The sequence below is a fragment of the Sulfurimonas sp. genome, assembly GCF_018698455.1.
Classification (GTDB): Bacteria; Campylobacterota; Campylobacteria; order Campylobacterales; family Sulfurimonadaceae; genus Sulfurimonas.
This window is the reverse complement of record NZ_JABIOQ010000071.1, coordinates 1-56,099: the sequence shown is the minus strand read 5'-3', so window position 1 is coordinate 56,099 and position 56,099 is coordinate 1. Positions and strand designations below refer to the sequence as shown.

The following is a 56,099-nucleotide window of genomic DNA, read 5'->3' as shown; positions in this document are numbered from 1 at the left end:
TTTGAACAATATTTATCTTTCTACCTTCAGTCGTATAAGGAGGGTAAGTGTCAGTTACATCTTGTTTTGGAGCATCTAGTAGGGTAAAGAACTCTGTGATGAGCTTAAGAGACTCTGAGCCATGAGACAAAACTTTTGCTAAAGCTCTATCAAGCTCTTCAACTACTTCTTCTCCCGCAAATGCACGCATTAAATCTAGTCGTTTTTTATCTGATAATGTTTCGATTATTTTTATTTTGTATTCCTTACTATATCGTGATTATATACTTTTTAGAATTCAACAGTATAACACTGTTTATTGCTTTTTTTATGATATTACATCGGTATGATTAAATATATATTCATTTAATAACGAGAAGTAGTATAAAAAACTTATTGTATTTACAGCTAAATTAGTTATAAGTCTATATTAATAATAGTCTACTAATGGAGAGAACAATGTCAAATAGTGAAGTAACATCTGATATAGAAGAAAAAGGATATACAGTAATTACATACGAAGAGGAGGTTGAGTTTGCATATACTTTACCTGATGATGATGAGCCAAAAGTTACAGAACGTGACTTAACCTTAATTTGGGAAGATACTGTTGAAAAGTTCATAGAAGAATATGGAACTGAGAAACCTTATAAAGTCAATAGTTTTAAATTAGAACATCATTATAATTTTTTTGTTAATCAGGTAGAGGAGCGAACCGATGCTCTTATAGAGGATGTACAAGAAGAGATAGCTAACAAAACGAAATTTGGCTTTGACTTTAGTGGACAACTCCATAACGACGACTAAATACTTCTGAGACTAAAACAGTGGAATATGAATTTATAGAGTTTAAAGTAGGCCAGAGATGGGATACTCGTATGGGTAAGAGATTTATTATCAAAGAAATTCGTGAAAACGACGAGTATCCTCTTGTATGTATAAGTATGGATACTGGCAAAAAATATTTTTTTGATGAGGATGGTTTTGAAGTTGCAGGTTGTCCTACTGATAATGATTTAGTGGAAAATATTTCTTAGCATTTATATATTTTAAGTAATGGTAACATTGTTTGCATATCTTCGAGAGTAGAACACTCTAAAGGGTTGTCAGAAACATCTAGGTAAGCCATAAGAGGGAAGTGACTTAAGTCTGGAAGAACGCAAAGCTTGTTACTATGTATGACTAGTTTTTTTAATCTCTCCTGGCTCTGTAGGACAGCGATATCTGTTATAAGATTATTCGCTAAAAAGATAAACCGTAACTTTGGTAAAGTCTCAAGTGTTGAAATATCCTTTATCTTGTTCCCAGTAAGTGCTAGTTTATGCAGATTTGGCATTTTTGATAAAAGACTGATATCACTAATGTTGTTCTCAGATAAAGAAAGTGCCCCAATCCATGAAACATCTAGTAATTCTTTTGGTATCTCTTGGAGCTCTAGGCCTTTAAGGTCTAAGTAACCCAAGTTTTCTTTTTTAGTGACTTCTATTCGTCGTAATGCTTCTTTAATCACAAGTCATTCCTTTTCGTGTAAATTACTTTAGTTTTAGAAGAAGACTTTTTTCTTCTTCTTGCGAGAGAAAACACCACTCACCACTTGAAATGTTGAGCTTATAGCTACCGACGCTAATCCTGCTCAAGCTTACAACTTTTAGAGGCGTTCCAAATTTTGGATCTTTAAGAGAACCAAAAAGCCGACGGATATGACGATTTTTACCCTCGTTTATTTGTATTCTAAGTTTTGTTTTTGCACCACCCATGCCTATCTTTTCAACTACAAGAGCTTTGAGTAAATCGTCTTTACTTTTTACTCCTTTTAAAGCCTGTGCAATATGCTCATCCGTTACATGACCTCTAACCCAAATTTCATATATCTTAACACAGCCACCGGGCTTGGTCAACAGGTTACCAGTTTTACCATCGGTTGTGAATAGCAAAAGTCCTTTAGACTCTAAGTCAAGGCGTCCTATGGGCATCCACTGATCATCAAAAACCCAATCAGGTAAAAGATCATAAACAGTTTTTCGACCAAGTTCATCAGACCGCGTGACAATATAACCCTTTGGTTTGTTGAGTGCTAAGAGTATTTTCGAATCGTTCGCCGTGCTATCCATTAGCCGAGTTCCTTGTTTGTAACAATTTTAAAAGACCTTCTGCCGCTTGTTTACCTTGAGCCATCACACCAGTTAAGAGATAACCTCCAGTAGGGGTTTCCCAGTCCAGCATCTCGCCAATGCAATATACACCAGGAAAATCCTTGAGCATAAGCCCTTGGTCTAAGTTGTCAAACGCTAATCCCCCTGCGGTACTAATAGCCTCCCCAATAGGTCTATAGGACTCTAGGGTTAGGGGGAGTTTTTTAAGAGTCTTTGCTACTAGTTCTGGCTCCGACAAGAGCTCCTTTGCCAAGACCTCTCGTAGTAAAGAAGCCTTAATTCCATCAAGTCCTAGTCGCTTCCAAAATGCACTCAAACTCTGCTTTCCTCTCGAAACACTTAGCTGTTGCTGGAGCTTACTTTGGCTACGATGAGGAAAGAGGTCCAAATAAACTGTAAATGGAGACTTCTGCTCCATCTGTTCTCTTAAAAATTTAGAATGTGTATAGATTAGACTTCCCTCAACTCCATATGTACTCACTAAAAGTTCACCCAGTTTGGACTGAAGATTACCCTTAATGTCTGTAAAGCTAAGTTCTACATTTTTTAAAGGAGTTCCTGAGAATTTTTCTTTAAATATCTCTGAGAAAGTTACATTAAAACCCATGTTCGCTGGTTTAAGTGGGCTTATGTTTAGCCCTTTGTCTTTGAGCAAGCTTGTCCATGCACCTGTTGAGCCTAAACTCGGCCAAGAAGCACCGCCTAAAGCTAAAATAACGGTGTCAAAGGAGTAATCGATGAGACCATCTGGCGTTTGGAACTGCCAAATATCTTTCGACCAAGCCACTAGTCGATGTTTCATTTTGAACTGAGTACCATTTGCTTTAAGTTTATGTATCCAAGTACGCAGTAAGGGTCCGGCTTTTTTATCTAGCGGATAAACTTTCCCAGAGGAGCCAACAAAGGTTTCAAAACCAAGGTCTTGTGCCCATAACTGCATGTCATTTGGGCTAAAAGTATCTAGTGCAGGTTGTAAAAAGTTTTCTGCTTCAAAATAACGGCTAGAAAAGAGGGGAGAGTCTTCGGCATGTGTTAGATTTAAACCACCGCGTCCAGCCCGTAAAAACTTACGTGCGGCAGAAGGCATGGCATCAAACACTGTGGGTGAATAACCCGCGTTTGACAAAATCTGTGCCGCCATCAGACCAGCAGGACCAGCACCGATAATAGCAATTTTATGAGATAAAGTCTCGGGCATTAGTCAACAGCTATGGCTGCAAACTCTGCTTTTTTAGCTTCTAGCCACTTTTGCATTTGCTCAGGGTCTTGCATAAGTACTAACATCTCTTGTATGACTTTAACATGTGACTCGTCTTTTTCTTGGAACATTTGCATACCGTGAGCTCTACTTAACTCAGCCATCTCGTCAAAAGACTCAGCCTTAAAGACCTTGTCACAAGCTCCACCGAGTTGTTTGCATGTCATAGTTTTCATTTTTTACCTTATATGTTTAAATTGACTTAATTATAGCATTATTCTTCATTCTTTTTTTTAGGTAAACAGTTGTAAGTTGTTTTAATCCACGAATCAAATTTATCATTTTTTTCAAATTTCATAATGTCGTACATTTCAGGATTAAGTTTTTTTAAGGTTTCTTTACAGAGGTTTAAATTTAAAACATCCATTTCTTTCCAAGAGTTATGGCTTTGCCATTTTTTTGGATACCTAGAATTTTTGAGGCTTTGTAAGCTTCTTGTTTAACTTTAAACACCTTATCATGTAAAGCTAAGCGAAGAATTACATCTCGTGACTGGGGGCCGTATGCCACTTTAAGCCTAACACTAAAGTCAATAATACTTTTTTCTTGTACAAAGTATTGAAATACAAACTTAAGTTCATCATCACTAAAGTGCCTACTGTTGTCTATAATCTCCGTATAGGTAGTTACTCTGTCAGATTCAGTTGCAAAAATTGCAATGGACTTTGCTTTAATATTACTCTGGACTCGAACAGTAAGGGGACGATTTCCAGTAATTGCGGTTCCTGCTATAATTTTTACTTTTTCACTTTTGATAATATCTATCTTTCCAAATAGAGTTTCTATTGAGCTACTTAGTTTTTTAATACTATTACTATTGTCTTTTACTATTGCTTGTTGTGCTATATTATATGCTGATTGTTGTATTGGTTTAAAAGGATGGTTTTTTATTTTAATGGAATAATATTTTGTAGTCAGACGATTGTTATTATCAATAGTTTCTGTTCTCAATTCAGAACTATTTTTTTTAGAACTACTTTTTATTTTTTTAACCGTTTTAACCTCTCGACCATTATTATCTTTAGTGACAAGTTCAAGAGTATCGCCACCCTCGTAGTTATATTTAAATTTTAAAAGAGGATTTTTACTCAAGTAAGGACTTGTGCTAACATCAAAAACAATACTATCTCCTACCTTAGCCCAAACATGAGTAATAAAGTCAGTCTTGTTTTTATCTCCATATATTTTCTCGGCTTGGTGCGGAGTCAATATAAGATGTTTAATAGTTTTTCCTTTCAAACTTAATTAAAGATATTGTATCCAAAAAGATCATAAGTATTTTATCGTCTTATGATGGCTTCTTCCTTTCTCTAAAGAACTGTAAAAAACATCCAACTAGTAAGTAAAGAAAGTATCGTTCCATAACCAACAACGGCAGAACTAAGTCTTGGGGAAAGACCTGCCATAGATGCAACTGCCCCAGCTGTTATCATAGGTCCCATAGCTGACTCTATTATAGATATGTCTGCTACTGTGTTCTCCCATGTAAATAGATAAGCTATACAAATTGCTATTACTGGTGCAAGAAGTAATTTAACTCCTATAGCAACTGCAAAAGGTTTCATGTCTTCTTTTGGTAGTTTAAACTTTAGTTGCAATCCTACAGATACCAGAGCAAGAGGTATGATAGTACTTGCAAGTGAAGAGAGTACACTTGTTATGACGGGGTGAAAAGTTGTGCCTATAAAGAAAAGAGAAGTGAGGAGTGCTATAAATGTAGGAAATGTGATGATTTTAATGGCTATGGCTTTGACATCAACATTATCTTCTCTAGAGTAGTAAACAGATATAAATGTTCCATATGTCGAGAGAACTATAAAAGAACCTAGCTGATCGTATATAAGAACATAGGGCAGGGCAGATTCTCCAAAGTATGCTTGGATTACAGGTATACCTACAAAAGAAGTATTTCCAAGAACTCCTACAAGCATCAGAGAAGCAGTAACTTCACGAGAAAACTGTAATACCTTAGAAATATAAAAGATAAACAATGCACTAAACGCCATAACTCCATAAGATATTACAACGGGGATGATTATGTCAAATGAAAAAGTAAGCTTAGGTATTTGTAAAAACACCATTGCCGGTAGAGAGATATATAAAATAAATTGATTTAAAATAATGGGTGTATTTTGAGCAAATATTTTTTTAAAATTAATTATATAACCTGTAAAAATAGATACGAATATGAGTGCGAAGGTTTCCATAGGCGAATTATATCGTAGTTGAGTTTATAAACTAAAATATTTTTTAATGAATAGATTAATAATACTTAGATAAAATCAAAGAAAAAAATAGGTAATTATTATGAATAAACCAACTAAACAAGAAGCTATAAAAGGTGCATTTTTCGGAGCTATAGTCGGAGATGCTTTATGTCTAGGTTCTCACTACGAGTACGATGCAAAAAAGATATACGAAGCATATGGTCAAAAGCCTATAGAGAAGTTTATGTCACCTGGAGAGATGATGGGTGGAGAGACTAACGGTATAGGTTGGGGACAAAGAAACTATCATCCAGGTAAGAGTGCTGGTGGTACGACAGACTATGGTGATTACAATATAGTGGTACTAGAACACTTGTGCGCTATTAGTGATGAAGTGAGAGAGTTTAAAGTCGCAAGTATTATTCCTCATTGGATGGACAGACTAGAAAATAGTTGGGGTTCATGGATATGTACAATGACTAAAGAGACATACTCTCAAGTTAAACAAGGTGTTCCAGTTGAGAGACTCGGTGGAATATCAAACGCGATGGCTATTCGTCATGTTGCAGCTCATGCTTACTATGATGATGAAAACACACTAGTAGATGTAGCAAGAAAGTCTATGTTTACACATAGAGATGTACATGCTCTTGGTGGTGGTGAATTCTTTGCTCGTGTTACACATAGAGTTATAAATGGAGAAAAACCATCTGATGCCATTGAAATGGTAGCTGTACAGATGGGTGGCTTCTTTGCTGACAAGGTAGCTCAGGCTATTACTAAGTATAAAGAAGAGGGTGATGAGAACTCTGCACTCCATAAAGAACAATTTAATGATGATCTAGCTATTACAAGTATGGCTAGACTTTGGGACATTGGTAGAAGCGAACCTATTAAGGTTGGTAAAGCGAGCCCGACAGAGGGAACACTTCCCGGAGCTGTTTACTTTATACTCAAATATGCAGACAAAGAAGATGGACTTATAAAAGCACTTCAAGCTAACACAATGGTTGGTGGAGATAATGCTTCTCGCTCTATTGCTATAGGTATGGTACTTGGTGCATATATGGGTGTAAACGCGATACCTCAAGAATTCAAAGATACACTTACTCAGTGGGACTACTGTGAAGGCATGTTAAATAAACTGCCGCTATTAAAAGGAAACTAATGAACGATTTTACTTACTACAATCCTACAAAGATAGAATTTGGAAAAGCCAAAGAAAACAACATAGGTCAATACATAAAAGATTCAGGTGTTAAAAGTGTACTCATTCTTACTGGTAGCTCAAGAATTAAAGACAATGGTGTTTTCAAACGTGTAACTGATTCTCTTGACTCTGCTGGTATTACTTATAAGGCAGTAGAAGGTGTAGTGAGCAATCCATTACTTTGGAAAGTAAACGAGGCGATCAAAGTTGCTAAGGATAACAATCTTGAAGCTGTACTTGGTCTTGGTGGAGGAAGTGTAGCTGACTCTGCAAAAGCAATAGCTGCTGGTGCTATGTACGACGGTGATGTTTGGGACTTTTTTATTCAAAAGGCCGTAGTAACTAAAGCACTTAAAGTTTTTACTATTATGACATTAGCAGCAACAGCAAGTGAAATGAACGGAAATTCAGTTATTATGAATGATGAAACGCAGCAGAAGTACTCTATAGCTTCTGTACTTCTAAACCCTGTAGTATCAGTTGTAAACGCGGAGTTACAGGCTAGCGTTACTCCTGAGTATCTTGCTTACTCTGCTGTGGATATCATCTCTCATACTATTGAAGTGTATTTTACGGCTTCAGTGCATCCAAACTTTAACTCCAGAATAGTTGAGAGTATCATCAAAACTGTGATGGAAACAACAGAGATTCTCATTGCTAATCCAGATAATTATGATGCAAGAGCGGAATTTGCATGGGTTTCAGCGCAAGCGCTTAATGGTCTTACACCAGCTGGAACATTAGGGGGGACTTTTCCAAACCATTGTATAGAACATTCTCTTTCTGCTTTATATAATGTAGCTCATGGAGCAGGTCTATCTGTTGTTATACCCGCTTGGATGAAATGGCATAAAGACCAAAATATAAAACAGTATGAAAGATTTGCAAAAGAAGTATTTGGCAAGAATAGTGCAGACGAGGGAATAGTAGCTCTTGAAGCATGGTTTGATAAAATAGGATCACCAACCACCCTAGAAAAAGCAGGTATACCTCGTGATGGAATCAAAGGTTTAGCGCAGAATGCTCATGAACTTTCAAACTTATGGGGCTTAGGTTCGATTTATACTGTTGAGGTTATAATGGAGATATTAGAAAAGGCATAAATACCTAGGAAGCAGATGATGAATGAAAATTATGAAATTATGATAGTTGACAGTTTAAGCGAAAATATCATAATGGCTAAGAGAATACTTCATAATGATAAATACAACTTTACAGAAGCTCTTAGTGCGAAAGAGGCAATAGAATTTTTAAAACATAAACGCTTTGACTTGATTTTACTTGATGCTTATTTACCTGATATTGATGGATTTCATTTGAGTAAGATTATTAAAAATACTCCAGCTATTAAAGATACTCCTATATTTTTCTTAACTGATAAAGATGATGCAGATTCAATAGAAGAAGGATTTAATGTTGGTGCTATTGATTATGTTACTAAACCTTTTTATCCTGCAGTACTACAGTCGCGTGTAGAAAATCATCTTGAACATTATAGATACAAAAGGGTGCTTGAGTATAACAATATTTTTTTAAATAAAGAGATTAAAAGTGCAAAAATACAACAAAATTCATACCTAAAGCAAGCACAAAAAGAGATTATGTATATTTTAACAGAAATTATTTCTTCTGACAGTGATGAAGAAGCCTGTCACATTAAAAGGGTTACCAAAATTGCTAAAGAGCTAGCTATATTAGAAGGACATTTAACGACTTCAGAGGTGGAGACAATCTCACATGCCTCACCCTTATATAGTATTGGAAAATCCCTGATTAAAAGTAATGTCTTACAAAAAAAGACAAAACTAACTCCGCAAGAATTAGAAGAAATACATCAATACCCAGCTCTTGCCGAAAATATCTTAAAAAAATCAAAAAATGAACTTTTAAAAGCTGTCCGTATCATAGCTTCACAGCACCACGAAAATTATGATGGAACAGGCTATCCAAGAGGTTTAAAAGGTGAAGAAATTCATATTTTTGGTCGTTTAGTAGCTATAGCTGATGTTATAGATTCTATAACACATGATCGTGCTTATGAAAAAGCATGGAGTTTTGAGAAGTCTGTTAAGTATGTTGTTGGGCTTAGTGGTACAAAATTTGATCCAAGACTAGTAGATCTTTTTAGTGACAACTTAGAAGTCTTTAAAGAAATTATTGAAGATTATCCTTGCCAAAGCTAATCTAATAAAAGTGTAGTATAATTTCAAAAAAAAATTATAAAGGCTTTATTTATGTCAGTATATGTTTTCGGACACAGAAATCCAGATAGTGATTCTATTGTAGGTGCTATCGCAATATCATACTTAAAAAATCAACTAGAAGATGAAGAATATATTCCTTCTCGTCAAGGTGATATCTCTGATGAAACAAGATTTATTTTAGATAAATTTGATGGTCAACTGCCAATCCTTAAAACTTCAGTAGCCGGAGAGAGAGTTTATCTTGTTGACTCAACAGATAAGGCACATTTCCAAGATGATATTGATCAAGCAACTATCCTTGGTATTATCGATCACCACAAACTTGGTGACATAATGACATCAACTCCTTTAGAATGTTGGATAAGACCTATAGGATGCTCTAACACTGTTGTTAAAGAGGTTTATGATGCACTAGGTGTTACTATTCCTAAAGATATCGCCGGTATGATGATGATGGCTATTTTAAGTGATACGGTTATCTTTAAATCTCCGACATGCACAAAAGCAGATACTAAAGCAGTAAAAGAGTTAGCAAAAATAGCCCAAATAGAAAACTATAAAGAGTTGGCTATGGAAATGTTTATAGTAAAGTCTGCAACAACAGGTGCATCGGCTAGAGATTTAAATACAAAAGACTACAAACCATTTGATATGAATGGCTACAAAGTAGGTGTAAATCAATTAGAAATGATTGATATCTCAGCTCTTGACGATAGAAAAGATGAAATCTATGCAGATATGATTGTTATGAAAGAAGATGAAGGCCTTCATACTATGTTAGTTCTTTTAACAGACATTATGAAAGAAGGTTCTCAACTTCTTTGTGTAAGTGATGATGCAAGTAAAATTGAGAAAGCATTTGGTAAAAAACTAGAGAATAACCAAATGTGGTTAGATGGTGTTTTAAGTCGTAAAAAACAGGTTATCCCTTTCGTTCAACCTCAGTTTTAAATCGTTTAATAGTGTAAAGCACTTACAATATCTCCAATAATAGCTCTATGATATAGATAGGGCTGTTTGATGTTTCGTATAACAAATCTTCCGCCAGAAGTAGTAACAACTTCTAACATTCCAACATCTAAATTTTTTTTAATACACTGTTACTATAAAAAGTATTTGATATCTGAGCTCATACAAGAATAGATATATCCTTGTGTATAATTTTATTAAGCTTTTTAATTATTTCTTCCTATAAAAGTTATTCAACATATAAAAAACGTTTGATTTTTTTAGTAGGTGTCTTTACAAAAGGCTCAACTTGCTCAATAAACTTTACCATTTTAGAGTAAGAAGCCACCTTGGTATTTACATCGATTCTTATCTCTTCAAGTAGTTGTGTGATTTCTTTTTTTATTGCTTCATCTGTGTGTTTATGCGCGTCTAACATTTTATCGATAAGTGCATAATCAAAGTGTACTTTAGTGATGAGTCTTTCGTCTCTCATCATCACTAGTGAATCAAGAATTGCCTCATGCTGGTTTATAATTGCTTCAATCTGTTCTGGAAAGATATTTTCTCCCCCTTTACCTATAATGACATTCTTGCTTCTACCACTGATAAATAAAAAACCATCCTCATCAATATAGCCTAGGTCACCAGTTAAAAACCAGCCATCTTTTATAACCTCTGCAGTCTGTTTTTCATCTTTATAATAACCTAACATTAAACTTGGTGATTGTATAACTATCTCACCTTCGCCAGTCTCTGGATTTTTATCTCGTATTTCCATATTTACATAAGGAAAGGCAGTTCCTGTTGATTTAAGTTTAATAGTCTCACCTAAAATTGAACCGGCAAGAAGAGGGGCAGTTTCTGTTAGACCATAACCTATGATGTATGGAAAATTTGCCTCTTTTAAAAATGACTCAACAAAAGGTGAAACACCAGCTCCACCAATACCAAAGAAACGCAGTCTTCCTCCAAAAGTCTCTATCAGTTGTTTTCCAGCTATTTTGTTTAGTTGTTTTCTTATAAACGGAATTTTATACAGATTTCGCATTAGAAACGAACCTGTAAATTTTGGTAAGATTTTATTTTTGTAAATTTTTTCAATAATAAGAGGTACACTGACCATCATTGTTGGCTTGACAATACTAAAGGCTTTTAGTAATACACTTGGAGTTGGTACTTTATCTATGTATACAACACTTGATCCATGTAAAATTGGAACTAGAAGACCAACTGTACATTCAAGTGTATGTGCAAGGGGTAATATAGATAAAAATACATCACTAGGTAGTATTTTTATTTTTGAGTGAGTTGAGAGTGTATTGGTTACTAGATTTTTATGAGAAAGCATTACACCTTTGGAATTCCCAGTTGTTCCTGAAGTATAAAGAATTGCTGCTATATCATCTTCACTAGGAATTGTTTGTTCTTTTTTCGTATGAATTTTTTGTTTTATTTTTTTAAGATAGCTATGGTTTGTGAGCTCATTGATAATAGTGAGGTCATCAAGTTTTATAGCTAAACATAGTGCTGAATTTTCAAACTCTTCTATAGTAGCTTGATGTTTTTGAGATACAAAAATAGCTTTCGCTTCAGAATGCCTTATAATATGGTGAACATCAGAAGTATGAAAGTCTGGAAGTATGGGAACGATAACAGCTCCAAAGTATGTCACACTAAAATAGGCGACAGCCCAGTTTGGTGAGTTCTCACTAAGTAGAGCTACTTTGTCACCTTTTGTTATGCCATGTGATTGGAGGAGAGCTACCATAGTTGATACATTTTCACCTAAACTTTTATAAGTCATAGGTTCTTCTTCAAGCTTAGAAAGAACGGCCTGTGAATTATATAGTTCTATAGAACGATTGAGTAGGTTATTTAACGTAAAGTTTTCTAAGTTTTCATAAGGGTAATTCATAGTTAATCTCTTGTTGTGTAAGTTTATTTAGTATTATTATACCATGGATAGTGCTCTTGTCATGAATGCACTTAATGAAGCATATACTCGTATGTTTTTTTTTAAATTTTTTAGCTTATACTATTTTTGATTTTTCGTTAGAAGTAATGTATCGGATTGAATCACGAGGCAAAGTTATGTGTAGAATTATTGCTTAAAAGTCACATAGGAGTTTAGTCCTATGCTAACGAACTCTCTTATATAAATAGGAGGTTCACAGTATACTCTAAATTGAAGAAAATCTATAAAAAAGAGATTGATAATATCATTTTTATTTTTAAACCAACAGGTAGTTATTCGCCGCTAGGCTACTTATTTGCTCCTATGTTTTGTTAGATAACTTGTGCAGTATATCTACATTTTGGATAACTACTACAGCCATAAAATTCATTATTTTTAGTGCTACCTCGTTTTGAAATTCTTTTTACTAAAGTGTTTCCACATCTAGGGCATAAATTTTTATTTTCTTTTTCTTGAACAATATCTTTCACATGTTGAACATGCTCTATATGTGTTTTTAATGTATTAGATAATCGTTTCTCAGTAATCAGTAAGTTAATATTTATAACTTCTTGCTCTGAAAGTAACTTCATTGTTTTAGAATTTATGAATTTAATAAATCCTCCAGCATATGTTACATTTACTGGCATTTCCGTTTTAAAAGTACTATCTCCAACAAAAGTAATAATTGAAAATATTTTATTTTTATCAATTTTAAAGAGTGCTTCAAGGGTTTTAGTGTGTTTATAGTTTTGATGCAGTGGATTTTGAAATTTATTAGTATGTTTGTATATCTTTTGAGTCCAAGTTTTTTGATTTTCATCTCCAAAAATCCACCCTTTCATATTCTTAGTTTCAATTACAAATATTCCATATTTTGAAACTATAATATGATCAACTTGAGTTGTACCATCATTAGTTCTAATAGTAACATTCTTAAATAAGTGATACTCATTTTTATTTAATCTTAGAGCTATTGCTAAATTTACTAAAGCTTCACCTATTATGCCTTTTCCAAATGGAGATTTAACAAATATTAATATCAATACCATTAAAATAAAAATCGTTGTCATTTCTGTAATGTTCCTTTGTCTATCTAACGATTGTCGTGAGCAATAATTTTCCCGTTAGGGTAAATTATTGGTCTCCTCGTATTTGTTAGTTGTGTCAATGACTTCTTTAGACCAGCCTTTAGTCATGTTGTAAATTAAAATTAAACCTACAATCGTTCCTATTGGGATTGCTATCAAAAGTAATACTCCAGCTATAACAGTCACGATTCTTGCCCAACTTTTTTTCTTCTTTAATTCTTTTGATAAAACATAAAAAAATATTGATTTCAAACTTAAAATAAAAATAAGTGAATACCTTTTTTCATAGCTATTGATAGCTTCCATATTATCAAGCCCAATGGGGTTGGTAAAAAAACTAATAAGTAGAGCGATAACTCCAAATATGCTAACTATCATTGGAAACTTAATTAAATTAATACTTAATTCCAGTGATGTCGGTTTTTTATAATACATTTTTGCCTTTGTCAACTAACGACTGAAGATAGCCAATAAATTACTTAATGGTAATTTATTGGCTACTCTGTTTTGTTAGTATATGCCCTCTTAATAATTTTTGTAATAACAACTCTTCTACATTTTGTCTTGAATCAAAAATAGCCATAATAAAAACAGTGTCATTTTCAATTTTATATATAATTCTCCAAGGTTGAACAATCAGTTCTCTATAAATAGTTATACCTTCTTTTAGAAGTTCAGGAACTACTCTACCTCTTAAAGGAAAAAAGTTGCTAGATTGTGCTTTTTCTTTTATTTGTCCATAAACTTTTCTTGCAGCACTTAAACTATCTTTTTTGATATAATCGACAATATTTAAAAGGTCTTCTTTTGCATTTGAAGTCCATTTAACTTTATAAATTTTACTCACTTGCTAAGAAGTTCTTCAACAGAGTCAAAAACATCTTCGGAGTCATGAAGATTTCCACTTCTAATATCTTCTTCTGCAAATGAAAGAAGCTTCATTATAGCAAGAGCATTTTTCATATCTTCATAACTCTTTGGATCTTGTATAACAGCTTTAGCTTCACCATTTTGTGTGATTATCATAGGTCTATGAGTCTCATTGATATATTTTAAAACATCAGCTGCTCTACTTTTTAGATAGGTAACAGGCTTTATGTCATTTACAATTTGCATAAAATCTCCTTCAGTCCTTTTATTGTACCAAATTAAGACTTAATCTTCAAGTGTGATGCTAACGGTTGAAGATAGCCAATACATTGCCGTTAGGTAATGTATTGGCTACTCTGACTTGTTATACATATGTATATTTGTTTAGCTTAATTTCTTCAATTTTATGAATAAACTCAATAGTTTTATCTATATCAATAATCCCATCTTTATCAGTTTTTCTAAACTCATTATCTAAAATTCCAATACTTACACTTTTCCCAGTTCTAACAACTCTTGGTTTAATAATTTTAATATGATTTTCATCATGTAAAATATGATGTTTCCATTTATGCACAATATCTTTTTTAACTTTTTCATTATTATCAGAATAGAGTTTAATTTTTATTTTTCCAACATATTTATCATTTTGCCAATTAGTTTCAATTTGTAAATATACATGGTATGTTTCTTTTAAATCCCAGTTCCACCAAAAACCTAAAAATCCACCTTGTCTATTTGAAACATAATCCCAGTTCCCATCTTTAAGTTTTTCTTGAAGCTCCATGTAAAAGCCTTTCCAAGCATTCCATGACCATGTATTAATAGGTTTTGTTTTATAACTATTAATTCCATCTTCAATATTTTGTAAGTAATCTGTATAGTTTTCAATAATATCATTTGAATATTTTATACTTGTTAAAATATTGAGAAAATCTTTTCGCAAATAAATTTTATATCCATTTTCTTTTACATTTTTGTAGTTACTTTGGTCTCCAGTTTTAAAGTAAATTGGTAGAATTTTTGTTTTACTAAAATTTTTACTTACTTTATCAAAGTATCTTTTTAATTGGTCAGAATGATTTTTTGTATTTGTTTTATATTCAATTATAATTGAATATTCATCGTTAATGATACATAAAATATCAATATTTTCATATTGTTTTATTATCTCAATTTTTTGATATTCTTTTGGAATGTCAATGTCTTTAAATTTTTCAAATAATGAATTTAAAAAATTTATAGCTAATGTGTGTAAATTCTCATCAAATGCTTTATTCTCTAGTTTAGCCCATTCTAAAATATAACAGATAATCGCATCTTGGCTTAATTCACTTGTCGCATAATTAAAAATATTTGGTTTGTTCATAATGTTCCTTCTTTGTGTATAACGGTCGAATAGAACCATAAATTTCCGCTAGGTAATTTATTGCGTTCATATGTTTTGTTGTATCTTTACTGCGGTGAAGGTTTGTTTTTCTTGAAAATTCTTAAAATTTCTATCTCTTGCTTTACAGGTCTTACTCTGTAAACTATCGTATATTTTTTGAATGTCATATTTCTAATATTTTTATTATCAAAATATTGTGATCGTTCATATTGAAATGGATTATTTGGAATGAGGTTTATATTTTCTTTTAGCTTATTTTTAAAATTCATACTTGCGCTAGGTTTGTCTTTCGCGATGTACTCTATGATTTGTTTCAATTGTTGTGAAAAAGTTGGCTTATGGATAATTTTCATTTTTGTAATGATTCAGTAAAACTATCTATTTCATCCCAAAAATCTTCATTGTTAATCATCTTGATTTTGCCATTGTCAATATCATCAATATCTTTTTGTAGCTCTTGTTTTCTTTCATAAAAATATGAATCATATTCTAAATTTTTATCTTTTGTAATCTCTATTTTTTCTTTTCTTTTAGAAACAAAATTTAAAAATTCTTGAAAGACACTATCTTGAATATTAACAGTTAAAGTATGCATTATATTTCCTCACATTATTTCTTATCATTATAGCAAAAGTTAAGTGTGAACCACTTAACTTTTATTTTTAATGCTTATTCACTTAATAACTTATCAATAATATTTTTATCATTTTGCATTAAAGCTTGAATTATAGGTTGTTTTAAATCACCATGAATGATAAACCACATTGGATTTCCAAATGTTTTTGGATAGCCTTTGTCATCTTCATTATCCCCATTCCATCGCATTGCAAGAACATTTTCATTCCCCTCCCAAGTACCTAAAACTATTGAAAACTCTGTATTATCAAAAAGTACAGTTTTAACTTTAAAGTTATTTGGATTAACTTCTATTGGTTTTGGCATTATTTTCCCTTCTTTTAATTTTATAGACCATAAACATTAACGTATAAATCTCCGTTATCAGTTGTTTGAGCGTCATATTCTATAGAAAAAGATTCTGAATTAGGAAGACTAAAAGAACCCTCGCATTCAGACTTTAGTAATGTATCATCAACATTACTTGTTCTAACAGAAGACAATTCTAAATCTTCAACCATTTCTTCTGCAAGCTTAGTAACAAACTCCATTGTTTGTTTCACTTTATTCATACCATCAAGGTCTTTATTCGCTTCTAATTCTTTACTAAATTTTTGAAAATTTTCATTATAAACATATTTCATTGGATTATTAACATATGATTTTATAACTTCACCTTGTACTATTTCTATGGCAAGTTGTTTAACTTCGGAATCAGAACAAGAAGGAGCTGATTCCGAACAACCTGATAGTAGAAAAATAGCACCTATAAATGTAAATATCTTTTTCATTTCATTAATCCTTTTATTAACTAATTATAATCAGTATCTATTTGCTGTGTCTCTGGAACAGAAGCAGAAAAAGCAGTTGCTATACCAACAACAAGAGCAACATAAACAAAAAGAACTGAAATAGCGATTGAGATAGGCTTTATAAATCCTTTTTTTGTATACCCATCAGGAAGATTGTTTTTTACATGTTTTAATTGACTTTTTGCACTTGTAAATCTCCAAGCTAAAAAATATAGTAAAAATAGTCCATTAGAACTTTTCCCTTCAGGAAGAACAAAAAAGTTGAGAATTAATGTAATAACAATAAGTATTATTCCAGCATATACCCAAAGCATAGAACTTTTTGCTTTTTTCTCATCGCCAATCTCTTTCCAATTGCTTGACATTAACCATCCACCAAAAATTGGAGAAAATAATATACTCCAATTCGCTATAGCCCCTGGATTCCACATAGAAACCTTTGTACTTCCTTCGTTCATAAAAACACCTTAAAATAATTTACCAATCTTATCTTCATAAAATAGGCATATTTAAATTTTAGAAATCTTTAAAACTTAGATACAACGTTTATCTTCAGCGACGCTCTCTTTGCGTTCGTTGCTAGTAGTTGTTATGTCTTTAAACAGTATAGCTAAACTTAATTCTATGATAACGGCTAACCTATTACCTCTTTTAACTTGTTTTTTAGTCTTTTTTCTTCTTCACTTCCATTTGTTGAAAACCTGATAAGAGGGACATTGTACTTTTTTAAAATCTCATCTTTCAATTTATCCCGTTTTAATTGGATGGGATTGTTTTCATGGTATTTCACTCCGTCAACTTCTATAGCTAAAATAGCTTGCTTATTAATTTTATTATAAATTAAAAAGTCTAAATGAGACCATGGATTTTGAGAAAACTTTCGTTCATCAGGTGTTAAAAGAGAAGTCTCCTTAATCAATCTATTAAGGGGAAGGTTGAATACTTTATTTAAATGGGAGTAGTTTTTATCGGACAAAACTTTTTCTATCACATGGTTCATTAAATTTTCTGACTTGAATTTAGAAATATTTTTAGAGTCCTTTAACGATTTATCAATATAAGGTGAATAATGCTTATAAAGAAGATCAAAAATAGAATAAATTTTACTTTCAATCACATCAAATTTATTATATTTTATATAATTAATCAAATCTTTCATATTTTTGTTTTTTTCATTATCTGACACAACTATATAAAGTTCTTCTTTTGCTCTTGATATAGCTACATTAAGCAAATTTTCATTATCAGCAAATTCATTTTCCTTATTTACAACTGTTGTAATAATTATTATGTCTTTCTCTCTACCTTGATACTTATGAACTGTATCAATTTCGATATTAGTATTATCATTGATGTCAGTAGATAATTTGTTTACCTGCTTTCTGAAGGGCGAAATAATGCCAATGTCTTTATTTCTAAGTTTAGGCAATATTTCATTTTGAATCACATCTATTTGTCTCTGATTATAAGTACCTCTTGCATGATTACCAGCAGGCGTTAAATATAAAGACAGAGGTGAATTTTCAGTTGTCTTCCTAGATAATATTATCAATTCATCGTTATAAAATTTTTTGTTACAAAAATCAATAATTTTAGGGTTGCACCTGTAATGTTCTTTTAATAATATTTGTGGGGCATCTTTAAATATCATAGATGCTGATTGTAATAGACTGTGCTGATAATTATAAGCAGAATGTAAGTTGTAATTTTTAAAAATACTATTCAGTGAATTTAAATCCTCACTTTTTACTATATGTGGCAATTGTTTTAAATCCCCTACAATTACAACATTTTTTGCGCAAGCCAATGCTAGCGAACCCGACAAAATATCGACTTGAGAGGCTTCATCAATTATTAAGTAGTCATATAAAAAATTCGGACCTGTTGAACTTTGTAATGAATGTGTTGTACTAAATACAACAGGGTATTCTTTAATGAAACTTCCAAACTCTTTCCAAAGGTCTGTATTAACAAACTGTTTACGAGTAGTTTTCATATTATATTTTTTGGATAGATATAATTTAAATACTGACATAGACTTTTTTCTATGTTGAGATAATTCTTCATCAAAGTCAAACTTACTTAAAACTTTTTCTAGATTTTGAATAGACAATATTAATTCTGATTCTTTACTTATGTAAAAACAATATTGTAAAAATATTATAATGTCATCTAATGGGTAGTCATAAAATGAAAATGAAAATATTTTATACTTGAACATTGATTTTATTTTAAAGTACAAATTGATTTTTTTGTCATTACGTTGAAAGGTTTCTAATTCAGTCCATAAAGATAGTATTTTGTCTAATTTATAGTGAGTAAACTTCTTAAAGCCTTCTATTTTTAATGATCTTTTATCATAGAACTCCATGAAGTATTTTTTCTCAATTTTTAGTTCTTCCAACTCCAAGGAAAGTTTCGCTAGATTATTTTTATTTTTTAGCATTTCTTTTATACTAGACATACTGTTTTCAATTGACTCAGCGTCTTTTTTTACAATGTCAGTATCAAAACAGTTATAGCTAGGGAATTCTTTATTTTGAGTATTAAAAAAAATATCTTTATTATCTTTATTTCCTAAAACTGCTGAAAAAAATGACAATTCTTCTGCATCTAATTTTTCAAATACATTTGTCATTGCAGTGTTGTTGTTGGAAACAATAGCCACACTTTTATTGCTCATGACTAAATTTACTAAAATATTTAATATGGTCTGTGTTTTTCCAGTCCCAGGGGGACCTTTTATCATACTTATTTGATGTGTCAATGCATTTCTAACGGCCTTTTCTTGACTTAAATTAAATCCAAATGGATATATTATATGAGCATCGTAAGGTTTGTTTGTAAGGGCATCTGGCTTTAAGTATTTTGATAAAACACTATCTTCATCAATTGATTCGATTTTTTTATACTGGTTGTAAAGAAAGTCGCTGCCCTCATTTTTGAAATGATTTGAAAGCTCTTTCAAGTAAGCTAAAAGATGCCTTGTGTTTTTATTTGCCAAAACATCAGTTTTAAATGTGAGTGCAGACTTTACATAGGATGATATTTGACCTTGAATGTAAAAAACTTTAAGATGACTTCCAAAATCTAAAACTTTTTCAATGTTTAACAAACAGCGATTTCCAGAATATATGAGACTATCATTATGATTAAATATACTAGGCTTGTCTAAGAGCTTTACATTTGATTGATTATATGTGAACTGTTTATTATTATTAAAAAACTTAACAGCTACTTTTGTAGACTGATAATCAATGCTTTGAACATCAGATGTTTTATCTTTTCCATTTAAAAGTAATATATATTTATTTTCATCCATAAAATTTGTGAGGCTTCCTAAGTTTTGTATTATTTTATAGTGTAATCTATATTAGTGTTTATATAATGTGACATAACGGGTGAGTACAAAAATATGTTACCTCTTTTTGTACTTTTTGAAATTTTACAATGGTATCTAAATTTCTAAAGTTTTTAAAGTTAAACGTGGCTTGGGTAACATATTTTTGTTGCTACGATTTGTTATATCTTTTATAGTGCATCATCTTCCATAGCAGCTAATTCTTTCTCACATTCTTCAGAGTTAGAGTAAGTATAATCTATAGATATGTAACCTTTTTCTTGGCTAAGGGCACTTACTCCTAAACCTACTGAAGATAAATTGTCTTTTAATTTAGAACCTTCTTTTTTATTCCAGTTTGCAATTAAATATCTGTCTTGTTTTAGTAATCCCATCATCCAATAATGGGATTTATCCCAAAGACTTCCAGATGAAAGAAAATCAATTTTATTATGTTTACCATAAGCCTTAGTTAGTTTTGCTTCCATATTATCGAATGCTGTTTGAAGCGAATAACCAGAACCGTTTGTCGATATATCTTTACCAATTGCTTTAATATAATATAAACCTTTTTTCGGGCATATTCTAGCTACATACTTATCAAAGGCACTATGTGGTTTTGGAACAGAAATAAAATAAACACCATTTCCCACTTTTTTTGCATTTTTATCAATTTGTTTTAAACTCATTCCCATTTTTAAACCAAATTGACTTGCATTTAAATTTACAGCTAGTAATGCTATAAAAATTAAAAATATCTTTTTCATAAACAACCTTAAGTTTTAATTTACCAATTCACTCTCATAAACAGGCATATTTAAAATTGAAGTGATATTCCAATCTTAGATATAACGGGCGACTTGAAAAATAAGTTCCCCTTTTTATCTCTCAACTTTTTAGTAGTTCTTTTCTTTTAAAAATTATAGCCTAATAAACGCGGCTGGGTAACTTATTTTTCTTCCAAGGTTTTGTTAGGAAGTTTTACTACATTCTAAAAGTTTTTCAACAGTAGATATATCTGTATCTTTATAGCCAGCTGCTTTTATAAGCAGTTCTGCTTCATCTTTATTTCTACATTCAACTGGAAAATATTTTACATTATGAGAAAGTAACCATATGGTTCTGGTAACCCCATTGCTAATTGCGATATATGGTAAGTTATTTTCATCATTTATATAACATACTATATTTGCCAATGGTACTGGATTATTTCTTCCAAATGAAAAACCATCTTCAGCATCTGGATATTTTCTATCTCTTTTCCAATTTTCAATATTACCAAAATTTAAATTTCTTGATAATGGACTTGGTTCATTTTTCCATAGTTTGAGAAAGCTTTTTGTTTCAATTACCACTACAAATCTTTTTTCATTCATAAAATTTGTGCAATCTACTGACATATAAACTTTTTTATTAGTTAAATTTAATTCAAAGGTTGCTCTTGCTCTGCTTTTCTCAATTAATGTTGTCATTTTATTTTACTAATACAAATTGTATTTGCAGATACATAAACAAGAGTTGAATTATTTTTAAATGGTACATATGAACTCGAAATATTACTGATAGCATAAGCATAATATCCTCGGCAACTATCTTTTGCAATTACTGAAAAGCCATTAATTATCTTAACATCAGCATTTGTAATTTCCTTGTATTTTGAATTACTAAAGCCAAATGTATTAGAACTATAAAATTGTTTTCCAATTTTTATATCTGGATAATAATCCCTAACACCTCCTTTGAAACTGCCAATAAAGATAGGTTCTTGTGCTGCAATCGAAGATGTAACAATAAATATTGAAATTATTATTTTAAGCATATATGCTCCTAGTATGTTTTTTTGTTTCCTAACGGTCGAAGATAGCCAATAAGTCGCCGCTAGGCTACTTATTGGCTACTCTGTTTTGTTGTATCTTTTACTTTTTAATGGTTACTTATTTTTATACTAAAACCATTCGTCACATTTTTTATATCCAAAGTTAACCTCATGTCCAAAAACTGCAAACATACCTGATGCTTCATCTTTGCATCTTCTTTTTTTATCTTGCTTTGTAGTCTTTATCTTATTTATTTTTTTTGCTTTAGTCACTAGACTCATAAGCAATGTTGCTTTTTTTATTTCTTTCCCCAGTACTTCATCAATAGCAATTTGCTCATTTTTAATTAAATCAGACTGACTAATAGTAATAGTACCACTGTTACTATTAAAAGAGTTATCTCCTCCAACATTTATATTTGTTTGTGCCATTGCTATACTACTAATAATAGCAGTAATAATGATTTGTTTTTTCATGATTTACCTTTAATTTAAATTTACTGAATTGTATTATCATTTTTTGATTTAAAGGAAAAGTATTGCATATTGTAATATTTTTTATAAAATGCAATATTTATACTATGCTTAACTAATTATTGCTATTTAAAATATATTTTTTATGTTTATAAATTCTATATAAAGTTGTTGTTAATATAACTATCAATATTAAATCTATAATAGTCTCAGTATTGGCATTAATTCCAATCATTGCAAGAAGTTGAAGTAATAATACTAATAAAGCTACTACCCCAGAAATAATAGATAAATATCTATAAGTTATATATGAAAAAACTATAATTAATCCCCAAATAACAAGTTGTCCGGCAGGAGCACCTGAAAAATCTTTATCATTGAAAAAGCTAAGTGCTACAATCATATGAAATATACCATAAGCTATTATGATATAAATACTTTTTTTTATATATCTTTTATTTGTTTCTATAACTTCACTATTCATTATTTTAATCCTAATTCAAAATCATATTTGGCACTAAACCAAGTATATTGTTTATTTAAATTTACCTACTTAGTTTTAAATAGGCATATCCAAATTTCCAAATATGTTGGCAACTTGGATACAACGGTCGAATATAGCCAATAAGTCGCCGCTAGGCTACTTATTGGCTACTATGCTTTGTTGTGTCTTCTAGTAAGTTTGTACTCCATACTTTAATAATAATCTTGGAAGAATATCATCAAGGTTAAAGACCTCTTCATCAGTAAGTTCTATTAGTTTAAAGTCATATTTTTTGTATATCTCTTTTTTAATTTCTTTTCTTTTAGCATATTTAGGGTCATTTTCCAATCCCCAAAATTCAATATATACTTTTCCCGTAGGAATATAAAAATCACAATAAACTTCTTCTTCAATTGGGAGTTTTCTTTCATAAGCATGAACTATCTCTGCCATATATAGCCAGTTGTCAATAAGCATTTCAGCTTTGCTTCTAACCATATGACCATCAGTCGCTCTATGTTTAGCAGGAAATTTTTCTCTAAAATTTGAACTCTTAGTGTTTGCAATTTCTATTTGTGTACTTTCTCCAGCTTCACCTTTTACTTCTTTAAGTATTGATGAAAATGCTGAACTTATAAAAATAGATTCGTTCCATTCAACATAAGGTATTCCATTTTTTGCATTTTCTTTTTGAATACCACCATTTTTTGTTCCTAAAATAGTGATTGTCCAGCCTTTAAGATATTTTTCAATAAAGCCGATTTCCGATAAAACCATATTGATTTTTCTTGCGGATAAATCATATTTTGCAGCGATTTTTGTTGATGAATAAAATTCTTTACCTTGGCTTATCAGTTTATTTGGTATCTCGATATTTTCATCCCATGCGATAAAGTCTCCATATTTCGGATGACTTTTCATACAGCCACTTTTTTCAATGCCAAGTGTAGTTAAACTAAAGCCTTTTTCTTCTTTTGAAATATATTTGACAGCTAATAACATCTCATCAAGTTTATTTTTGGGAATGCCTATCTTTTTAGCTAATGCTGAAGTTGAAATTAATTTTATATTTGACATAAATCTCTCTTATTTTAAAATGTATTTGTTCGGATACAACTATTTATTCAACGAACATTATAGCACACTTAGATCTGTCTGAAAAGAATAAATGAACACTGAAAATGTTACTTAATTCTCACTTTTATTGCGTTTTGTCATTTTTTTGAGTATTTTTTAAATAAATAGCTATTATTCTTAAAAATAAAATGTGATTTTAGGCTTTTATAGAGCGATATTTGAACAAAGTGTACATTTATTTATCCATAATCTTAATAAAAACACACTTTGTTCCTTAAAAAGGAGATGTGATTATGACTCATAAAAAGAAATTACTTGATTTAGTTCGTGACAAAATTCGTTTTAAACATTACAGTATATCAACCGAAAAAACTTATGTGTTTTGGGTAAAGCACTATATTATTTTTCATAATAAAAAACATCCAATTGAAATGGGAAAAAGTGAGATTGAAGCGTTTCTTACTTCTTTAGCAACAAAAGAGAAAGTTGCACCTACAACACAAAATCAAGCATTTAATGCCATACTGTTTTTATATAAAGAAGTATTGGGGATTGACATGAGTGAGTGGAATATCCAAGCCCTGCGAGCACAGGAAAGAAAACATATACCTGTTGTATTAACAACAGAAGAAGTACAAAAAGTATTACAAAATTTAACAGGTATATATAAGCTAGTCGTAACTTTAATGTACGGTTGTGGACTTAGAATGAATGAAGTACTTAACATTAGGGTTAAAGATATGGATTTTGGTTTTGATAAATTATATGTATGGGATAGTAAGTCTTTAAAAGACAGAACTGTGCCATTACCTTTGAAATTAAAAGATGAACTGCAGGTTCAAGTGAAAAAAATAGAAGAAATGCACCAAAAAGATATGAGTGATGGTTTTGGAACTGTTTATATGCCATTTGCTTATGAAAAAAAATATCCAAAAGCAAAATCTGAAACTAAATGGCAATATCTCTTTCCGATGAATAATATATCAAAAGACCCTAGAAGTAATGTAAAACGACGACATCATATACACCCTCAAACATTAGGAAGAAACATAAAAATAGCTGCGCAAAAAGCCAACTTAAATAAAAGAGTAACATCACATATATTTAGACATTCGTATGCTACTCATCTTCTTCAAGTAGGAATAGACCTAAGAAGCATACAAGAATTATTAGGGCATAAATCCGTTGAAACAACTATGATTTACACACACGTAGTTTCTGAAATGAATAAAGCAAAATTAATAAGTCCATTAGACTTTTAAAAGGAACGAAAAATGATAGAGAGATTTTACTTAAAAGACTACCTTAGTTTTGAAGAGACTGAACTGAACTTAAACACTGGTTTAGTTGTGTTTACTGGTCCTAGTGGTAGCGGTAAGTCTATACTCATGGAGTCTATACTCTCTTCTTTGGGTGGTGCTCCTTGTGACGCTGCTCTTTGTGAGTCTAGTGTTACTTGGGACATAGACGAAGATACTACGGGCATAGAGAACCATGACATCAACGTCTTTAAGCACATCAAAAAAGAGAAGTCTCGTTACTTTGTAAATAACCAAAGCCTTTCTAAAAAAGCCATAGGCAATGTAGCTTCTGGTTATCTTCGTCATTTAAGCCTTAAAGACTTTAGCGACTTTGAAAATGAAAACCTACTTTCCATACTAGACGACCGAATATCTTCAAAATCTAAAAAAATCCTTCCTTTAAAAGAAAAGTACAAAAAAAGCTTCCTTGAGTTCTCCATCGTGAGACAAGAATTACTTGCAATAGAAGAAGAAGAAAGAAAGATAGTCGAACTTAAAGAGTTTGCCGCGTTTGAGATAAAAAAGATAGAAGACATAAACCCTAGCATAAACGAAGATGAGGAACTACAAGTCGTAAAAAAAGAACTTTCACGTAAAGACAAAGTCCTAGAGAGTCTAGAGTCGGCAATGGAAATCTTTAACCACGAACACCATGCGTCATCAGCACTTGACTCACTTGGAGTAGATAGCTCGTTTTTTGATGATGCCATGAATGAACTGCGTTCACACTTCGACTCGGCGACTGAGAAGTTTTCTGCCTTAGATGAAGTGGACATAGAGGAGGTTCTTAACCGCATGGAAGAGATAAGCGGTCTTAAACGCAGATACGGAAGTGTAGAAGAGGCACTAGAGTACAAAGAACAAAAGAAACAAGAACTAGCGAAGTATGAAAACATAGAGATAGCAAAGAGTGACTTAGAAGACAGATATAATATTCTAAACACTTTAGTGGAAAGTTTAGGAACGCAACTCAGTGACCTAAGAGAAAAAGAACTTCGTGTGTTTGAAGGTGCTTTAAACGCCTACTTAACTAGCCTCTACCTTAGAAACGCCACTGTCACACTCAAACGCCAAGAGTATACGTCTTATGGCTGTGATGAGCTTAGCATAGAGCTAAACGGCACACAACTCGCTAAGATAAGTACCGGAGAGTTTAACCGTCTGCGTTTAGCCATACTCGCTCTAAAGTCAGAGTTCATGAGTAAAAACGGTGGTGTTTTAATGCTCGATGAGATAGACGCCAACCTGAGTGGTGAAGAGTCTATGTCTGTTGCCAAAGTACTACGCAAACTTTCTAAGCATTTTCAAATATTTGTCATTTCTCATCAACCACAGCTTACTTCTATGGGTGACCAACACTTTTTAGTCTATAAAGATGGTAATATTTCAAAAACAAAAGAGTTGAGCTTTGATGAAAAAGTCTCTGAAATAGCCAGAATAATAAGTGGTGAAAATATTTCAGAAGAAGCCAAAAGCTTCGCTTGTGAACTCTTAGAGGCAAACAAATGATAATAGACACACATATACACCTTGATGACACACGTTATGATGAAGACTTGAACGAAGTCCTAAATCGAGCGAGAGAGGGCGGAGTAGAGTGCTTTATAATTCCTGGTGCTGACTCATCTACTCTTGCTCGTGCTATATCTATAGCAGAAGAGCATACTGATGTTTACTTTTCAGTGGGCATACACCCTTATGATAAAGAGCAGTTCGATAGCTTAGAGTTTGAGAAGTATGTACATCATGACAAGTGTGTAGCTATTGGAGAATGTGGTCTTGATTACTTTCGCTTAGAAGGTAGCGATGAAGAGAAAGTAATAGAAAAAGATGAACAAAAAAGAGTTTTTGTAGCACAAATAGAACTCGCAAAGAAGTATAAAAAACCTCTTATAGTACACGTGAGAGATGCCTCAAGTGACTCTAAAGAGTTACTGCTAAAGCATGGTGCTTCTGAATTTGGTGGTGTCCTGCACTGTTATAACGCAGACCATGAGCTCCTAAGTTTAGCTAACAATGGCTTTTACTTCGGAATAGGGGGAGTTTTAACGTTTAAAAATGCAAAAAAACTTGTAAACGCACTTCCTCTCATCCCCAAACAGAAGCTTATCATTGAAACAGATGGACCATACCTTACCCCAACACCTCATAGAGGCGAGAGAAATGAGCCATTTTATACAACATTTGTTGCAGAGAAAATGTCAGAACTTTTACAAATTCCACGGGAAGAAATCGAACAAATGACAACCAGGAATGCCCAGAAACTGTTTAATATTTTATAATATTAATAGATTTTACATTTAGCTTTTTCTTATTTATATGTTATTTAATGAACTTTTAGATAGAATAGAATAAATTAAATTAAAAAGTTTCTCATGTATAAATATATTATTATTTTTGTTCTACCTTTGTTACTGTCCGCTAACCTGACTTATCAGTCCAACTACAACAAAGAAGTGGCTCTTTTAAACTCTTTTGATATCGAGCCATCATTTTTATATGATCCTATTATGAGTGATATGAGAGCAGAAAACAGCTCTTTTAATCAAAACAAGCATTTTTTTGAAACAATGAGTAAAGCATATATATTTATTCCTTCTATTAAAAACACTCTTTCTCAGTACAATATTCCTAAAGAGTTTTTATACCTTGCAATGGCAGAGTCAAACTTTAAGACGAGAGCATACTCAAGTAAACGAGCAGCTGGACTTTGGCAGTTTATGCCGAGAACAGGAAGAAGCTTTAAGTTAAAAATTGACAATTATGTTGATGAACGACGTGATCTTATAAAGTCTACAAAGGCAGCGGCAAAATACTTAACTGCTTTACATAAAAGATTTGGAAAGTGGTATCTAGCAGCTATCGCATATAACTGTGGTGGAAATAGACTCTCAAAGGCAATTAAAAAAGCAGGTAGTGACGACTTAAAAATTTTACTTGAATCTAAAAAGAAATACATCCCTAGAGAAAGTCGTTACTACATTAGAAAAATTGTAGCACTTGCACTCATTGGAAATGATGAGAAGCACATGCTTTCTAGTGAGTATGAGTACTTACTAAATAGAGCTGATGCTTACTCTATTTCCACTGTAAAAGTTCCTCCTGGAGAGTCTTTAAAAAGAGTTTCACAACTTATAAATATTCCTCATGCCCAACTTAAAGAATTAAACAGACATTTAAAATATGACTTTGTCCCGCCGTACTCCAAAGACTATGATATATACATTCCTTATGTTAAACTCTCTGATTTTAAACAGAAATATTATAAATCCCCTATTGAAAATATATATAGATTACATATCGTAAAGTCTGGAGATAATTTATCTGACATTGGCAAGAAGTATGGTGTTTCATACAAGGTAATAAAAGATTTCAATAAATTGAGAAACAATAGATTGAGTTTAAAACAAAAACTCATTATCCCTGTTTCAAAAACAGGAAAGTTCAAGAAAATTAAATCTCAAACCACTTACTATAGAGTTAGAAGTGGTGATTCATTGGGATCTATTTCTGAGAAGTATCATGTTAGTATAGAAAACCTCAAGTATAAAAATCATATTAAGGGCTCTATGATTAGGATTGGAAGAAGGTTAAAAATTTATGAATAGACTTTACTTTATAGGACTTATCGTCTTAATTCTTTCTTTTACTGCATGTAGTACTAGAGGGGCAAAAACTTATAAAAATTATCAATTTTCTCAACAAAAAAAGTATACTGAAAATAAAAGTAACTATAGTCCAAATATGAATAAAAAGAAATATTCACATCCAACTATGAGGCCTTACACTATTAGAGGAATCAAGTATTATCCTACTGTTGTTAGTGTTGGTGATGAGTCAAAAGGAAATGCTAGTTGGTATGGACCTGACTTTCATGGAAAGCTGACATCCAATGGTGAAACATATAATATGTACGACATGACAGCGGCACATAAAACACTGCCAATGAACACTATAGTTAAAGTAACAAATCTGAGAAATAATCTAACAACTGTAGTACGTATAAATGACAGAGGTCCATTTATTGCTACAAGAATTATAGATTTATCTAACACAGCGGCAAAGAAGATACATATGTTAGGTAAAGGTACGGCTCCAGTAAAACTAGAGGTTCTCGGTTTCGAGTCTAAGGGAAAAAGAACTATCCCTACTAAAAAACAATTGAAAAAGTCACCTCAGAAAAAGTCCCTTGGAAACTATACTCTTCAAATAGCATCTTTTTCAAAGATAGAAGGTGCATTAGAAACACAAGAAAAATATGATAATACTAATGGCTATAAAACAATCATAAAAGATATAGAAAACGAAAGTGGTCGCTCTTTTAAGGTAATACTTAAAGGTTTTAAAAGCGAACAAGAAGCGAGAGATTACAAATCTACAAGTGTATTCAACCAAGCATTTATAATAAGAGAAGGATAATTTATGATAACTAAAACACGAACAACAAAAGAGACAGATATAACAATTTCACTAGACCTAAACGGTAGTGGTAAAAGTACAATAAACACAGGTGTAGGGTTTTTAGACCATATGCTTGAAAGCTTTTCTAAGCACTCATTAATTGACCTTGAAGTTATGTGTAAAGGTGATACTCACATTGATGATCATCATAGTGTTGAAGATGTTGGAATAGTTTTGGGTTCTCTTTTTGCTCAGGCTATATACCCAGTAAAAGCAGTGGAACGTTTTGGTAGTGCAAACATTGTAATGGATGAAACTTGTGTTTCTTGTGACTTGGACCTTAGTAATAGACCTTTTTTAGTTTACGAACTAGATGTTTCTGGGAAAGTTGGGCAGTTTGATACAGAACTAGTGGAAGAGTTTTTCCGAGCTTTTGTACTAAGTTCAAGAATAAGTGCACATATTATCCAGCTTCGTGGGAAAAATAAACATCACATTATTGAGGCTGCGTTTAAATCTGTTGCAGTGGCAATTAGACGAGCTACTACTCATAACGCAAGAGTTGGTATACCTAGCACTAAAGATGTTCTGTGATAAAACTTATTGTTTTAGATGTAGATGGTTGTCTGAGTGATGGAAAGCTCATCTACTCAAACGATACTATAGAAAGTAAAAGCTTTAATGTTAAAGATGGTCTAGGCATAACAACATGGATAAAGATGGGAAATGAAGTCGCTATCATTACTGGACGCAATTCTAAAATAGTTGAAAAACGTGCAAAAGAACTAGGAATTAAACATATTTTTCAAGGCATAAAAGATAAAGACAGAGTACTTAATGAGCTTGTTGAATCATTATCTCTTAAGTTTTATGAAGTTGGTGCAATAGGTGATGATCTGAATGATTACAATATGCTTGGAAAAGTTGGAAGAAGTTTTACTCCAAATGATGGTGTTTTAGCTATACAAAAAATTGTAGATACACGGCTGAGCACAATAGGTGGTAGTGGTGCTGTACGAGAAATGATAGATATACTTGTAGTTGAAAATGATCAGACTGATGAATTCTTAGCTACTTGGTTGTAAGGAGCTTTTTATTAATATAAATATATTTTTTGGATTTATACTCAGCTCTTTAGTGATAATATTTGTTCTTTTTAAACCTCTCGATGTAAAAAAGCAGGAATTTATAGATGTTCCAATTTTTGAGATCACCAGTTTTAATATGTATGAATTAAATAATAAAGGCTTACAAGGCTTAATGATAGGAAATAGTGCACTGAGGTATTCTGATAGATATGAAGTAACTAATATAGACTATACAGAGAACACAAAAATGAATATATCTAATATGAAGGCGAAAAGAGGCCTCTATCAGGGTGAGACAGTATCTCTCTTTGGAAATGTGAATTATGTAAGAGCAGATGGTTTGACCTTTGAGTCACAAAAAATGATTTACGATAAGCACACGTCACAATTAAGCTCGACTACACCATTTTTAGCTTATAAAGAAGGCAACAGCATTAAAGGAGATTCTATGAAGTATAATAAAAAAAGAAAATTTATTGAGTCTCAAAATGTAAAAGTTACCTACCAATTACAAGAGAGTAAAATATGAAATATATAGTTATACTAGTACTAATTAATATATATATAAATGCACAAGAACTAAAAATTCAAGCAAACTCCTTTAGTGCAGATGAAAAGAGTGGTATTTCAATTTTTCTAGGTGATGTAAATATTCTTAAACATAATGATGAAATTAATGCATCAAAAGTTACTATATATACTGATGAGAATAATAAACCAATTAAGTTTATAGCACAAGAGAAAGTTTCATTTTATATAGAAACAAAACAAAAAATTATTTACATGGGTAAGGCAGAAAAAGTTATTTTTATTCCAGCAGAAAAAGAGTATCATTTTTATGGAAATGTTCATCTCCTGCAAGTTAATGAAAAAAAAGAAATTCGTGGCGATGAAGTACTCCTCAATATTACTGAGGGAAAAGCTTATGCTAAGGGATTCGAAAGAGAACCAGTTTTAATGATATTTAATATAGAAGAAAGTGAGGAATAAAATATGGTTGATATAGTAGAGTCTAAATTTGTAACATCTGCTCCAAATGTGGATGCAGCACCAGAGTCAGAGGAACAAAACGAAGTAGTCTTTATGGCTCGTTCAAATGTTGGTAAGAGTTCACTCTTAAATGCACTTACAAATCATAAGGGTTTGGCAAAAGTGTCATCAACACCAGGTAAAACAAGGCTTATCAATTACTTTGATGTGACTTTTTTAGATAGAGATACTCAAACAAAAAAATTGGCAAAATTTGTAGATTTACCTGGTTTTGGATATGCAAAGGTTTCTAAATCAATAAAACATGATTGGGAAAAGAATTTAACTGACTATATTTCTGGACGTGAAGAAATAAAGCTATTTATTCATCTTATAGACTGTAGACACCCTCATTTAGATATTGACACCTCTGTGAGCCAATTTCTATTTGATACTGTAAGAGAAAATCAAGCAATATTACAAATATTCACTAAGATTGATAAACTTAATCAAAAAGAGCAAAGTGCTCTTCGTCGTGAGTTTCCAAATGCCATGACAGTATCTAGTTCTAAAAAACGCGGTACTGACAAAATTAATAAAGTTATCCATGATATCTTGATAGAAAATGATAAATTTGAAGAAGAAGAAGATGCTGAAGATTGATTTTGTAAAGGCAACACTGTCTAATATACATGAGATGAGAGCACTCATTCTTCCTGAGATTACTGCTGGAATTATTTTAGATAGAACAGAAGATGAGATAGCTACAAATATTCGATCGTATACACTGGCTATTAATGATTGTGTTATTGTTGGCTTTACTGCACTGCATGTTCATACAATAGAGTTAGCAGAAATCCGTTCACTTGTAGTTAAATATGGTATGAGAGGGAAAAAAATAGGAGAAGAATTAGTTCAACACACCTTTAAAGAGGCAAAAGAGTTAGGAATACAAAGAGTGCTTAGCCTTACTTATAAACAATCATTTTTTGAGCGTTTAGGTTTTAAAGAAATTCCAAAAGAGTCCCTCCCCGAACATAAAATATGGGCTGATTGTATTAAATGTCAACACTTTCCAGTATGCAACGAAGTATCACTAATCAAGACTATACAGTAACTTTTGGCTATGTAGTACTGTTTGTACTTTATAGTAGCCTAAGTAGTATTTATCATTTCTTGCCGCCTATGCTGGCGGTTTTATTTATGCTCTTTACTAGAGCACTTGGTAGAAACGACTTTTTATATGTATTAATAATTTCTTTTTGTTTAGTTGTTTTTGAAGCAAACAATGGCTATAGACTCTTTAGTTCCATCATCTATTTTTATATAATTTATAAATTTATACTACCAAAAATAGTGCAAAATTTTTCATGTAATATTTGTGTAAAGGTGTCGTATTTACTTTTATCCTATATTGGTTATTTTCTTTTTTTAACACTGATTTCAAGTATATTTTTATTACCTGCACCAGAACTCAATTACTATATAGTATACTATATAGTAATTGAGTTCTTTTTAGTGAGCTTATTATGAAAATTAAATTTATATTACTTGTATTTGTATCCACATGGTTGGCTCTCATTGTGAGAATTTTTTTCTTATCAGTAGAATCTAATGGCCACTATACAAATCTCTCTCACAGGAACACAATAAAAACAGAATATATTGCTCCAGTAAGAGGTGAAATTCTTGATAGAAACAATAGGCCAGTTGCCATTAATAAACTTGGATTTAAAATTCAACTCGCTCCACACCTAACATACAAGAAGAATATAGAAAAGTATGAAAAAGAGATTCAAGTAATTACATCTCTTTTACCAAATATAACAGCAGAAAAAATTAAAAAAAATTACAAGAAAGAAGAGTCATACTATAACCATAACTTTATTGACATAGTGCAATTTATTCCTTACGAAGAGATAATGCCTGTTTACTCAATACTTAACCTACGCAAAAATATTAAAATCATTCCTGCACCTAAGAGATATTATCCTTATAAAAATATTGCAGCACATATGATAGGTTATGTATCACATGCAAATAGAAAAGAAATTAAGAAAGATCCACTACTTGAACTTATAGGCTACACAGGAAAGACAGGTCTTGAAAAATACTATAATAAATACCTTCAAGGCACTCCTGGAAAGCGAAAGATACAGGTTAATGCTAGTAATCAAGAGATAACAGAACTACTCTATGAAGATGCAAGTGAAGATACAAAGCTAACTTTGAGTATGGACATGGAACTACAGTCTTATATATCTTCTCTTTTTAAAAATAAAGTAGGTGCCGTAGTTGTTATGGATGTGAATGGATCTATTCTTTCAGCAGGCAGTTTTCCTAATTATGATTTAAATATTTTTGTTACAGGAATGTCGTATAAAATGTATGAAGGATTATCTTCTAGCCTAGATCATCCTTTTACAAACAAGCTTGTCCATGGACTTTATCCCCCGGGATCAACGATAAAACCTATGCTTGGTCTCTTATATATTTCTTCTGATTTAAATAAAAACTGGAGTGTAGATTGTCGTTCTTCTTTACCCCTTGGAGGACGTATTTTTAGATGCTGGAAAAAAAAAGGCCATCGTCACACTAGTATAAATAAAGCTATCAGAGAGAGTTGTGATGATTATTTCTACAAGGGTAGTCTTATAGTAGGAAATAAAAAAATGAGCAATGCTTTGATACGATACGGATTAAGTAAGAAAACAGGTATAGATTTGCCAAATGAGTTTTTAGGAGTAGTGCCTTCTCGGGATTGGAAAAAGAGAAAATATAATAAGGCCTGGAATATTGGTGAAACTCTCAATATGTCTATAGGGCAGGGAGACTTTTTAACTACACCTTTGCAAGTGGCACAACAGACAGCACTAATCGCTACAGGAAGACTTCCAAGACCCCATCTTGTTAAGAAAGTAGGCTCAAAGACTTATATAGATAACTTCAAAGAAGTTTTTAATGATAAAGAGCTTTCAAATCTTCCTGTAATTAGAAAATCCATGCACCAAGTTTGTAATAATCCAAAGGGAACGGCAAGAAACTATCTAAGTTCTAAAGTTACTATTGCCGGAAAAACAGGAACAGCCCAGGTTGTAGCAATTAAGCAAGATATCCAAAAGAGAAAACTTGAGCATGAAATGTCTTATTATCGCCGTTCACACGCTTGGTTTACTTCATATGGACCATATAAAAATCCAAAGTATGTTGTCATGGTTATGATAGAGCATGGTGGACATGGTGGACATGCAGCTGGTAAGATAGTATCAAATATATACAATAAGCTTTTAGAGCTTAAGTATATTGATAAAAGATAGAATAGAAATTTATATAAATGAGTTTTGCATAAATAAAGCTAGGATAATAAGTAAAAATATCGCTCCAGCTTTGTTATAAAGTTTATTTGCAAGAATAAAAAGAAGTGCTAAAGATGCACTAGTCATTATTAGCAAGTCGTACTGAGCAGCTTGTAAGTCAATTGATAGAGGGTTTAATATGGCAGAAGCTCCTAGAACCATAGAAAAATTTGCTACATTTGAGCCTATAATATTTCCTATACCTAGTTCCGCATTCCCTTTCTTTAAAGCTACTAAAGAAACAACAAGCTCAGGCAGTGATGTCCCTAAAGATATAAGAAAAAGACCAATAATCCATTCACTTACATTGAGACTTCTAGCAATACTTGTAGCACTTTCAACAACAAAGTTAGCTCCACCTATAGTAAGTGTAAAACCCATACTTAGTAGAACTAAGGTTTTTATCCAATTGAATTTTTTTGTTAGTGACTCATCTATCTCACCTTCTAAATCCTCTTTAGAGCTTGAAAAAAGAAAAATAAGATAAGATGCCATCATAAGAAGAAAAATAAAACCATCAACTCTACCAATGTTGCCATCTTGTATCATAAGAAAAAAGACTACAACTGGCATCACTACCCATGCACTATCTTTGGCAAATAAATTTCTAGCTGGATTCATAGATTTTGCAAAAAGAAAAACAATCCCTAAAACCATAGTAATATTAAAAATAACACTACCAACAACATTAGCAACGGCCATTTCACTTTTTCCCTCAGACGAAGCCATCATTGATGCTGCCATTTCAGGGAGAGATGTTCCAAATGCAACTAGTGTTGCCCCTATTACAAAGTGTGAAATATTAAAATGAAGAGCTATTCTTTCTGACTCTTTTATAATGAAATCAGCACCATATATAAGGGCTGTCATTGCAACAAAAAATATTACATAATCCATAGCTATTATCCTTGTGTTCTTATAATCAAACTTTCTGGTAGTTTGTATTTATTTATGAGTCTTGCTTCTTCTTCTCTCATCTCACCATTGTCTACTTCATGGTCAAAACCAAGTAAGTGAAGCAGTCCATGAATAAAAAGAAGGGTGATTTCCTGAGTAAGTGTATGTCCAAGTTCATCAGCCATATTTTGAGCATACTCAGACGATATAACTATGCTTCCTAGTGGAGCCATTGGCATTTCATCATAAGGAAAACTAAGTACATCTGTAGCTTTATTAACATCCCTGTATTGGTGATTTATAATTTGAATATCGTCGTTAGTAGTTATAATGAGTTCTATCTCTTTAATAGTAAGAGAACCGGCTATTGTATTTAGCAGGCTTTCATCAAGCTCTGCAAAGGTCTTGTTTTCTAGTTCAATCATGGGTGAAAGTATATCAAACAAGCCTTATAGTTTTATCTACCCTGTAATATTTAGAGAGTTACCCATTCCTGTCTTTTGTGCAGTAACTTGTTGAGACTGCTGAGTTGCACCCTCTAAAACTTTTAAAACTTGCTGTTCTTTAACATCTATTGCTTTTTTTAGAACATCTACTTGATTAGTTGAACCAGTAGAGGGAGTTGATGATACATCCATAATATCTCCTTTTTTTGTTATTGTACATTTTACTATCTATTTCTTTTGAAGGAGATTAAAAAAATATGTTAAAATTACACCATGAAAACAAAAACTTCAATAAAGAAAGCAGTATGTGTTATGAGTGGTGGAATGGACTCAACATTAAGTGCTTATATGATGAAACAGAGTGGATATGAGATTATTGCTGTACATTTTAACTATGAACAAAGAACACAGGCTAAAGAACTAGAGTGTTTTAATTTAATATGTGAAGACTTGGGAGTTTATGAGAAGTATATTTTAGATTTAGACTTTTTTAAACACCTTGGTGCTTCTGCTTTGACTGATAAAAGTATAGATGTTCCAACAGGTGGAGCAGAAGAGGGTGTTCCTATAACCTATGTTCCTTTTAGAAATGGCATCTTTTTAAGTATGGCAGCGGCTATTGCAGAAAAAGAGTCAGCACAAAAAATAAGTATTGGTGTTGTAGAAGAAGATAGTAGTGGATATCCAGACTGCAGAGAAGAGTATATTACTTCTATGCAAAATGCCATTAACCTTGGAACAAAAGATGAAACAAATATCACTATAACAATGCCTCTGGTACATCTAAAAAAATCACAGATAGTTCAAAAATCTTTAGGACTTGCAGTGCCTTTGAAACTAACTTGGAGCTGTTATAAAAATGAAGACAAGGCTTGTGGTGTTTGCGATAGCTGTAGGCTGCGTTTAAATGGATTTGCACAAGCAAGAACAACAGACCCCATAGAATATGAGTCATACTAAACAATATGAATATGACAATCTAGAAATAATTGTCAATAAAAGGCTAAAAAACACTTATCTTTCTATAGACAAAGATAAAAAAATAGTTATTAAAACTCCATATAAATCTCAAAGTTTTGTAAACTCATTACTGGAAGAAAAAAAGACTTGGATTAATAAACAGTTAGTAAAAATTGAAAAGTGTATGCCTCTGCATGAAGTTGAAGTCTCTTCATTGGCTGAAATACAAGATAAGCTAGTTTATTATTCTCAAGAGATGGACTTAGCGTATGAAAAACTAAGTTTTAGAAAGATGAAGAGTCGATGGGGAAGTTGTAATTCAAGAAGAGAAATCACTCTAAATAAACAGCTTTCTTTTGTTAATAGAGAACTTGTAGATTATGTCCTCGTTCACGAGTTGGCTCACTTACGACATATGAATCACTCTAAAGCTTTCCACTCTTTAGTAGAAAGCTATTTACCTAACTCGAAACACTATAGACAAGAGTTGAAAAAAATTCGTCTTTCTTAGCGTTCATTTAAAAAATAGCCTAGACTAGCATCACTCCACTCTTTTGAGAGACTTAGATGCTTATCTACAGACTTGTACACTTCTGTAAAGTCTTTATTTTCACTACATAGCTCGCCAATAACCTCATTTAATGCCTTTTTACCTGCATCTGTAACATCTTTTGGAAGTTGCCTTAGTGTTACATCTAGCTCTTTGAGCTTCTGCAGCGCGTAAATATTTTCATAATGAAACTTAGAAGTCATATTTGCATTCATTTCTCTCGTACATACCTCTATAATTGACTGATGTTCAAGTGCTAACTTAGAAAAAGAGTGTTTATTGAATGTCAACTCTAAAATAGAACCAGGTTCATGCCAGCCTGAGTAGTAGTAAGGAGCCACCTTATAAAAGCCCATTTTGATATCTAGTGCCGGACCAACCCATTCTGTTGCATCAATTACACCGCGTTCAAGTGAAGTGTATATCTCGCCAGCAGGCAAAAGTATAGGATTAACTCCCATCTTTGAGAAGACTTCTCCTCCTAGTCCAGGTATACGCATTTTTAAACCTTGCATATCTTTGAGGGAGTTTATGGGTTTTCTGAACCATCCACCCATTTGGATATTTGTGTTTCCACCTAAAAAGGGATGAAGGTTATACTTCCCATACTGTTCTCTCCAAAGTTCCATACCTCCACCAAACTGCATCCAAGAGTTAATCTCTTCTGCTGTCATTCCAAAAGGCATTCCACTATATAAAGAAAATGCAGAATTTTTCCCTTTCCAATAGTAGGGACCTGAGTGAAAAGCATCTATCTCTCCACTACTTGTTGCATCAAAGACTGCAAGGGCAGGGACAAGAGTATTTTTTGGGTATATTTTTATTTCTAAACTTCCACCACTTACTTCTTTAACTCTCTTGGCAAACTCTTCAACCCCTGTTCCCATTATAGGAAAATGAGCAGGCCAACTAGTAGCCAGTTTAATAACAGTTTTTTTATTTCTATTTATATTTACCGTTTTTGTATCGACACTTTTTTTTGGATGTTTAGAGTAGTCTATTGCTTGTCTATTACTTTCATTACATCCGGTAAGCACTGCACCAGTAGAAACTGTCGCTGCTGTTAAAAATTTTCTTCTGTCCATTTTCTACACCTATATTTTAATGAGTAAAGTCAAAGAGTGAAACTTCACGTTGGGATACAAAAGGTTTTGACAGGATAGATTTATCAACACCAACTACGAGAGCAAAATGGAAGTCACTTTTTTTAAGTAAAGAAATGATCTCATTTTTATTTTTATAGACTAAAAGTCTCTCTGGATTTTTTATTTTTTGAGTAAAACTTTCACTTACACTTGGAACAATATAGATAATTTTTGCCCATGTTGCTTGATTTTGCAAGAAAAGTATCTCTTCTTCCATCATAGATCTATTTTTCTCAAAAATAAGTACTTTATCGCTTGTTCCAAACTCTTTTATTTCAAATTTTTTATTTGTAAAAACTGCTTCAAAGTGCTCTATAGGAGTAAACTTTCTAAGTCTATAATTAATACCTAGTGTCTTTAGGAAATGCAGTAAAATTTCTAAATAAGGAAGAAAAAATGGAGAAAGGAGTTGTCTTTCATAAAATATATCATCATAAATAAAAGATGTTTCAAAAAGAGTCTGCTCAATAACGGTAATATGATCAAAACTAGTATTGGAGAGCTCAATGGTTTTTGTAAAGATATCTCTACTCAGTAGAGTAGGGCAAAAAAGAATATTTACTCTACCTTCTATATCCCATAAAGCAGTGGTAATCTCTCTAATATTTCCATTTATAGCAAGAAAATTTGATTCACTGAGAACCTGTAATGCAAGCTTGAGAACTATTTCATTAGTTTCATATACAGCTATATCTTTATCTATAAGTCTAAAACGCAGAAGTCTTTTAAGTGCCTCATCAAGGTTTTCTACTTGAATCCAAGCAATTTCATCATCTTGTATTTCTATTTCTGAATGAGAAATGACACCATAAGCACCATTCTCGACGGCTAACTCGATACTTTCATCACTAAAGGCCATAAATAGATCGCCTCTTTTGACATGTCTAGCCTTAAAGACAATGTTGTTAAAGTTATTTACAAATGGAGTATTAAGAAGTTTTCCATGTGTAAGTGCAAGGACATTTTCTAGTCTCATCCAATCGGTGTGCCTGCTTTTTTAGGCTTCTCTGGTCTTACTAAGCAAAGACCATCTTCATCTTTAACAGCAAGCAACATTCCCTCAGACATCATTCCCATCAGTTTAGCGGGTTTGAGGTTAGCAACAACACATACCTGTGTTCCAACAAGAGACTCAGCTGAATAAAACTCTTTTATACCTGCCACAACTTGTCTCGTGTCATCTTCGCCTAGACTTACTTGAAGCTTGAGCAACTTTTTACTTTTAGGAACTTCCTCTGCTGCTAAAACTGTTCCTACCTTTAATGATGTTTCAAAGAACTGACCAATCTCTATAAGGTTGTCATCAAAAGCCGCTTTTGACTCATGCACTTCTTTCTTCTTAGAAGCTTTTTCTTGCCCCAGGGCACCCTCTCTAGCTTCGCCATTCACCTTGTCCTTAGGAGGATTTGGTTCTGCATTTGGTGCTTCAGCCATTAATGGCTCTTCAACCCTAGGAAATAGGGGAGGTACTTTTTTGATGTTAAATAATTTCAATAGTTTTTTATCTATAATCATATTGTTATAGCTCTCATTATTTATCTCGAAGTTAAGTGCGTTTGCAACAGTAGCGGTAGTCTTAGGCATAATTGGACTTAACATAATACAAGCCTTTGCTAATACATTTGAAACAAGAGCAACTGTTGCTAGTGCTTCATCTGCTTTGTCATTTTTTATCTTAGCCCATGGTTCATGTTCAGTTATCGCTGTGTTTCCAATAGAAAAAAGTCTCCATAGTTCTTCTAAGTAGCGGTGTGTTTGCATCTCTTTCATGTAGCCATCAAGTGAATCAAGAGCTATATTCATCGCATCTAACTCTTTAGTGTGGTACTTCTCAACATCAACACTATCTATTTCGTACTCAGAATACTTTGCACTCATTCCTATAATACGATTAAGAAGGTTTCCTAGGTCATTACTAAGATCAGAATTGATTCTATCTATGAATGCGCGTTGAGAAAAATCGCCATCTTGACCAAATGGAACTTCACGAAGCATAAAGTAACGTAAATTTTCAACTCCATAAGCATCGGAGACTTCTCTTGGAAATACTACATTTCCTTTTGACTTTGACATCTTCTCACCATCTCTTGTCCACCAACCATGTGCACCAATCTGCTTAGGAAGAGGTAAGTCAAGACTCATTAAAAACGCAGGCCAATAAATAGCATGAAAACGCAGGATATCTTTACCAACAAAGTGTGTACTCGCTGGCCAAAATTTTTCCATATTTGCATCATCTGTTCCGTAACCAAGAGCAGTTACATAGTTAAGTAGGGCATCTAACCAAACATACATAACATGCTTGTCATCATTAAGGCTCTCAGGAATATTAACACCCCAAGTAAATGAAGTACGAGTTACAGAAAGGTCACGTAAACCACCTTTTACGAAGTTCTTTACTTCATTTGCACGTGAACGCGGCATTATAAAGTCAGGATTTGCTTCATAGTGTGCAAGAAGCTTATCTTCATACTCAGAGAGTTTAAAGAAGTAACTTTCCTCTTTTACAATACTTGTAGCACGACCACAGTCTGGACAAAACTCACCATCTATAAGTTGTGTTTCAGGAAAAAATGTCTCACAACTTACACAGTAATGACCTTCGTAAAAGTCTTTGTATATATCGCCTTTGTCAAACATCTTTAAAAATGCTTTTTTTACTCCAGCCATATGGTTTTTATCTGTTGTACGGATAAATTTGTTGTAACTTATTTCAAAATCATCCCAAAGGTCTTTAAATGTAGCACTGATTTCATCAGCAAATTCTTGAGTAGGTTTATTATGTTTTTGAGCTGATTCTTCTATTTTCTGACCATGTTCGTCTGTACCTGTCAAAAAGTAAGTTTCATTGCCTTTTAGTCTCTCGTATCTAGCCATTGTATCTGCTATAAAAGTAGTATACGCATGCCCTATATGAGCTTCCCCATTAACATAGTAAATTGGTGTTGTTATATATTTATTACTCAAGAATTTTTCCTTAATTGTGTTTAATTTAGTCTAACTTAAAACTCAAACCCGCCAGTATCGCCCTTAGACATACTGTTATAAACGGCTTTGACATATTCATCTCTAACTTCACAACCGAAGTAAGACTCACATGCACTACAGCTTTGATGCCCTTTACTTACTTGACAATCTTGAAGCTTACGAAGCATTTCTTCTAAAAAAAGTTCAAACTTATCCTGTTTTTTGTTATGCATTTTTTGCATAAACCTCTTTAACTCTAGCTATCTCGTAGTTAGATCCAAAGAAACAAACTGCCGTATCGTGAATATGTGAATGTCCTAAAGTCATTAGGTCATTTTTACCATCAATGGCACCACCACCTGACTTCTCATAGATAAATGCAAAAGGAAATACTTCAAATAAACGACGAAGTTTACCCTCAGGCTTATCACTTGTACCAGGGTAAGAAAATAGTCCACCACCCTTAAGAAGGATCTGATGTAAATCGGGAACCATTCCACCAGAATAGCGAAGACGATAGCCCTCAGCAAAGAAACTGTCAACCATTTCTTTATGGTAAGGTGCCCAGTTTTGTTGTGTCCCACCAGGAGCATTAAGCTTACCTTTTTCATTAAGACGTATCTCTTTAACAAACTCAAACTCACCATTTTGTAGTAAGTAAAGTTTTGTTTTATTTTCAGCAAAAACCATCTCAACGCGAGGACCATGAACAACATAACAAGAAGCCACCATGTTGGATGCACCAAATTCACCTTCGTATATTCCATAAATAGAGCCAACACTAAGATTTACATCTACCAATGATGAACCATCTAAAGGGTCATAAGCAACGAAATATTTTCCACTTTCATTTAAAAGAATTTCTTTCTCTTTTTCTTCACTTGCTATCGTATGGACAGAAGATACTTTAGAAAACTCTTCTTGAATAATCAAGTCACATTGAATATCTAACTGTAGTTGCGTTTCACCAGAACTGTTCTCTAATTGTGAATAGCCTATATCTTTTACGTCTATGGCGTTTTTAATACGTATTGCACTTCTTTGTATAGCATCAAAAATATCTCTCATCTTTTAAACCCTTTGTTAAACTTTTTTTGCATTTTTAAAGATCCACGAAATTATTTCATCTGGATCATTTAAATCTAAAACATTTACTTCTTTTGGCAGTTCATACTTTTTAATATCAATACTCTCATCAATAGCAACTGCATCCATAAATGGAAAATAGTCACTATCCATCGACTCTCTAAATATACTAATTCTTGGCAATGGAAGACTTTTTAGCCCTTCGACAAGTAATACATCAAAGTTTTCAAACAGTCGTATCATTTCGTCAAGTTCTGAGTGTTTTTTAGAGAAATAAGTTGTACGAGTATCAGATGTAACTATTACCTCTGCACCAGTGTCACTAAACTTATAACTATCTTTACCTTCCACATCAAAACGAGCCTTATCTTTTGGGTCATGCTTAATAATTGCGACCTCAAGTTTATGCTCATGAATCAGTTTTCTGGCAACTTTTAGTATTAATGTAGTTTTACCACTGTTTGATGGACCAGTAAATGCAACGGCTAATCTTTTGCTCAATTTTCATCTCTATTTAAATTTTATTAATTATACAAAAGAAGTGTTTAATAAGATATAATTCCGTTCAAATTAAGGGATAAAAATGAAAACTTTTTTAATAATTTTACTATTTATCATGAGTTTTACTAGCTGTTCGACAAATAATGCGTTTCATCAGTTTGATATGGATGAAATACAAGAGTTTAGTGAAGAGACAATACAAAGTTCTGTTATTAAAAATGATAAAGAGAATGATGGTCTTTTAACCGTTATTTATCTCAATAAATTATATCCTGAAAAGTATAAGGACTATGAGTATTTTTATACTTATCTTTACACAAAGAGTAATAGCAAAAATATCAAATTCTTACTCAATGAAGAAGAGGCACTTTCAGTAGAAGAATTACCATCATATAACAAGTTTTCTAATCTAACGTCATTTAAAGTGCAATGGCAAAGATACTATTTACTAAAGTTTAAGAAGCAGGGTGGTGCTTTAAACTTTAAAGTTCAAAACACTGAATTTTCATCAGAGTCTATAGAGTATTTAAAAGAGCCTGAAGTATAACAATAACAACTTGAAGACCAACGATGATTATAAGTGGTGCTAAATCTAAGCCGTTAAAATTGGTTTTTATAAACTTTCCTACAAATCTATATGCTGGATTTGTAATCCTATATAAAAACTGTACTATTTGATTGTATGGATCGGGGTTTACAAAACTCATTAAAGCTGTAGCGATTATAACCCATATATAAACATTTACGAGACCTATAAATAGACCACCAATCCCTTGAAGTATTTCTATTGATGCATTCATTTAATTATTTCTCCGATGTAATTTTTTAGACAATTATAAAGAGCACCCATCTCAGGACCATCTTGTGTATTTGTAAGAAGTATACGAAACACTATAGAAAAGTCTTTCTCTGTAAGTTGGGACTCTTTTATAATATGGTTTTTAAAATCAGTATAATTTTCAAAGAATGGTGCTTTTTTTATGATATTTACTATTGTTTGAGCCTGACTAGAAAACTCTTCTGGAATATCTCTGGGTGCAAATATTTGAGATATTTTTGCTTTTAACTCTTTGGTAGTTGAAGCTTCTTCAAGATAAATTCTTGCAAGGCTTCCTATCTCTTCATCAGCAAAGCCAACATAACGTGAGAGTTCTTTTGTATCAAGGAGTTTGAGGTGTTCTTTATTTATATGCCTTAGAACATCTATATTAAAAGGAGTGGGGGACTTCGACATGTTCTCTAACAAAAACCAATCTTGTGCTTCGTTTAGTGTAAATATTTCTTTAGGAGTTTTATTACCTATTGATATTAAATAATTTGAAATAGCTTCAGGTAAAAAACCTTCTTCTAGTAGTGATTTTACACTTATAGTGTCGCCATTTAAAATACGAGGAAGATGTGCGTATTCTATTTTTTTATCGTATGCGAGTAGTGCTCTTATATGGTCTTGTTTTGGTGTATTACTCATATGCTTTTCATCACGAATAACTATAGAAATATTACTGAGCATATCATCAACTGCACATGAAAAGTCATAGGTTGGCCTTTTATCATGATTCATGATTATAAAGCTATCTACATCATTCGTTCCAAAACTGACATCACCCTTGATATGGTCTTTAATTGCAATAGCATTGTCTGGTCGTGTTATACGAATTGTAAAAGGACTCATGTTGTCTATAACAAGCTCAGCAGGTAGGTTACGACAGGCATCGTCGTATCTGTACTCTTTATTCTCTTGTTTAGCTTCTTCGCGTTTCTTATCCAACCAGTTATCTGAACAAAAACAAGAAAAAGCTTTTTTCTCGTGTATGAGCTGTAGTGCCATTGCTGTATGAAAACGCACACTTTCACTTTGATATATTGTTTGTGAGGACTCTATGTTAAAAAGACCAAGAGTATCGAGTATTTCTTGGTCTTTACCCTCAATGTTCTTCTCTTTATCAGTATCTTCGATTCTAATAATTAAATCTTCGCCTCTTTGTTTTGAAATAATATAGTTCAATAGAGCGATTCTTAAGTTTCCAATGTGCATATCGCAAGTAGGGCTTGAAGCAAATCTTAGCATTTATATTCCTGCATAATGTAATGGTGGAATTCTATCAAGTTTTAACTAATAAACCCTTTATCTAAGATGCCATAAGCTCAAAGATGATAAAATACAAGCCTTAATATGAATTACAAAATCAAAACGAAGTTTCTTTAGAAAAGGTTTAATAATAATGAGTGAGAGCAAAGATTTTTTACGTATGATAGTTGAAGAGGACTTGAAGTCAGGTAAGTATAAAGAGGTTGTTACAAGATTTCCTCCCGAGCCTAATGGCTTTCCACACATTGGACATGCTAAGTCAATCGTTATAAACTTTGGTATTGCAAATGATTATAATGGTCACTGTAACCTTAGAATGGATGATACAAACCCAACTAAAGAAGACACAAAGTATGTCGAGGCACTTAAAGACGCCGTAGAGTGGCTTGGATTCCAATGGGGTGATGACGTACATTTTACTTCTGATTATTTCTCAAAGATATACGACTATGCAGTAGAGCTAATTAAAATGGATAAAGCCTATGTTGACAGTGCGAGTGAAGATGAGACACGCGAAAACCGTGGTACAGTAAAACAAGCAGGTAAACGCAGTAAATATGCCCAGCGTAGCGTTGAAGAGAATCTAGACCTATTCGAGAGAATGAAAAATGGCGAGTTCAAAGATGGTGAGCATGTTCTCAGGGCTAAGATCGATATGTCTGCTGCTAACATGAAAATGAGGGATCCTCTTTTATATCGCATTAGAAATGTACACCATTTTAGAGCGGATAACAAGTGGTCAATCTATCCAATGTATGACTTTGCTCACTGTTTATCTGACTATATAGAAGGTGTTTCTCACTCTATTTGTACACTTGAGTTTGAAAATAACCGTGATGTTTATAACTGGGTACTTGACACTTTGGGTCTTACAACTTCTCGTCCTTACCAACATGAGTTTGCAAGACTTGGAATAAACTATACAGTTATGAGTAAAAGAAAGCTTTTAGAACTAGTCCAAGGGGGACAAGTGAGTGGCTGGGATGATCCTCGTATGCCTACAATAGCAGGGTACAGAAGAAGAGGTTACACGCCAGAGTCCATTTTAAACTTCTGTGATCAAATAGGTATAGCAAAAGCCAATTCAATGGTTGACGTTGCACAACTTGAATTTTGCATTAGAGATGATTTAAATACAAAAGTACCTCGCGTACTAGCAGTACTTGACCCTCTCAAAGTAACAATCGTCAACTATGAGGGTAATGAAGAGATAGATGCTCCATACTACCCACATGATGTACCAAAAGAAGGGGATAGAAAGATACCTTTCTCTAAAGAAATCTACATTGAACGTGATGATTTTATGGAAAATCCTCCAAAAGGATACTTCCGTCTTACTCCTGATCAACCAGTAAAACTTAGACATGCTTACATCATCACATGTAAAGAAATTATCAAAGACACTAGTGGAAACATTATAGAGATAAAAGCAGAGTATATTCCCAACTCATTAAGTGGCTCAGATACTAGTGGGATAAAAGTTAAAAGTGCTATTCAGTGGGTAAGTATTGCTGAGGCTAAGAAAGTAGAAGTAAGAGTTTACGATAGAATCTTTAAAGATGAAGCACCTGAGGGAATAGAAGATATAAATCCTGATTCTCTAAAAGTTATTAAAAATGCTTTTATTGAACCTGCTGTCATAACACAGAAACCTGATGAGAGATTCCAGTTTGAAAGACAGGGTTACTTTTACTTTGACCCTATAGACTCTACGGATGAGCACCCAGTGTTTAATAAGATAGTCGGTTTAAAAGACTCTTGGAGTAAAAAAGAAAAACCAGCTAAGAGCGAAGCTAAGCCTCAAACGAAAAAAGTACAAGTAGATGGTGAAGTAATTGCTATGAGTGAAAAGCAACAAACACTGTTTGACAAGTATACTTCTATTGGACTAAACACTGAAGTGTCAAACACACTAGCACGTGATGAACAGCTATCCTCATTTTATGAAGAGACTCTCTCTGAACTCAATTCTCCTATTGCTCTTGCGAACATTGTAACTAATGAAGTAGCCAGAGAGCTCAAACAGATGCAGGTAGACGAACTTAAGTTTAGTGCAAAACAAATAGCTGAGCTTATTAAAATGGTTGATGATGGAACTATTTCAAATAAAATTGCTAAGCAAGTGTTTGAAGAAATGGTTATATCTGGAGAAAATGCAGCACAGATAGTTGAAAACGAAGGACTTGTCCAGATAAGTGACCCGTCTGTAATATCACCTATAATTGATGAAATAATTGCAAAAAATCCAGATAATGTTGCTAAGTTTAAAGCAGGCAACACAAAACTACTAGGCTTCTTTGTAGGACAAGTTCTAAAAACGACAGGTGGTAAAGCAAATCCGGTAGTAGTTAATGAGCTTGTTGCTAAAAAATTAGGAGAGTAAAGTAACCAAAGCCCACTTTGTGGCTTTGGACTTCTAGTAGTATATTACTTTTTAAAACTATCAATCACACTATCAAGTGTTTTCTTCTCATCTATAGGGTCACAAGTAATACCTTTACCCTCTAGTGTTTTTATAAGCATTAACATGTAAGCCTCAAATGAATGGTGCAGAGCAGGGCTCAAACCAATCTCCTTATCCATGTTACCTGGAACGATTGCTAAAAGACTTACTTCAGGTAAAGTTTCTCCTCTGCGTTCTAACATATTAAGACATTCTAAAACATTTGTTTCATCAGCACTCTCATTCGCACCTAAACTACGAAATTTTGCCATAGGTAAATTATAAAGTGACCCTGCATCATCGTCAACACCTATGAGGTCAAGTACAAAAACTTCCTCATATCTCACTAAAATGTTTAATACATTCATACCTTCGATACCACCATGGATAATGTCCACACTTGGATTAAAACTGTAATTAGTCTCTAGGTACTTAGTCGCATATAAAGCGATACCTTCATCTTTTTGTAATACATTTCCGGCACTTAAAATTGCAAATTGTTTTTTATTCATGAGCGAATTCTAACTAAATTTTCTAATAAGAAGATAAAGGAACGGATATAAAAGGGACTTGCTACTTTTATCTAAAGATTGTTTTCAAACCATTGTTGTAAGTCTTTGCCATATTTATATTCTGATAACTCAAACATTTCTATTCCTGTACTTACGTACTCATTATAAAGTATATCTGCAGTAATAGTTAAAGTTTTTTTCTCATGGTTAAGCCAGTTTTGTAAAAGTATATAAAAGTCATCTTTTTTATCTTCCCAATACTGTTTTCTTTCTTGAATTTGTTTTTTAGTACTCATTATCTATCTCTTGTAGTCTAATATTATATAATTTTATTACATATATACTGAATTATAACGAAATAGGGTGGTTTTCTAAGAGTAAGTTTAAAGTTATGTTTATTTGAAAGTACTTATAATAAGTAAATGTAAGTGGTGACCCCGAGGAGAATTGAACTCCTGTGACATGGATGAAAACCATGGATCCTAACCGCTAGACGACGGGGCCACTCATCAACTGTTTTGTTGAGTCGACATTATAGGGAAAAGATTCTTAATAACTCATAAAGTGGACTTAAATTGTTCCAACCATTCAATATCGGACTCTTTTGAAGCCTCTTTTTGAACTAATAGCGAATCTACAATGTTAAGCAGTGTGTTTTCATCCATAAACTCTAGTAAAGTAGGGTCTATATGCGTCTGAGATCCACCTTCGTATGTATTTAACAACTTTTGTATGTCATCTATTAGTTTTTCTTTACGTGTCATTACTTGTATTCTCTCTTTATAATTGATATTGGTTAACATAATGTAAATTCTATTGAAAATTACATTTGCACTTTTTAGCTTATTTAGTGACTTTAGAGTTTAATTCCAGCAGACTCTACTGTATTTAATACTCTGAGTACAATCACGAAATAGTAGTGTATAAGCTATCGAACTGTTATTTACATCAACAATCTTCTGTAAAAAAATTGAATATTATTATACCGTTTTTACTTCCAGCTTGTATATATTGACTCAAGAGTAACAAAGTATATTCATATTTTACAATATCAATTAAGACCTATCTGTCTCATGAGTCATATAGGTAGAAGAATATTATTTAATAGTCATTTATATGGGAGTTACTCGCAAATAGGTGTAAGTATAAGCCGAGTTTTGTTGTGATAGTATTAATCTACTGTACTCTTTACACAGTACCTCTAGCGAAACAAAAGCGATGTAAGACGCTAACCATCTGTTTCTTGCTGCCATGTTGGGTTTACAAGCTCTCTATGTTGCCATAAAGACTGGTGGTCTCTTACACACACCTTTTCACCTTTACTACGCCTAAACGCAGAAGTCTAATCTCTGTTGCACTTTCCCTCGCATTACTACGGCCATTCGTTAAATGGAACACTGTCTTACAGCAGCTCGGACTTTCCTCTTGATTGCTCAAGCACTATCCCTTACACCTATGCAATTCTACTCAGTTCTTCCTTTACATACCTTTTTTTAGACAAAAGAACACTTGTTCATATATTAGATATGCTAAATGAACAAGTGTTCTTTTCGAATAAGCTTAGATTAACAAGTGTTCTTATATAATACATTTATAAAGAACGATTGTTCATATAACTATAATGGAGTCTAAATGCCTATCACAACGACATCTACTAAAAATAACAAAACAAAAGACAAGATACTAAAAGTGTCAACTGTCCTCTTTTCTAAGCTAGGATATAAAGGTGCAAGTGTGCGTAAAATCGCTTCAGAAGTTGGAATAAGAGAGAGTGCACTCTATAATCACTTCGAAAACAAAGAGGAGATATTTTTAGAGGTTGCCAAGGGAATTTTCTCTTCGCCCTTCTCTCTTGAGCATGAAGAAGTAGCAGAACTGGCTGCAAGAGGAAAACCTTTTTTGCAGAAGTTTACTATGCAATATAAGATGCTCACATTTGATAAAGGCAATGAAGATATGTTTAGATTACTCATGATAGAGTTATTTCAAAATAAAGAGCTCAGAGCGCAGTTCATGCAAGAGTTCCATGCAAAAAACATAAAAGTGCTCTCAGAGGCATTCTTCATAATGATGCAGAACTCATTGATACATTCATCTGATCCAATGCTGGTTGCTTACGAGTATATATCCACCCTATTCTACATAAGACTTCAGATAACACTTATGAGGTTTGACAGCAACTCTACTGACAGTATCTCAACTCAGTTCGAGAAGCATGTGGAGTTCTTTTGGGAGAGTATTAAGGTTTAAGTGCCCTACTTCATTCTAAAAGTAGGTTATTAAGTTATAATATTATCTAATATTATAACTTGAGTTAAAAAAAAGCAGTCTATTAGTGACTGCCTTTTTAAGATTTGATTATTAAGTGCTAAGAGAACTTAAAAGTTGCATCTTCTGAGAAATCCATCTTTTCATCTGTAGATAAAAGATAGCCGTGATCTCTGAGAACTGTTTTGAGAAGTTCTAGATGTTCATCATCTACAACTTCTGCTGTTACAGAATGAGGTGTACTTAAAAGATTTACTCTAACAGATGTAAAACCTGCTAAATCTAGTCCTGTTCTTATAGTAGCAGCACAAGCTCCACAACTAAGATCTTGTAGTTCTATAGTTTGTATCATTATTTTTTAGCCATTGCCTTAATAACTGCTAAACCAATTTCAGCTGGAGAAACAACAACTGTAACGCCCGCAGCTTCAAGAGCAGCCATTTTTTCAGCTGCAGTTCCAGCAGAACCAGAAACGATAGCACCTGCATGACCCATAGTTTTACCTTTAGGAGCAGTTTGACCAGCGATAAACGCAACAACTGGTTTAGTGATTTGTTCTTTGATTAGTTTAGCCGCTTGAATTTCAAGGTCTCCACCAATCTCACCAATCATAACGATACATTCAGTTTCTGGATCAGCTTCAAACATTGGTAAAAGTTGGTTGTATGAAAGACCAATAATTGGATCTCCACCAATACCAACAGCAGTAGATATACCGTAACCAGCTTTAACAACTTGGTTTGTACCTTCGTAAGTTAATGTACCAGACTTAGAAATAAGACCAACATTACCTTTTTTGAAAATCATACCAGGCATGATTCCAATTTTACACTCTTCAGCAGTGATAATACCAGGACAGTTTGGCCCAAGTGTTTTCATACCGTGTTTAGTAGCATGAGCTTTAGCAGCTTGCATATCTTTAACCGGAGCACCTTCTGTAATGATTACAGCAAGCTCAATCCCAGCTTCAGCAGCTTCCATTACAGCATCACCAACAAAAGCAGGTGGAACAAAGATCATAGAAACCGTAGCACCAGTAGTTTTAACAGCATCAGAAACAGTATTGAAAACTGGTTTACCTAAATGCTCTTGACCACCTTTGTTTGGTGTAACACCACCAACAATTTGAGAACCGTAGTCTATACATTGCTCAGCATGAAAAGAACCTTCTTTTCCTGTGAAACCTTGAACGATTATTTTTGTATCTTTATTTACTAAAATTGACATAAACTATTCTCCTTTTGCAGCAGCAACTGATTTCGCAGCACCGTCGCCTAAATCATCTGCAACAATTAAGTTAGCGATATTTGCATTGTTTAGAATCTCAGATGCTTCAGGAGCATTTGTACCATCAAGACGAACGATAACCGGAACATTAACATCAGTAATTTTTGTTGCTTCAATAATACCGTTTGCAATACGATCACAACGTACGATACCACCAAAGATATTTACAAAGATCGCTTTTACATTAGGGTTCTTAAGAATGATCTCAAAACCTTTTGCAACAGTCTCTGCATTTGCAGAACCACCAACATCAAGGAAGTTGGCAGGTGTTCCACCCATATAGTTGATCGTATCCATAGTACCCATCGCAAGACCCGCACCATTTACCATACAACCGATTTCACCATCAAGTGCTACATAAGAAAGTCCATATTTAGCAGCTTCAACTTCATCAGCATCTTCTTCTGTTAAGTCTCTCATTGCTAAGATTTCTGGTTGACGTCCAAGCGCTGAGTTATCAAAGCCCATTTTCCCATCTAGTGCTAAAAACTCGCCACTCCCAGTTCTTACAAGAGGATTGATCTCAATCATCTCTGCATCATTTTCCATATAAAGTTTAAATAACTTTGAAGCAAAAGAAATAATATTTTTTTGCTCTGCTTTATCTGTAACACCTAAACCAAATGCAAGTTCACGACCGTGAAAGCCTTGAAAACCTATAGCTGGATCAACAGGAATAGTGATAATTTTTTCAGGAGTATTTTCAGCAACATCTTCGATGTTCATACCACCTTCAGTTGATGCCATAATTAAAGGCATTTCTAATTTTCTATCAAGAACAACAGACAGATATAATTCATCTTTGATATCAGCACCATCTTCGATGTAAAGTTTTTGAACCAATTTACCCTCAGCTGCAGTTTGGTGAGTCACCAAAGTCATACCAAGAATTTCGTCAGCTAGTTCTCTTACTTCATCTAGAGATTTAGCTAGTTTAACACCACCACCTAAACCACGACCACCTGCATGTATTTGAGCTTTAACAACCCATACTGGACCACCTAACTCTTTTGCAGCAAGAACTGCGGCGTCAACACTTTCAACCATAATACCTTTTGGTGTTGGAACACCATATTTAGCAAATATTTCTTTTGCTTGATACTCATGTACGTTCATATTTTTCCTTTATGTAAAATGTAATTTTATTTTATTTATTAAGCTTTTACAGAAAATGATTTAGTCATTTTCTGTATTGGCTTTTAAGCCTTAGGTGCAATCATATCTTCTGGAACTACATACTTGTCAAACTCTTCAGCTGTTAAAAGACCAAGATCAATAGCTGTCTCTTTTAAAGTTGAGTTGTTTTTGTGTGCTGTTTTAGCAATTTTTGCTGCATTATCATAACCTACATAAGGATTAAGTGCAGTAACAAGCATTAATGAGTTATGTAAAAAGTGATCGATTTTATCAGCAACTGGCTCAAGACCAACTGCACAGTTATCGTTAAACGACGTGATACAGTCTGCAAGTAAACGACATGACTGTAAATAGTTATATGCGATTACTGGTTTGAAAACATTTAACTCAAAGTTACCTTGAGATGCACCCATAGAGATAGCAACATCATTACCAAACACTTGACATGTAACCATAGTTACAGCTTCAGCTTGAGTAGGATTTACTTTTCCTGGCATAATAGAAGAACCTGGCTCATTAGCAGGTATTTCTAACTCCCCTATTCCACAACGTGGTCCAGAAGCTAACCATCTTACATCATTCGCGATTTTCATCATGTCCGCTGCAAGAGCTTTTAATGCTCCATGAGAGTAAACAAGGGCATCGTGAGAAGTTAATGCATGAAATTTATTTGGAGCAGTGATGAAATCATGACCAGTTAATTCACTAATCTTTTTAGCAACGCGTACACCCATTTCTGGATGTGCATTAAGACCAGTTCCAACAGCAGTTCCACCAAGTGCTAATTCACGAACAGCTTCTAGAGAATCTTTAGCCATTTTTTCACACTTATTAAGCATTTCAACCCAACCGCTAATCTCTTGACCAAGAGTAAGTGGTGTTGCATCTTGAAGATGTGTACGACCAATTTTAACAACTGATTCAAATTTAGCTGACTTTGCTGCTAGTGTAGCTTTAAGTTTAGCAATTGCGGGAATAACACTATCTTCAACTGCTATAACAGCAGCAATATGAAGAGCTGTTGGGTATGTGTCATTTGAAGATTGAGATTTGTTAACATCATCATTTGGATGAACGAGTTTCTCAGTTCTAAAATCTCCACCAAGAATTTCAGAAGCGCGATTCGCAAGAACTTCATTGTTATTCATGTTAGACTGAGTACCTGAACCTGTTTGCCATACAACTAATGGATAATTTCCATCTAGTTTTCCTGCAAGCATGTCATCAGCAGCAGCTGCAATAGCGTCTGCTTTTTTCTGATCTAGCTTTCCAAGGTCTGCGTTTACAAGAGCAGCAGCTTTTTTAAGATAAGAAAAACCTCTAGTTATCTCATAAGGCATAGTTTCTTCACCAATAGCAAAGTTTTGTATACTTCTTTGAGTTTGTGCAGCCCAGTAAGCGTCTACTGGAACTTCAATGTCACCCATTGTATCTTTTTCAATTCTTGTACTCATTAGTTATTCTCCTTTAAAAAATTCGTTTTTGTTTAATGTATCGATTAACTCTTTAACAGAGCTACAAGAGTTAGCAAACATTTCTTTTTCAGCATCATTTAGAGTAATCTCAATGATTTTCTCAGCGCCATTAGCACCAATCATCACAGGAACGCCACAAACAACGTCATTGTATCCATACTCTCCTTCTAAGAAAACTGCACATGGATGAATCTGTTTTGTGTCTTTTAATATAGCATCAACCATAATTGCAGTTGATTTTGCAGGAGCATAGTATGCAGAACCAGTTTTTAGGTGTCCTACTATTTCAGCACCACCATGACGTGTTCTATCTACTATCTCTTCGATTTCATCATTACTTAGTACATCACTTAAAGGTACTCCAGCAACAGTTGAATATCTTGGTAAAGGAACCATATCATCGCCGTGACCACCCATAACAGATGCACGTATTTGACCTCCACCGTATCCAAGCTTTTCTTGAATAAACGCAGCCATACGTGAACTATCAAGTATACCAGCCATTCCTAGAACACGACTTCTATCAAAACCACTCTCTTTTAGTGCAACATAAGTCATTGCGTCTAAAGGATTAGAAACCATAATGATAATAGCATTTGGAGAGTACTTTGCAACACCTTGAATAACTTCTTTAGTGATGTTCGCATTGATAATTAGTAAATCATCTCTACTCATACCTGGAAGTCTTGGACTACCAGCAGTAATAACAACAACATCACAATCAACTAAGTCAGACATCTCTTCTGCAACTTTAACAACAGTATGACTTCTAACAGCAGAAGCTGCCTGAGACATATCTAGTGCTTTTCCTCTTGCCACATCGATTTTATTGTCACGTAAAATTATTTCATGACAAGAACCTTGCATCGCTAGTGAATAAGCTACCGTTGCACCAACATTACCGGCACCAACAATTCCTACTCTTTTTCCTTGACTCATATATTCTCCCTTGATGTAAATAGTTAGGGCATACATCAACAATATACTTAAACAATATGTGCTAACACATAAAACTTAAGCATAAACTGTATGCCTCATAAAGGATTTTCACCTTTTATATAGACCATTAATATGGTACATATAAAAAATGAATTCATGTGCCGAGGGCACATGAAACATAAAAACTATATTGAAGCGATTATAGCGTTTAATGTAGCAGATGGACGCATAGCTTTTTCAGCTTTAGCATCATCTGGACGGAAGTAACCACCGATATCTTGAGCTTTACCTTCAACAGATAATAACTCTTCAATGATTTTTGCTTCATTATCAGTTAATGCTTTTGCAACAGGTGCAAATTTAGCAGCTAATTCAGCACTTTTACCTTCAGCAAGTG

The 56,099-nt window shown here is 33.0% G+C and carries 68 protein-coding genes, 1 tRNA gene and 1 other RNA gene (1 of these 70 running past the window's edge); 23 read left to right on the top strand and 47 right to left on the bottom strand.

The annotated features are described in order from the left end of the window. A protein-coding gene (locus HOG88_RS10395) for a 3'-5' exonuclease (protein ID WP_295005894.1) crosses the window boundary here: on the bottom strand, window positions 1-190 show its 5' portion. 560 nt of this gene lie to the left of the window's left edge; 190 of the gene's 750 nt are visible here — the first part of the coding sequence; it begins with the start codon at window positions 188-190; the stop codon falls past the left edge of the window. Window positions 191-438: 248 nt separating this feature from the next. Between HOG88_RS10395 and HOG88_RS10390 the strand changes: the two genes are divergently transcribed. Next, the gene (locus HOG88_RS10390) at window positions 439-786 is read left to right on the top strand and encodes a hypothetical protein (protein ID WP_295005892.1); all 348 of its coding nucleotides are present in this window, start codon (window positions 439-441) and stop codon (window positions 784-786) included. 20 nt (window positions 787-806) lie between these two features. Continuing rightward, window positions 807-1,016 carry a hypothetical protein gene (locus HOG88_RS10385; RefSeq protein ID WP_295005890.1) on the top strand — a complete coding sequence of 70 codons (210 nt, stop codon included), beginning with the start codon at window positions 807-809 and terminating at the stop codon, window positions 1,014-1,016. Here the strand turns inward: HOG88_RS10385 and HOG88_RS10380 are convergent. From HOG88_RS10380 to HOG88_RS10355, 6 genes are all read right to left on the bottom strand, one after another. Further along, window positions 1,013-1,489, bottom strand: a complete 477-nt coding sequence (locus tag HOG88_RS10380; protein ID WP_295005888.1) for a leucine-rich repeat domain-containing protein — start codon at window positions 1,487-1,489, stop codon at window positions 1,013-1,015. The two genes, HOG88_RS10385 and HOG88_RS10380, sit on opposite strands and share 4 nt — an antisense overlap. 22 nt (window positions 1,490-1,511) lie before the next feature. Next, a complete protein-coding gene (locus tag HOG88_RS10375; protein WP_295005886.1) occupies window positions 1,512-2,090 on the bottom strand; it encodes a pseudouridine synthase in 579 nt (192 codons plus the stop codon). After that, entirely contained in the window at window positions 2,083-3,330 is a 1,248-nt protein-coding gene (locus HOG88_RS10370; protein ID WP_295005884.1) for a TIGR03862 family flavoprotein, read from the bottom strand. The genes HOG88_RS10375 and HOG88_RS10370 overlap by 8 nt, the downstream gene beginning before the upstream one ends. Then, the gene (locus HOG88_RS10365; RefSeq protein ID WP_295005882.1) at window positions 3,330-3,566 is read right to left on the bottom strand and encodes a hypothetical protein; all 237 of its coding nucleotides are present in this window, start codon (window positions 3,564-3,566) and stop codon (window positions 3,330-3,332) included. Before HOG88_RS10365 ends, HOG88_RS10370 begins: the two co-directional genes overlap by 1 nt. A gap of 178 nt (window positions 3,567-3,744) precedes the next feature. Beyond that, window positions 3,745-4,629: a thiosulfate oxidation carrier complex protein SoxZ gene (locus HOG88_RS10360; RefSeq protein WP_295005880.1), complete on the bottom strand. Its 885-nt coding sequence runs from the start codon at window positions 4,627-4,629 to the stop codon at window positions 3,745-3,747. Window positions 4,630-4,700: 71 nt separating this feature from the next. Continuing rightward, complete coding sequence (locus HOG88_RS10355) at window positions 4,701-5,597, bottom strand: AEC family transporter (RefSeq protein WP_295005878.1); 897 nt, start codon at window positions 5,595-5,597, stop codon at window positions 4,701-4,703. 100 nt (window positions 5,598-5,697) lie between these two features. On the opposite strand from HOG88_RS10355, the gene HOG88_RS10350 reads away from it, so the two are divergent. From HOG88_RS10350 to HOG88_RS10335, 4 genes are read left to right on the top strand one after another with little or no spacing between them, the layout of a single operon-like run. After that, window positions 5,698-6,765 (top strand): ADP-ribosylglycohydrolase family protein, encoded by a 1,068-nt coding sequence (locus HOG88_RS10350; RefSeq protein WP_295005876.1) that lies wholly within the window; start codon window positions 5,698-5,700, stop codon window positions 6,763-6,765. Further along, complete coding sequence (locus HOG88_RS10345) at window positions 6,765-7,910, top strand: iron-containing alcohol dehydrogenase (protein WP_295005874.1); 1,146 nt, start codon at window positions 6,765-6,767, stop codon at window positions 7,908-7,910. Before HOG88_RS10350 ends, HOG88_RS10345 begins: the two co-directional genes overlap by 1 nt. Window positions 7,911-7,925: 15 nt before the next feature. Further along, window positions 7,926-8,990: an HD domain-containing phosphohydrolase gene (locus HOG88_RS10340; protein ID WP_295005872.1), complete on the top strand. Its 1,065-nt coding sequence runs from the start codon at window positions 7,926-7,928 to the stop codon at window positions 8,988-8,990. 51 nt (window positions 8,991-9,041) lie between these two features. Continuing rightward, window positions 9,042-9,962 (top strand): manganese-dependent inorganic pyrophosphatase, encoded by a 921-nt coding sequence (locus HOG88_RS10335; protein WP_295005871.1) that lies wholly within the window; start codon window positions 9,042-9,044, stop codon window positions 9,960-9,962. A 247-nt stretch (window positions 9,963-10,209) separates the two neighbouring features. Here HOG88_RS10335 and HOG88_RS10330 read toward each other — a convergent pair whose 3' ends face one another. The 18 genes from HOG88_RS10330 to HOG88_RS10245 form a co-directional block, all read right to left on the bottom strand. Beyond that, the gene (locus HOG88_RS10330) at window positions 10,210-11,877 is read right to left on the bottom strand and encodes an AMP-binding protein (protein WP_295005869.1); all 1,668 of its coding nucleotides are present in this window, start codon (window positions 11,875-11,877) and stop codon (window positions 10,210-10,212) included. A gap of 371 nt (window positions 11,878-12,248) precedes the next feature. Continuing rightward, window positions 12,249-12,989, bottom strand: coding sequence for an NERD domain-containing protein (locus HOG88_RS10325; RefSeq protein WP_295005867.1), 741 nt, complete (start codon window positions 12,987-12,989; stop codon window positions 12,249-12,251). Between the two features lie 54 nt (window positions 12,990-13,043). Further along, window positions 13,044-13,457 carry a hypothetical protein gene (locus tag HOG88_RS10320; protein WP_295005865.1) on the bottom strand — a complete coding sequence of 138 codons (414 nt, stop codon included), beginning with the start codon at window positions 13,455-13,457 and terminating at the stop codon, window positions 13,044-13,046. Between the two features lie 40 nt (window positions 13,458-13,497). Further along, on the bottom strand, window positions 13,498-13,854 hold the full coding sequence (locus HOG88_RS10315; protein WP_295005863.1) for a type II toxin-antitoxin system RelE/ParE family toxin: 357 nt from the start codon (window positions 13,852-13,854) through the stop codon (window positions 13,498-13,500). Continuing rightward, window positions 13,851-14,123: a type II toxin-antitoxin system Phd/YefM family antitoxin gene (locus tag HOG88_RS10310; protein ID WP_295005861.1), complete on the bottom strand. Its 273-nt coding sequence runs from the start codon at window positions 14,121-14,123 to the stop codon at window positions 13,851-13,853. Before HOG88_RS10310 ends, HOG88_RS10315 begins: the two co-directional genes overlap by 4 nt. A 118-nt stretch (window positions 14,124-14,241) precedes the next feature. Then, entirely contained in the window at window positions 14,242-15,246 is a 1,005-nt protein-coding gene (locus HOG88_RS10305) for a PD-(D/E)XK nuclease family protein (protein ID WP_295005859.1), read from the bottom strand. Between the two features lie 86 nt (window positions 15,247-15,332). Further along, complete coding sequence (locus tag HOG88_RS10300) at window positions 15,333-15,620, bottom strand: type II toxin-antitoxin system RelE/ParE family toxin (RefSeq protein WP_295005857.1); 288 nt, start codon at window positions 15,618-15,620, stop codon at window positions 15,333-15,335. Next, window positions 15,617-15,862: a hypothetical protein gene (locus HOG88_RS10295; RefSeq protein WP_295005855.1), complete on the bottom strand. Its 246-nt coding sequence runs from the start codon at window positions 15,860-15,862 to the stop codon at window positions 15,617-15,619. The genes HOG88_RS10300 and HOG88_RS10295 overlap by 4 nt, the downstream gene beginning before the upstream one ends. 74 nt (window positions 15,863-15,936) lie before the next feature. Beyond that, the gene (locus tag HOG88_RS10290) at window positions 15,937-16,209 is read right to left on the bottom strand and encodes a hypothetical protein (protein ID WP_295005853.1); all 273 of its coding nucleotides are present in this window, start codon (window positions 16,207-16,209) and stop codon (window positions 15,937-15,939) included. A gap of 20 nt (window positions 16,210-16,229) precedes the next feature. Continuing rightward, on the bottom strand, window positions 16,230-16,673 hold the full coding sequence (locus tag HOG88_RS10285; RefSeq protein ID WP_295005851.1) for a membrane lipoprotein lipid attachment site-containing protein: 444 nt from the start codon (window positions 16,671-16,673) through the stop codon (window positions 16,230-16,232). A gap of 20 nt (window positions 16,674-16,693) precedes the next feature. Beyond that, window positions 16,694-17,152: a hypothetical protein gene (locus tag HOG88_RS10280; RefSeq protein WP_295005850.1), complete on the bottom strand. Its 459-nt coding sequence runs from the start codon at window positions 17,150-17,152 to the stop codon at window positions 16,694-16,696. Window positions 17,153-17,328: 176 nt separating this feature from the next. After that, entirely contained in the window at window positions 17,329-20,016 is a 2,688-nt protein-coding gene (locus HOG88_RS10275) for an AAA domain-containing protein (RefSeq protein ID WP_295005848.1), read from the bottom strand. Between the two features lie 209 nt (window positions 20,017-20,225). Then, complete coding sequence (locus HOG88_RS10270) at window positions 20,226-20,801, bottom strand: hypothetical protein (protein ID WP_295005846.1); 576 nt, start codon at window positions 20,799-20,801, stop codon at window positions 20,226-20,228. Window positions 20,802-21,005: 204 nt separating this feature from the next. Continuing rightward, window positions 21,006-21,506 (bottom strand): hypothetical protein, encoded by a 501-nt coding sequence (locus HOG88_RS10265; RefSeq protein ID WP_295005844.1) that lies wholly within the window; start codon window positions 21,504-21,506, stop codon window positions 21,006-21,008. After that, window positions 21,503-21,853, bottom strand: coding sequence for a hypothetical protein (locus HOG88_RS10260; protein WP_295005842.1), 351 nt, complete (start codon window positions 21,851-21,853; stop codon window positions 21,503-21,505). The genes HOG88_RS10265 and HOG88_RS10260 overlap by 4 nt, the downstream gene beginning before the upstream one ends. A 126-nt stretch (window positions 21,854-21,979) precedes the next feature. Continuing rightward, complete coding sequence (locus tag HOG88_RS10255) at window positions 21,980-22,327, bottom strand: hypothetical protein (protein WP_295005841.1); 348 nt, start codon at window positions 22,325-22,327, stop codon at window positions 21,980-21,982. A 112-nt stretch (window positions 22,328-22,439) separates the two neighbouring features. Continuing rightward, window positions 22,440-22,808 carry a hypothetical protein gene (locus HOG88_RS10250; RefSeq protein WP_295005839.1) on the bottom strand — a complete coding sequence of 123 codons (369 nt, stop codon included), beginning with the start codon at window positions 22,806-22,808 and terminating at the stop codon, window positions 22,440-22,442. Between the two features lie 189 nt (window positions 22,809-22,997). Next, a complete protein-coding gene (locus HOG88_RS10245) occupies window positions 22,998-23,885 on the bottom strand; it encodes a hypothetical protein (RefSeq protein ID WP_295005838.1) in 888 nt (295 codons plus the stop codon). A 293-nt stretch (window positions 23,886-24,178) separates the two neighbouring features. Between HOG88_RS10245 and HOG88_RS10240 the strand changes: the two genes are divergently transcribed. From HOG88_RS10240 to mrdA, 12 genes are all read left to right on the top strand, one after another. Then, window positions 24,179-25,147, top strand: coding sequence for an integron integrase (locus HOG88_RS10240; RefSeq protein ID WP_295005837.1), 969 nt, complete (start codon window positions 24,179-24,181; stop codon window positions 25,145-25,147). A gap of 12 nt (window positions 25,148-25,159) precedes the next feature. Further along, on the top strand, window positions 25,160-26,695 hold the full coding sequence (locus HOG88_RS10235) for an AAA family ATPase (protein ID WP_295005835.1): 1,536 nt from the start codon (window positions 25,160-25,162) through the stop codon (window positions 26,693-26,695). Further along, entirely contained in the window at window positions 26,692-27,468 is a 777-nt protein-coding gene (locus HOG88_RS10230) for a TatD family hydrolase (protein ID WP_295005834.1), read from the top strand. The genes HOG88_RS10235 and HOG88_RS10230 overlap by 4 nt, the downstream gene beginning before the upstream one ends. Before the next feature lie 93 nt (window positions 27,469-27,561). Next, on the top strand, window positions 27,562-28,794 hold the full coding sequence (locus HOG88_RS10225) for a lytic transglycosylase domain-containing protein (RefSeq protein WP_295005832.1): 1,233 nt from the start codon (window positions 27,562-27,564) through the stop codon (window positions 28,792-28,794). Beyond that, entirely contained in the window at window positions 28,787-29,605 is an 819-nt protein-coding gene (locus HOG88_RS10220) for a septal ring lytic transglycosylase RlpA family protein (protein WP_295005830.1), read from the top strand. Before HOG88_RS10225 ends, HOG88_RS10220 begins: the two co-directional genes overlap by 8 nt. A gap of 3 nt (window positions 29,606-29,608) precedes the next feature. Beyond that, complete coding sequence (gene hisB / locus HOG88_RS10215) at window positions 29,609-30,181, top strand: imidazoleglycerol-phosphate dehydratase HisB (protein WP_295005828.1); 573 nt, start codon at window positions 29,609-29,611, stop codon at window positions 30,179-30,181. Further along, window positions 30,178-30,672 carry an HAD family hydrolase gene (locus tag HOG88_RS10210; RefSeq protein WP_295005826.1) on the top strand — a complete coding sequence of 165 codons (495 nt, stop codon included), beginning with the start codon at window positions 30,178-30,180 and terminating at the stop codon, window positions 30,670-30,672. The genes hisB and HOG88_RS10210 overlap by 4 nt, the downstream gene beginning before the upstream one ends. Before the next feature lie 10 nt (window positions 30,673-30,682). After that, window positions 30,683-31,204: an LPS export ABC transporter periplasmic protein LptC gene (lptC, locus tag HOG88_RS10205; RefSeq protein WP_348652972.1), complete on the top strand. Its 522-nt coding sequence runs from the start codon at window positions 30,683-30,685 to the stop codon at window positions 31,202-31,204. Then, window positions 31,201-31,665, top strand: a complete 465-nt coding sequence (gene lptA, locus HOG88_RS10200) for a lipopolysaccharide transport periplasmic protein LptA (RefSeq protein WP_295005824.1) — start codon at window positions 31,201-31,203, stop codon at window positions 31,663-31,665. The genes lptC and lptA overlap by 4 nt, the downstream gene beginning before the upstream one ends. 3 nt (window positions 31,666-31,668) lie before the next feature. Then, window positions 31,669-32,307 (top strand): ribosome biogenesis GTP-binding protein YihA/YsxC, encoded by a 639-nt coding sequence (yihA, locus tag HOG88_RS10195; RefSeq protein ID WP_295005822.1) that lies wholly within the window; start codon window positions 31,669-31,671, stop codon window positions 32,305-32,307. Beyond that, a complete protein-coding gene (locus HOG88_RS10190; protein ID WP_295005820.1) occupies window positions 32,294-32,761 on the top strand; it encodes an N-acetyltransferase in 468 nt (155 codons plus the stop codon). The genes yihA and HOG88_RS10190 overlap by 14 nt, the downstream gene beginning before the upstream one ends. 412 nt (window positions 32,762-33,173) lie before the next feature. After that, a complete protein-coding gene (gene mrdA, locus HOG88_RS10185; protein WP_295005819.1) occupies window positions 33,174-34,961 on the top strand; it encodes a penicillin-binding protein 2 in 1,788 nt (595 codons plus the stop codon). 9 nt (window positions 34,962-34,970) lie between these two features. Here the strand turns inward: mrdA and HOG88_RS10180 are convergent, their stop codons facing one another. Genes HOG88_RS10180 through HOG88_RS10170 form a run of 3 tightly spaced genes read right to left on the bottom strand, consistent with a single transcriptional unit; the run spans window position 34,971 to window position 36,535 of the window. Beyond that, window positions 34,971-35,897, bottom strand: coding sequence for a calcium/sodium antiporter (locus HOG88_RS10180; protein WP_295005818.1), 927 nt, complete (start codon window positions 35,895-35,897; stop codon window positions 34,971-34,973). A 5-nt stretch (window positions 35,898-35,902) separates the two neighbouring features. Then, entirely contained in the window at window positions 35,903-36,322 is a 420-nt protein-coding gene (gene ybeY, locus HOG88_RS10175; RefSeq protein ID WP_295005816.1) for an rRNA maturation RNase YbeY, read from the bottom strand. A gap of 36 nt (window positions 36,323-36,358) precedes the next feature. Continuing rightward, window positions 36,359-36,535 (bottom strand): hypothetical protein, encoded by a 177-nt coding sequence (locus tag HOG88_RS10170; RefSeq protein WP_295005815.1) that lies wholly within the window; start codon window positions 36,533-36,535, stop codon window positions 36,359-36,361. Window positions 36,536-36,616: 81 nt separating this feature from the next. Between HOG88_RS10170 and queC the strand changes: the two genes are divergently transcribed. Together queC and HOG88_RS10160 are read left to right on the top strand one after the other, a co-directional pair. After that, on the top strand, window positions 36,617-37,303 hold the full coding sequence (gene queC, locus HOG88_RS10165) for a 7-cyano-7-deazaguanine synthase QueC (protein WP_295005814.1): 687 nt from the start codon (window positions 36,617-36,619) through the stop codon (window positions 37,301-37,303). Next, complete coding sequence (locus HOG88_RS10160; protein WP_295005812.1) at window positions 37,290-37,814, top strand: M48 family metallopeptidase; 525 nt, start codon at window positions 37,290-37,292, stop codon at window positions 37,812-37,814. Before queC ends, HOG88_RS10160 begins: the two co-directional genes overlap by 14 nt. Here the strand turns inward: HOG88_RS10160 and HOG88_RS10155 are convergent. The 6 genes from HOG88_RS10155 to mobB are packed head-to-tail and all read right to left on the bottom strand — an operon-like array spanning window position 37,811 to window position 43,552. Next, the gene (locus HOG88_RS10155; RefSeq protein WP_295005810.1) at window positions 37,811-38,938 is read right to left on the bottom strand and encodes a TRAP transporter substrate-binding protein; all 1,128 of its coding nucleotides are present in this window, start codon (window positions 38,936-38,938) and stop codon (window positions 37,811-37,813) included. The two genes, HOG88_RS10160 and HOG88_RS10155, sit on opposite strands and share 4 nt — an antisense overlap. A 16-nt stretch (window positions 38,939-38,954) precedes the next feature. Next, on the bottom strand, window positions 38,955-39,974 hold the full coding sequence (locus tag HOG88_RS10150; RefSeq protein WP_295005808.1) for a hypothetical protein: 1,020 nt from the start codon (window positions 39,972-39,974) through the stop codon (window positions 38,955-38,957). Continuing rightward, complete coding sequence (metG, locus tag HOG88_RS10145; protein WP_295005806.1) at window positions 39,971-41,965, bottom strand: methionine--tRNA ligase; 1,995 nt, start codon at window positions 41,963-41,965, stop codon at window positions 39,971-39,973. Before metG ends, HOG88_RS10150 begins: the two co-directional genes overlap by 4 nt. A gap of 35 nt (window positions 41,966-42,000) precedes the next feature. Then, window positions 42,001-42,207, bottom strand: coding sequence for a hypothetical protein (locus HOG88_RS10140; RefSeq protein WP_295005804.1), 207 nt, complete (start codon window positions 42,205-42,207; stop codon window positions 42,001-42,003). Next, a complete protein-coding gene (locus HOG88_RS10135) occupies window positions 42,191-43,033 on the bottom strand; it encodes a class 1 fructose-bisphosphatase (protein WP_295005802.1) in 843 nt (280 codons plus the stop codon). Before HOG88_RS10135 ends, HOG88_RS10140 begins: the two co-directional genes overlap by 17 nt. A gap of 15 nt (window positions 43,034-43,048) precedes the next feature. Next, window positions 43,049-43,552 (bottom strand): molybdopterin-guanine dinucleotide biosynthesis protein B, encoded by a 504-nt coding sequence (mobB, locus tag HOG88_RS10130; RefSeq protein ID WP_295005800.1) that lies wholly within the window; start codon window positions 43,550-43,552, stop codon window positions 43,049-43,051. Window positions 43,553-43,634: 82 nt separating this feature from the next. On the opposite strand from mobB, the gene HOG88_RS10125 reads away from it, so the two are divergent. Next, a complete protein-coding gene (locus tag HOG88_RS10125; RefSeq protein ID WP_295005798.1) occupies window positions 43,635-44,099 on the top strand; it encodes a hypothetical protein in 465 nt (154 codons plus the stop codon). On the opposite strand, the gene HOG88_RS10120 is transcribed toward HOG88_RS10125, so the two are convergent. Beyond that, window positions 44,068-44,352: a YggT family protein gene (locus tag HOG88_RS10120; protein ID WP_295005797.1), complete on the bottom strand. Its 285-nt coding sequence runs from the start codon at window positions 44,350-44,352 to the stop codon at window positions 44,068-44,070. The two genes, HOG88_RS10125 and HOG88_RS10120, sit on opposite strands and share 32 nt — an antisense overlap. Beyond that, complete coding sequence (gene gltX, locus HOG88_RS10115; RefSeq protein ID WP_295005795.1) at window positions 44,349-45,620, bottom strand: glutamate--tRNA ligase; 1,272 nt, start codon at window positions 45,618-45,620, stop codon at window positions 44,349-44,351. Before gltX ends, HOG88_RS10120 begins: the two co-directional genes overlap by 4 nt. Before the next feature lie 154 nt (window positions 45,621-45,774). Here gltX and HOG88_RS10110 point away from each other — a divergent pair, with 154 nt between their 5' ends. After that, window positions 45,775-48,024: a glutamine--tRNA ligase/YqeY domain fusion protein gene (locus HOG88_RS10110; RefSeq protein WP_295005793.1), complete on the top strand. Its 2,250-nt coding sequence runs from the start codon at window positions 45,775-45,777 to the stop codon at window positions 48,022-48,024. Between the two features lie 44 nt (window positions 48,025-48,068). Here HOG88_RS10110 and HOG88_RS10105 read toward each other — a convergent pair whose 3' ends face one another. The 5 genes from HOG88_RS10105 to rnpB all read right to left on the bottom strand — a co-directional run bounded on the left by HOG88_RS10105 (window position 48,069) and on the right by rnpB (window position 50,052). Beyond that, window positions 48,069-48,596, bottom strand: coding sequence for a hydrogenase maturation protease (locus tag HOG88_RS10105; RefSeq protein ID WP_295005791.1), 528 nt, complete (start codon window positions 48,594-48,596; stop codon window positions 48,069-48,071). A gap of 71 nt (window positions 48,597-48,667) precedes the next feature. Continuing rightward, complete coding sequence (locus HOG88_RS10100; protein ID WP_295005789.1) at window positions 48,668-48,892, bottom strand: hypothetical protein; 225 nt, start codon at window positions 48,890-48,892, stop codon at window positions 48,668-48,670. Window positions 48,893-49,025: 133 nt separating this feature from the next. Continuing rightward, a tRNA-Glu gene (locus tag HOG88_RS10095) sits at window positions 49,026-49,100 on the bottom strand. 53 nt (window positions 49,101-49,153) lie between these two features. After that, the gene (locus HOG88_RS10090) at window positions 49,154-49,360 is read right to left on the bottom strand and encodes a hypothetical protein (RefSeq protein WP_295005787.1); all 207 of its coding nucleotides are present in this window, start codon (window positions 49,358-49,360) and stop codon (window positions 49,154-49,156) included. A gap of 366 nt (window positions 49,361-49,726) precedes the next feature. Then, window positions 49,727-50,052, bottom strand: an RNA gene (gene rnpB, locus HOG88_RS10085) — RNase P RNA component class A. Between the two features lie 176 nt (window positions 50,053-50,228). Between rnpB and HOG88_RS10080 the strand changes: the two genes are divergently transcribed. Next, window positions 50,229-50,846, top strand: a complete 618-nt coding sequence (locus HOG88_RS10080) for a TetR/AcrR family transcriptional regulator (protein WP_295005785.1) — start codon at window positions 50,229-50,231, stop codon at window positions 50,844-50,846. Between the two features lie 118 nt (window positions 50,847-50,964). Here the strand turns inward: HOG88_RS10080 and HOG88_RS10075 are convergent, their stop codons facing one another. From HOG88_RS10075 to HOG88_RS10050, 6 genes are all read right to left on the bottom strand, one after another. Beyond that, window positions 50,965-51,216 (bottom strand): hypothetical protein, encoded by a 252-nt coding sequence (locus HOG88_RS10075; RefSeq protein WP_295005784.1) that lies wholly within the window; start codon window positions 51,214-51,216, stop codon window positions 50,965-50,967. Continuing rightward, window positions 51,216-52,091: a succinate--CoA ligase subunit alpha gene (gene sucD / locus HOG88_RS10070; protein WP_295005782.1), complete on the bottom strand. Its 876-nt coding sequence runs from the start codon at window positions 52,089-52,091 to the stop codon at window positions 51,216-51,218. Before sucD ends, HOG88_RS10075 begins: the two co-directional genes overlap by 1 nt. 3 nt (window positions 52,092-52,094) lie before the next feature. Further along, entirely contained in the window at window positions 52,095-53,267 is a 1,173-nt protein-coding gene (gene sucC, locus HOG88_RS10065; protein ID WP_295005780.1) for an ADP-forming succinate--CoA ligase subunit beta, read from the bottom strand. Between the two features lie 83 nt (window positions 53,268-53,350). After that, window positions 53,351-54,742: a class II fumarate hydratase gene (fumC, locus tag HOG88_RS10060; RefSeq protein WP_295005779.1), complete on the bottom strand. Its 1,392-nt coding sequence runs from the start codon at window positions 54,740-54,742 to the stop codon at window positions 53,351-53,353. A gap of 3 nt (window positions 54,743-54,745) precedes the next feature. Continuing rightward, window positions 54,746-55,702 (bottom strand): malate dehydrogenase, encoded by a 957-nt coding sequence (gene mdh, locus HOG88_RS10055; protein WP_295005777.1) that lies wholly within the window; start codon window positions 55,700-55,702, stop codon window positions 54,746-54,748. Between the two features lie 185 nt (window positions 55,703-55,887). Then, on the bottom strand, window positions 55,888-56,099 hold a 212-nt coding region (locus tag HOG88_RS10050), incomplete at its 5' end, for an NADP-dependent isocitrate dehydrogenase (RefSeq protein ID WP_295005775.1).

What these genes read in the sequence shown, in the direction of transcription:
- lptA (WP_295005824.1), top strand. Translation starts at nt 31,201, where the DNA reads ATGAAATATATAGTTATACTAGTACTAATTAATATATATATAAATGCA.
- HOG88_RS10150 (WP_295005808.1), bottom strand. Translation starts at nt 39,974, where the DNA reads ATGAGACTAGAAAATGTCCTTGCACTTACACATGGAAAACTTCTTAAT.
- hisB (WP_295005828.1), top strand. Translation starts at nt 29,609, where the DNA reads ATGATAACTAAAACACGAACAACAAAAGAGACAGATATAACAATTTCA.
- HOG88_RS10240 (WP_295005837.1), top strand. Translation starts at nt 24,179, where the DNA reads ATGACTCATAAAAAGAAATTACTTGATTTAGTTCGTGACAAAATTCGT.
- HOG88_RS10300 (WP_295005857.1), bottom strand. Translation starts at nt 15,620, where the DNA reads ATGAAAATTATCCATAAGCCAACTTTTTCACAACAATTGAAACAAATC.
- HOG88_RS10305 (WP_295005859.1), bottom strand. Translation starts at nt 15,246, where the DNA reads ATGAACAAACCAAATATTTTTAATTATGCGACAAGTGAATTAAGCCAA.
- HOG88_RS10295 (WP_295005855.1), bottom strand. Translation starts at nt 15,862, where the DNA reads ATGCATACTTTAACTGTTAATATTCAAGATAGTGTCTTTCAAGAATTT.
- fumC (WP_295005779.1), bottom strand. Translation starts at nt 54,742, where the DNA reads ATGAGTACAAGAATTGAAAAAGATACAATGGGTGACATTGAAGTTCCA.
- HOG88_RS10340 (WP_295005872.1), top strand. Translation starts at nt 7,926, where the DNA reads ATGATGAATGAAAATTATGAAATTATGATAGTTGACAGTTTAAGCGAA.
- HOG88_RS10100 (WP_295005789.1), bottom strand. Translation starts at nt 48,892, where the DNA reads ATGAGTACTAAAAAACAAATTCAAGAAAGAAAACAGTATTGGGAAGAT.
- queC (WP_295005814.1), top strand. Translation starts at nt 36,617, where the DNA reads ATGAAAACAAAAACTTCAATAAAGAAAGCAGTATGTGTTATGAGTGGT.
- sucC (WP_295005780.1), bottom strand. Translation starts at nt 53,267, where the DNA reads ATGAACGTACATGAGTATCAAGCAAAAGAAATATTTGCTAAATATGGT.
- HOG88_RS10355 (WP_295005878.1), bottom strand. Translation starts at nt 5,597, where the DNA reads ATGGAAACCTTCGCACTCATATTCGTATCTATTTTTACAGGTTATATA.
- gltX (WP_295005795.1), bottom strand. Translation starts at nt 45,620, where the DNA reads ATGCTAAGATTTGCTTCAAGCCCTACTTGCGATATGCACATTGGAAAC.
- HOG88_RS10155 (WP_295005810.1), bottom strand. Translation starts at nt 38,938, where the DNA reads ATGGACAGAAGAAAATTTTTAACAGCAGCGACAGTTTCTACTGGTGCA.
- HOG88_RS10080 (WP_295005785.1), top strand. Translation starts at nt 50,229, where the DNA reads ATGCCTATCACAACGACATCTACTAAAAATAACAAAACAAAAGACAAG.
- HOG88_RS10225 (WP_295005832.1), top strand. Translation starts at nt 27,562, where the DNA reads ATGTATAAATATATTATTATTTTTGTTCTACCTTTGTTACTGTCCGCT.
- HOG88_RS10270 (WP_295005846.1), bottom strand. Translation starts at nt 20,801, where the DNA reads ATGAAAAAGATATTTTTAATTTTTATAGCATTACTAGCTGTAAATTTA.
- mdh (WP_295005777.1), bottom strand. Translation starts at nt 55,702, where the DNA reads ATGAGTCAAGGAAAAAGAGTAGGAATTGTTGGTGCCGGTAATGTTGGT.
- HOG88_RS10075 (WP_295005784.1), bottom strand. Translation starts at nt 51,216, where the DNA reads ATGATACAAACTATAGAACTACAAGATCTTAGTTGTGGAGCTTGTGCT.
- HOG88_RS10135 (WP_295005802.1), bottom strand. Translation starts at nt 43,033, where the DNA reads ATGAGAGATATTTTTGATGCTATACAAAGAAGTGCAATACGTATTAAA.
- HOG88_RS10140 (WP_295005804.1), bottom strand. Translation starts at nt 42,207, where the DNA reads ATGCAAAAAATGCATAACAAAAAACAGGATAAGTTTGAACTTTTTTTA.
- sucD (WP_295005782.1), bottom strand. Translation starts at nt 52,091, where the DNA reads ATGTCAATTTTAGTAAATAAAGATACAAAAATAATCGTTCAAGGTTTC.
- HOG88_RS10335 (WP_295005871.1), top strand. Translation starts at nt 9,042, where the DNA reads ATGTCAGTATATGTTTTCGGACACAGAAATCCAGATAGTGATTCTATT.
- HOG88_RS10160 (WP_295005812.1), top strand. Translation starts at nt 37,290, where the DNA reads ATGAGTCATACTAAACAATATGAATATGACAATCTAGAAATAATTGTC.
- HOG88_RS10275 (WP_295005848.1), bottom strand. Translation starts at nt 20,016, where the DNA reads ATGGATGAAAATAAATATATATTACTTTTAAATGGAAAAGATAAAACA.
- HOG88_RS10110 (WP_295005793.1), top strand. Translation starts at nt 45,775, where the DNA reads ATGAGTGAGAGCAAAGATTTTTTACGTATGATAGTTGAAGAGGACTTG.
- HOG88_RS10390 (WP_295005892.1), top strand. Translation starts at nt 439, where the DNA reads ATGTCAAATAGTGAAGTAACATCTGATATAGAAGAAAAAGGATATACA.
- HOG88_RS10290 (WP_295005853.1), bottom strand. Translation starts at nt 16,209, where the DNA reads ATGCCAAAACCAATAGAAGTTAATCCAAATAACTTTAAAGTTAAAACT.
- HOG88_RS10285 (WP_295005851.1), bottom strand. Translation starts at nt 16,673, where the DNA reads ATGAAAAAGATATTTACATTTATAGGTGCTATTTTTCTACTATCAGGT.
- HOG88_RS10125 (WP_295005798.1), top strand. Translation starts at nt 43,635, where the DNA reads ATGAAAACTTTTTTAATAATTTTACTATTTATCATGAGTTTTACTAGC.
- HOG88_RS10105 (WP_295005791.1), bottom strand. Translation starts at nt 48,596, where the DNA reads ATGAATAAAAAACAATTTGCAATTTTAAGTGCCGGAAATGTATTACAA.
- mrdA (WP_295005819.1), top strand. Translation starts at nt 33,174, where the DNA reads ATGAAAATTAAATTTATATTACTTGTATTTGTATCCACATGGTTGGCT.
- HOG88_RS10170 (WP_295005815.1), bottom strand. Translation starts at nt 36,535, where the DNA reads ATGGATGTATCATCAACTCCCTCTACTGGTTCAACTAATCAAGTAGAT.
- HOG88_RS10245 (WP_295005838.1), bottom strand. Translation starts at nt 23,885, where the DNA reads ATGTCAAATATAAAATTAATTTCAACTTCAGCATTAGCTAAAAAGATA.
- HOG88_RS10365 (WP_295005882.1), bottom strand. Translation starts at nt 3,566, where the DNA reads ATGAAAACTATGACATGCAAACAACTCGGTGGAGCTTGTGACAAGGTC.
- HOG88_RS10345 (WP_295005874.1), top strand. Translation starts at nt 6,765, where the DNA reads ATGAACGATTTTACTTACTACAATCCTACAAAGATAGAATTTGGAAAA.
- HOG88_RS10280 (WP_295005850.1), bottom strand. Translation starts at nt 17,152, where the DNA reads ATGAACGAAGGAAGTACAAAGGTTTCTATGTGGAATCCAGGGGCTATA.
- HOG88_RS10260 (WP_295005842.1), bottom strand. Translation starts at nt 21,853, where the DNA reads ATGCTTAAAATAATAATTTCAATATTTATTGTTACATCTTCGATTGCA.
- HOG88_RS10265 (WP_295005844.1), bottom strand. Translation starts at nt 21,506, where the DNA reads ATGACAACATTAATTGAGAAAAGCAGAGCAAGAGCAACCTTTGAATTA.
- HOG88_RS10370 (WP_295005884.1), bottom strand. Translation starts at nt 3,330, where the DNA reads ATGCCCGAGACTTTATCTCATAAAATTGCTATTATCGGTGCTGGTCCT.
- HOG88_RS10190 (WP_295005820.1), top strand. Translation starts at nt 32,294, where the DNA reads ATGCTGAAGATTGATTTTGTAAAGGCAACACTGTCTAATATACATGAG.
- HOG88_RS10350 (WP_295005876.1), top strand. Translation starts at nt 5,698, where the DNA reads ATGAATAAACCAACTAAACAAGAAGCTATAAAAGGTGCATTTTTCGGA.
- HOG88_RS10330 (WP_295005869.1), bottom strand. Translation starts at nt 11,877, where the DNA reads ATGAATTACCCTTATGAAAACTTAGAAAACTTTACGTTAAATAACCTA.
- HOG88_RS10180 (WP_295005818.1), bottom strand. Translation starts at nt 35,897, where the DNA reads ATGGATTATGTAATATTTTTTGTTGCAATGACAGCCCTTATATATGGT.
- HOG88_RS10220 (WP_295005830.1), top strand. Translation starts at nt 28,787, where the DNA reads ATGAATAGACTTTACTTTATAGGACTTATCGTCTTAATTCTTTCTTTT.
- HOG88_RS10230 (WP_295005834.1), top strand. Translation starts at nt 26,692, where the DNA reads ATGATAATAGACACACATATACACCTTGATGACACACGTTATGATGAA.
- yihA (WP_295005822.1), top strand. Translation starts at nt 31,669, where the DNA reads ATGGTTGATATAGTAGAGTCTAAATTTGTAACATCTGCTCCAAATGTG.
- HOG88_RS10235 (WP_295005835.1), top strand. Translation starts at nt 25,160, where the DNA reads ATGATAGAGAGATTTTACTTAAAAGACTACCTTAGTTTTGAAGAGACT.
- HOG88_RS10325 (WP_295005867.1), bottom strand. Translation starts at nt 12,989, where the DNA reads ATGACAACGATTTTTATTTTAATGGTATTGATATTAATATTTGTTAAA.
- HOG88_RS10090 (WP_295005787.1), bottom strand. Translation starts at nt 49,360, where the DNA reads ATGACACGTAAAGAAAAACTAATAGATGACATACAAAAGTTGTTAAAT.
- ybeY (WP_295005816.1), bottom strand. Translation starts at nt 36,322, where the DNA reads ATGATTGAACTAGAAAACAAGACCTTTGCAGAGCTTGATGAAAGCCTG.
- HOG88_RS10120 (WP_295005797.1), bottom strand. Translation starts at nt 44,352, where the DNA reads ATGAATGCATCAATAGAAATACTTCAAGGGATTGGTGGTCTATTTATA.
- HOG88_RS10250 (WP_295005839.1), bottom strand. Translation starts at nt 22,808, where the DNA reads ATGAATAGTGAAGTTATAGAAACAAATAAAAGATATATAAAAAAAAGT.
- HOG88_RS10310 (WP_295005861.1), bottom strand. Translation starts at nt 14,123, where the DNA reads ATGCAAATTGTAAATGACATAAAGCCTGTTACCTATCTAAAAAGTAGA.
- HOG88_RS10255 (WP_295005841.1), bottom strand. Translation starts at nt 22,327, where the DNA reads ATGAAAAAACAAATCATTATTACTGCTATTATTAGTAGTATAGCAATG.
- HOG88_RS10375 (WP_295005886.1), bottom strand. Translation starts at nt 2,090, where the DNA reads ATGGATAGCACGGCGAACGATTCGAAAATACTCTTAGCACTCAACAAA.